Annotated in this window: 42 protein-coding genes and 12 pseudogenes (1 of these 54 only partly in view); 25 read left to right on the top strand and 29 right to left on the bottom strand. The window is 69.9% G+C overall.

Annotation, left to right across the window (positions count from 1 at the left end):
• Nucleotides 1-410: 410 nt before the first annotated feature.
• Nucleotides 411-1,487, bottom strand: a pseudogene (locus AB0F03_RS31095) (PLP-dependent aminotransferase family protein); the annotation flags it as partial.
• Between the two features lie 47 nt (nt 1,488-1,534).
• On the opposite strand from AB0F03_RS31095, the pseudogene AB0F03_RS31090 reads away from it, so the two are divergent.
• From AB0F03_RS31090 to AB0F03_RS31075, 4 genes and pseudogenes are all read left to right on the top strand, one after another.
• Nucleotides 1,535-1,717, top strand: a pseudogene (locus AB0F03_RS31090) (carboxymuconolactone decarboxylase family protein); the annotation flags it as partial.
• Nucleotides 1,718-1,821: 104 nt separating this feature from the next.
• Nucleotides 1,822-2,496, top strand: coding sequence for a hypothetical protein (locus tag AB0F03_RS31085; RefSeq protein ID WP_361997911.1), 675 nt, complete (start codon nt 1,822-1,824; stop codon nt 2,494-2,496).
• A 35-nt stretch (nt 2,497-2,531) separates the two neighbouring features.
• Nucleotides 2,532-2,771, top strand: a pseudogene (locus tag AB0F03_RS31080) (DUF5959 family protein); the annotation flags it as partial.
• A 4-nt stretch (nt 2,772-2,775) separates the two neighbouring features.
• Entirely contained in the window at nt 2,776-3,663 is an 888-nt protein-coding gene (locus tag AB0F03_RS31075) for a DUF5959 family protein (RefSeq protein ID WP_361997921.1), read from the top strand.
• On the opposite strand, the gene AB0F03_RS31070 is transcribed toward AB0F03_RS31075, so the two are convergent.
• Nucleotides 3,639-5,543, bottom strand: a complete 1,905-nt coding sequence (locus AB0F03_RS31070; protein WP_361997908.1) for a lamin tail domain-containing protein — start codon at nt 5,541-5,543, stop codon at nt 3,639-3,641. The two genes, AB0F03_RS31075 and AB0F03_RS31070, sit on opposite strands and share 25 nt — an antisense overlap.
• A 1,051-nt stretch (nt 5,544-6,594) precedes the next feature.
• Here AB0F03_RS31070 and AB0F03_RS31065 point away from each other — a divergent pair.
• On the top strand, nt 6,595-8,025 hold the full coding sequence (locus tag AB0F03_RS31065) for an FG-GAP-like repeat-containing protein (RefSeq protein WP_361997905.1): 1,431 nt from the start codon (nt 6,595-6,597) through the stop codon (nt 8,023-8,025).
• A 319-nt stretch (nt 8,026-8,344) separates the two neighbouring features.
• Complete coding sequence (locus tag AB0F03_RS31060) at nt 8,345-8,467, top strand: hypothetical protein (protein WP_361997902.1); 123 nt, start codon at nt 8,345-8,347, stop codon at nt 8,465-8,467.
• Between the two features lie 119 nt (nt 8,468-8,586).
• Here the strand turns inward: AB0F03_RS31060 and AB0F03_RS31055 are convergent, their stop codons facing one another.
• The 3 genes from AB0F03_RS31055 to AB0F03_RS31045 all read right to left on the bottom strand — a co-directional run bounded on the left by AB0F03_RS31055 (nt 8,587) and on the right by AB0F03_RS31045 (nt 10,672).
• Nucleotides 8,587-8,715: a hypothetical protein gene (locus AB0F03_RS31055; protein ID WP_361997899.1), complete on the bottom strand. Its 129-nt coding sequence runs from the start codon at nt 8,713-8,715 to the stop codon at nt 8,587-8,589.
• A gap of 545 nt (nt 8,716-9,260) precedes the next feature.
• Nucleotides 9,261-9,752 carry an SRPBCC family protein gene (locus AB0F03_RS31050; RefSeq protein ID WP_361997896.1) on the bottom strand — a complete coding sequence of 164 codons (492 nt, stop codon included), beginning with the start codon at nt 9,750-9,752 and terminating at the stop codon, nt 9,261-9,263.
• Complete coding sequence (locus tag AB0F03_RS31045; RefSeq protein ID WP_361997893.1) at nt 9,749-10,672, bottom strand: IS5 family transposase; 924 nt, start codon at nt 10,670-10,672, stop codon at nt 9,749-9,751. The genes AB0F03_RS31050 and AB0F03_RS31045 overlap by 4 nt, the downstream gene beginning before the upstream one ends.
• A gap of 766 nt (nt 10,673-11,438) precedes the next feature.
• Here AB0F03_RS31045 and AB0F03_RS31040 point away from each other — a divergent pair.
• Entirely contained in the window at nt 11,439-12,560 is a 1,122-nt protein-coding gene (locus AB0F03_RS31040) for an IS630 family transposase (protein WP_361997890.1), read from the top strand.
• A gap of 72 nt (nt 12,561-12,632) precedes the next feature.
• On the opposite strand, the gene AB0F03_RS31035 is transcribed toward AB0F03_RS31040, so the two are convergent.
• A complete protein-coding gene (locus tag AB0F03_RS31035) occupies nt 12,633-13,010 on the bottom strand; it encodes a nuclear transport factor 2 family protein (RefSeq protein ID WP_361997887.1) in 378 nt (125 codons plus the stop codon).
• Nucleotides 13,011-13,083: 73 nt separating this feature from the next.
• Nucleotides 13,084-13,380, bottom strand: a pseudogene (locus tag AB0F03_RS31030) (hypothetical protein); the annotation flags it as partial.
• Nucleotides 13,381-13,554: 174 nt separating this feature from the next.
• Here AB0F03_RS31030 and AB0F03_RS31025 point away from each other — a divergent pair.
• The gene (locus AB0F03_RS31025; protein ID WP_361997884.1) at nt 13,555-14,466 is read left to right on the top strand and encodes a hypothetical protein; all 912 of its coding nucleotides are present in this window, start codon (nt 13,555-13,557) and stop codon (nt 14,464-14,466) included.
• 48 nt (nt 14,467-14,514) lie between these two features.
• On the opposite strand, the gene AB0F03_RS31020 is transcribed toward AB0F03_RS31025, so the two are convergent.
• The 4 genes and pseudogenes from AB0F03_RS31020 to AB0F03_RS31005 form a co-directional block, all read right to left on the bottom strand.
• Nucleotides 14,515-15,078 (bottom strand): hypothetical protein, encoded by a 564-nt coding sequence (locus AB0F03_RS31020; RefSeq protein ID WP_361997882.1) that lies wholly within the window; start codon nt 15,076-15,078, stop codon nt 14,515-14,517.
• Between the two features lie 350 nt (nt 15,079-15,428).
• On the bottom strand, nt 15,429-16,145 hold the full coding sequence (locus AB0F03_RS31015; protein ID WP_361997879.1) for a hypothetical protein: 717 nt from the start codon (nt 16,143-16,145) through the stop codon (nt 15,429-15,431).
• 141 nt (nt 16,146-16,286) lie between these two features.
• Nucleotides 16,287-16,513: pseudogene (locus tag AB0F03_RS31010) on the bottom strand (ECF transporter S component); the annotation flags it as partial.
• 211 nt (nt 16,514-16,724) lie between these two features.
• A pseudogene (locus AB0F03_RS31005) lies at nt 16,725-17,123 on the bottom strand (MFS transporter); the annotation flags it as partial.
• A gap of 1,234 nt (nt 17,124-18,357) precedes the next feature.
• On the opposite strand from AB0F03_RS31005, the gene AB0F03_RS31000 reads away from it, so the two are divergent.
• From AB0F03_RS31000 to amcB, 3 genes are all read left to right on the top strand, one after another.
• Nucleotides 18,358-18,786: a hypothetical protein gene (locus tag AB0F03_RS31000; protein WP_361997877.1), complete on the top strand. Its 429-nt coding sequence runs from the start codon at nt 18,358-18,360 to the stop codon at nt 18,784-18,786.
• 851 nt (nt 18,787-19,637) lie between these two features.
• The gene (locus tag AB0F03_RS30995; RefSeq protein ID WP_361997875.1) at nt 19,638-21,800 is read left to right on the top strand and encodes a tetratricopeptide repeat protein; all 2,163 of its coding nucleotides are present in this window, start codon (nt 19,638-19,640) and stop codon (nt 21,798-21,800) included.
• A 23-nt stretch (nt 21,801-21,823) separates the two neighbouring features.
• The gene (gene amcB, locus AB0F03_RS30990; RefSeq protein WP_361997874.1) at nt 21,824-22,930 is read left to right on the top strand and encodes a cyclophane-forming radical SAM peptide maturase AmcB; all 1,107 of its coding nucleotides are present in this window, start codon (nt 21,824-21,826) and stop codon (nt 22,928-22,930) included.
• 339 nt (nt 22,931-23,269) lie between these two features.
• Here the strand turns inward: amcB and AB0F03_RS30985 are convergent, their stop codons facing one another.
• Nucleotides 23,270-25,258: an amino acid transporter gene (locus AB0F03_RS30985; protein WP_361997872.1), complete on the bottom strand. Its 1,989-nt coding sequence runs from the start codon at nt 25,256-25,258 to the stop codon at nt 23,270-23,272.
• A gap of 364 nt (nt 25,259-25,622) precedes the next feature.
• Between AB0F03_RS30985 and AB0F03_RS30980 the strand changes: the two genes are divergently transcribed.
• A complete protein-coding gene (locus tag AB0F03_RS30980) occupies nt 25,623-25,919 on the top strand; it encodes a hypothetical protein (protein ID WP_361997870.1) in 297 nt (98 codons plus the stop codon).
• 1,071 nt (nt 25,920-26,990) lie between these two features.
• Here AB0F03_RS30980 and AB0F03_RS30975 read toward each other — a convergent pair.
• Nucleotides 26,991-27,308, bottom strand: coding sequence for a DUF2795 domain-containing protein (locus AB0F03_RS30975; RefSeq protein WP_361997867.1), 318 nt, complete (start codon nt 27,306-27,308; stop codon nt 26,991-26,993).
• A 540-nt stretch (nt 27,309-27,848) separates the two neighbouring features.
• Here AB0F03_RS30975 and AB0F03_RS30970 point away from each other — a divergent pair.
• From AB0F03_RS30970 to AB0F03_RS30960, 3 genes and pseudogenes are all read left to right on the top strand, one after another.
• The gene (locus tag AB0F03_RS30970; protein WP_361997864.1) at nt 27,849-28,256 is read left to right on the top strand and encodes a DUF2795 domain-containing protein; all 408 of its coding nucleotides are present in this window, start codon (nt 27,849-27,851) and stop codon (nt 28,254-28,256) included.
• A gap of 669 nt (nt 28,257-28,925) precedes the next feature.
• The gene (locus tag AB0F03_RS30965) at nt 28,926-29,870 is read left to right on the top strand and encodes a TrkA family potassium uptake protein (protein WP_361997861.1); all 945 of its coding nucleotides are present in this window, start codon (nt 28,926-28,928) and stop codon (nt 29,868-29,870) included.
• Nucleotides 29,871-30,154: 284 nt separating this feature from the next.
• Nucleotides 30,155-30,538 (top strand): annotated as a pseudogene (locus tag AB0F03_RS30960) (transposase); the annotation flags it as partial.
• A 29-nt stretch (nt 30,539-30,567) separates the two neighbouring features.
• On the opposite strand, the gene AB0F03_RS30955 reads toward AB0F03_RS30960, so the two are convergent.
• The 7 genes and pseudogenes from AB0F03_RS30955 to AB0F03_RS30925 all read right to left on the bottom strand — a co-directional run.
• A complete protein-coding gene (locus AB0F03_RS30955) occupies nt 30,568-31,824 on the bottom strand; it encodes an alpha/beta hydrolase (RefSeq protein ID WP_361997860.1) in 1,257 nt (418 codons plus the stop codon).
• 176 nt (nt 31,825-32,000) lie between these two features.
• Nucleotides 32,001-32,957, bottom strand: a complete 957-nt coding sequence (locus tag AB0F03_RS30950) for an IS481 family transposase (RefSeq protein ID WP_361997857.1) — start codon at nt 32,955-32,957, stop codon at nt 32,001-32,003.
• A gap of 277 nt (nt 32,958-33,234) precedes the next feature.
• Nucleotides 33,235-33,531 (bottom strand): hypothetical protein, encoded by a 297-nt coding sequence (locus AB0F03_RS30945; protein WP_361997854.1) that lies wholly within the window; start codon nt 33,529-33,531, stop codon nt 33,235-33,237.
• Nucleotides 33,528-33,725 carry a toxin-antitoxin system HicB family antitoxin gene (locus AB0F03_RS30940; protein ID WP_361997919.1) on the bottom strand — a complete coding sequence of 66 codons (198 nt, stop codon included), beginning with the start codon at nt 33,723-33,725 and terminating at the stop codon, nt 33,528-33,530. The genes AB0F03_RS30945 and AB0F03_RS30940 overlap by 4 nt, the downstream gene beginning before the upstream one ends.
• 306 nt (nt 33,726-34,031) lie before the next feature.
• Nucleotides 34,032-34,543: pseudogene (locus AB0F03_RS30935) on the bottom strand (XRE family transcriptional regulator); the annotation flags it as partial.
• Nucleotides 34,544-35,062: 519 nt separating this feature from the next.
• On the bottom strand, nt 35,063-35,896 hold the full coding sequence (locus tag AB0F03_RS30930; RefSeq protein WP_361997852.1) for a PIG-L family deacetylase: 834 nt from the start codon (nt 35,894-35,896) through the stop codon (nt 35,063-35,065).
• Nucleotides 35,897-36,615: 719 nt separating this feature from the next.
• Nucleotides 36,616-37,625, bottom strand: a pseudogene (locus tag AB0F03_RS30925) (ricin-type beta-trefoil lectin domain protein); the annotation flags it as partial.
• Between the two features lie 323 nt (nt 37,626-37,948).
• On the opposite strand from AB0F03_RS30925, the gene AB0F03_RS30920 reads away from it, so the two are divergent.
• The 6 genes from AB0F03_RS30920 to AB0F03_RS30895 all read left to right on the top strand — a co-directional run bounded on the left by AB0F03_RS30920 (nt 37,949) and on the right by AB0F03_RS30895 (nt 47,140).
• On the top strand, nt 37,949-39,580 hold the full coding sequence (locus tag AB0F03_RS30920; RefSeq protein ID WP_361997850.1) for a glycoside hydrolase 43 family protein: 1,632 nt from the start codon (nt 37,949-37,951) through the stop codon (nt 39,578-39,580).
• 52 nt (nt 39,581-39,632) lie between these two features.
• Nucleotides 39,633-41,654, top strand: coding sequence for a non-reducing end alpha-L-arabinofuranosidase family hydrolase (locus AB0F03_RS30915; RefSeq protein WP_361997847.1), 2,022 nt, complete (start codon nt 39,633-39,635; stop codon nt 41,652-41,654).
• Between the two features lie 384 nt (nt 41,655-42,038).
• Nucleotides 42,039-44,024 carry an APC family permease gene (locus AB0F03_RS30910; RefSeq protein WP_361997845.1) on the top strand — a complete coding sequence of 662 codons (1,986 nt, stop codon included), beginning with the start codon at nt 42,039-42,041 and terminating at the stop codon, nt 44,022-44,024.
• Between the two features lie 10 nt (nt 44,025-44,034).
• Entirely contained in the window at nt 44,035-45,450 is a 1,416-nt protein-coding gene (locus tag AB0F03_RS30905) for an ATP-binding protein (RefSeq protein WP_361997843.1), read from the top strand.
• Nucleotides 45,447-46,133 (top strand): response regulator, encoded by a 687-nt coding sequence (locus AB0F03_RS30900; RefSeq protein WP_361997840.1) that lies wholly within the window; start codon nt 45,447-45,449, stop codon nt 46,131-46,133. Before AB0F03_RS30905 ends, AB0F03_RS30900 begins: the two co-directional genes overlap by 4 nt.
• 470 nt (nt 46,134-46,603) lie before the next feature.
• Complete coding sequence (locus AB0F03_RS30895) at nt 46,604-47,140, top strand: isochorismatase family cysteine hydrolase (protein WP_361997837.1); 537 nt, start codon at nt 46,604-46,606, stop codon at nt 47,138-47,140.
• A 60-nt stretch (nt 47,141-47,200) separates the two neighbouring features.
• On the opposite strand, the pseudogene AB0F03_RS30890 reads toward AB0F03_RS30895, so the two are convergent.
• Nucleotides 47,201-47,380: pseudogene (locus tag AB0F03_RS30890) on the bottom strand (hypothetical protein); the annotation flags it as partial.
• 428 nt (nt 47,381-47,808) lie between these two features.
• On the opposite strand from AB0F03_RS30890, the gene AB0F03_RS30885 reads away from it, so the two are divergent.
• The gene (locus AB0F03_RS30885) at nt 47,809-48,552 is read left to right on the top strand and encodes an SOS response-associated peptidase (RefSeq protein ID WP_361997834.1); all 744 of its coding nucleotides are present in this window, start codon (nt 47,809-47,811) and stop codon (nt 48,550-48,552) included.
• A 230-nt stretch (nt 48,553-48,782) separates the two neighbouring features.
• On the opposite strand, the gene AB0F03_RS30880 is transcribed toward AB0F03_RS30885, so the two are convergent.
• Nucleotides 48,783-49,316: a 2'-5' RNA ligase family protein gene (locus tag AB0F03_RS30880; protein WP_361997831.1), complete on the bottom strand. Its 534-nt coding sequence runs from the start codon at nt 49,314-49,316 to the stop codon at nt 48,783-48,785.
• Between AB0F03_RS30880 and AB0F03_RS30875 the strand changes: the two are divergent.
• Nucleotides 49,208-49,582: pseudogene (locus AB0F03_RS30875) on the top strand (hypothetical protein); the annotation flags it as partial. The gene AB0F03_RS30880 and the pseudogene AB0F03_RS30875 overlap by 109 nt on opposite strands.
• A gap of 125 nt (nt 49,583-49,707) precedes the next feature.
• On the opposite strand, the pseudogene AB0F03_RS30870 reads toward AB0F03_RS30875, so the two are convergent.
• From AB0F03_RS30870 to AB0F03_RS30855, 4 genes and pseudogenes are all read right to left on the bottom strand, one after another.
• Nucleotides 49,708-49,980 (bottom strand): annotated as a pseudogene (locus AB0F03_RS30870) (WhiB family transcriptional regulator); the annotation flags it as partial.
• Between the two features lie 263 nt (nt 49,981-50,243).
• Nucleotides 50,244-50,642 carry a VOC family protein gene (locus AB0F03_RS30865; RefSeq protein WP_361997828.1) on the bottom strand — a complete coding sequence of 133 codons (399 nt, stop codon included), beginning with the start codon at nt 50,640-50,642 and terminating at the stop codon, nt 50,244-50,246.
• Between the two features lie 369 nt (nt 50,643-51,011).
• Nucleotides 51,012-51,746 carry an SDR family oxidoreductase gene (locus tag AB0F03_RS30860; protein ID WP_361997825.1) on the bottom strand — a complete coding sequence of 245 codons (735 nt, stop codon included), beginning with the start codon at nt 51,744-51,746 and terminating at the stop codon, nt 51,012-51,014.
• Complete coding sequence (locus AB0F03_RS30855; protein ID WP_361997822.1) at nt 51,743-52,009, bottom strand: Atu4866 domain-containing protein; 267 nt, start codon at nt 52,007-52,009, stop codon at nt 51,743-51,745. Before AB0F03_RS30855 ends, AB0F03_RS30860 begins: the two co-directional genes overlap by 4 nt.
• A 140-nt stretch (nt 52,010-52,149) precedes the next feature.
• Between AB0F03_RS30855 and AB0F03_RS30850 the strand changes: the two genes are divergently transcribed.
• Nucleotides 52,150-52,986 carry a helix-turn-helix transcriptional regulator gene (locus tag AB0F03_RS30850; RefSeq protein WP_361997819.1) on the top strand — a complete coding sequence of 279 codons (837 nt, stop codon included), beginning with the start codon at nt 52,150-52,152 and terminating at the stop codon, nt 52,984-52,986.
• A gap of 92 nt (nt 52,987-53,078) precedes the next feature.
• Here AB0F03_RS30850 and AB0F03_RS30845 read toward each other — a convergent pair whose 3' ends face one another.
• Nucleotides 53,079-53,264, bottom strand: coding sequence for a hotdog domain-containing protein (locus AB0F03_RS30845; RefSeq protein ID WP_361997817.1), 186 nt, complete (start codon nt 53,262-53,264; stop codon nt 53,079-53,081).
• Between the two features lie 366 nt (nt 53,265-53,630).
• Nucleotides 53,631-54,440: a formate/nitrite transporter family protein gene (locus AB0F03_RS30840; protein WP_361997814.1), complete on the bottom strand. Its 810-nt coding sequence runs from the start codon at nt 54,438-54,440 to the stop codon at nt 53,631-53,633.
• Between the two features lie 481 nt (nt 54,441-54,921).
• Here AB0F03_RS30840 and AB0F03_RS30835 point away from each other — a divergent pair, with 481 nt between their 5' ends.
• Nucleotides 54,922-55,521, top strand: coding sequence for a LysE family translocator (locus AB0F03_RS30835; protein WP_361997916.1), 600 nt, complete (start codon nt 54,922-54,924; stop codon nt 55,519-55,521).
• A gap of 32 nt (nt 55,522-55,553) precedes the next feature.
• Here AB0F03_RS30835 and AB0F03_RS30830 read toward each other — a convergent pair whose 3' ends face one another.
• Nucleotides 55,554-55,948, bottom strand: the 3' portion of a protein-coding gene (locus AB0F03_RS30830) for a response regulator transcription factor (protein WP_361997811.1). The gene runs 328 nt beyond the window's last position; only the last 395 of its 723 coding nucleotides appear in the window; the start codon falls outside the window, past its right edge; it ends in the stop codon at nt 55,554-55,556.

Genomic DNA, 55,948 nt, shown 5'->3' with positions numbered 1-55,948 from the left:
GACCGCCTCATCATCGATGTTCGCGACACCACCCCCTTGCGGCCGAACCCGCGCCGGCGGCAGCAACGGCTTCGCTATCTCCCACAAGCCGTCCGGAACGATCCATCTCCACCGTCCACTCCCCATGTCCAGCACAACTGGCAACTGACCATGTAGGACACGGTCTAAACCACCAAGGTAAAGTGCGACAGGGACAACGTATAGCGGGACGGGAAAACCGCAACGTCCGCGCGTAATAACGGCCATATAGGACAAATTCTCACTGATTTTCGTGTGCGCATTACGCTGCGCGGGCGGGGTTGTGCTGGCCGCCTCTGGTAAAGCGCCGCAACCATCGCCGCTCCCGCGCTCATCAGCGGTGCCGGTAGCCGGAGGCCACGTAGTTCCACTCACCCAGCCCCGGCGCCCGTGCGGGAAAGCACACTCGCCCAGCCCTCCCGTTGCCCCTTCGCCGCGGGCATCGGTTCCACATACCACTGCGGCAGCACCATGCAGCGCAGCCGCAGCGTGGGCGACAGGCTCTTGCTGACCGAGCCGAGGTAGACCACCCGTTCCGGATCGTCCCTGGAGCGCGCCGACAGGCCGGCGGTCGCACCGGAACTCCCCGTCGTAGTCGTCCTCCAGCACCACCGCGCGCGCCCGCGCCCAGTCGATCATCGCTGCCCGGCGCTCGGGGTGCAGCGGACCGCCGGTCGGGAACTGGTGCGCCGGCGTCAGCAGCGCGGCCCGCTCCCGCTGGAGCACATCCACCTGCGCGCCGTGCTCGTCCAGCGGCAGCGGCACGGTGCGGACGCCGACCGCCGCGAGCAGGCCCCGCTGGAACTCGAGCCGTACGCCTCCACGCCGAGCGGACCGCGCAGCGCCGGCTGCACGGCCTGACCGCACGGAGGCCGCGGGGCGCCCTGCCCGAACAGCAGCCGTAGCGCGTGCGCGAAGCCCGAGCAGATCACCATCCGGTCCGGCTCGGCACGCACCCCTCGCGCGCGTGCCAGGTAGTCCGCCAGCGCCTCCCGCAGTTCCCGGCCGCCGGCAGGGTCACCGGGCCCGAACGCCTCGCTCGGCACCCCCTGTACCGCCCGGCGGTAGGAAGCCGTCCAGGCCGCTCGCGGGAAGGCCGACGCGTCCGGCGCGCCCTGCCGCAGGTCGTGGCGCGGTCCCCTCGCGCGCGGCACCCGCACGGGCGTCCGCGCCGGGTGGCGCGGGGGCTCGGCGCGCTCGGCCACCGGGTGCCGGAACCCTGCCGGGCCGTCAGCCGGCCCTCCGCGACCGGCTCCGCGTACGCGTCGGCCACCGTGTTGCGGCCACCCCCAGGTCCGCGGCGAGCGAGCGGTACGGCGGCAGCCGGCTGCCCGGCGCGAGCCGGCCGCTGCGTACGGCCTCGCGCAGGGCCGCCGTCAGCGCCGTACGGCGACCGCCCGGTCCGGACAGTTCAAGGTGTGCAGGTCCCCACCGATGCGCTCACTGGAACTGACCCATGACTCCCCCATGGACGTGCACCCTACGTCGGGTCCATTCGGCTATTAGGCCGAACATTCGCAAGGCGGGAGGCAGCGAGGAGCAGCTGCACATGGCCGCCGTCCGGCGCGAGGCCCGTCACTTCTTCACCCCGAAGGAGCAGGCGGCCCTAGCGCTGACGGAGGCGGTCACGCTGATCGCCGACGGCGGTGTCCCCGGCACCGTCCACGCCGAGGTCGCCGCCCACTTCGCCGACGAGGAACCGGAGCCGGCCGGCGAGTCCCCGTCGGGCCACCTGAGACGGTGGTGTCAGAGGCGGACCGTATCGTTGCGATCATCGCCATCAGCACGCCTACGGGGGTACACATGACCGTTCACCGGCCGGGCTCGCCGGAGGACCTGCCACCGCCCGAAGAACTGTGGGCGCGTTGGGCGCTGCTCGCCGCCCTCGAGGCGACCACCGAGGGCGAGGAGCGTCCTCCGCGCTTCCGCACCGGCCGGTGGATCGACGACAGGGGCCTCCACTGGGACGACTGCGGCTGCACCTGGTGGGTCCTGTCCAAGGAGGGTGAAGGCCGGTTCGTCCTCTACGGGGAGGACGAGGCGAGCGGCATCAAGTCCTACGAGCCGGCGATCGACGTGTTGGCGGGTGGTCCGGACTGGCTGCCCCGCGAGGAACTGCGGGACGGTTACGAGGATCGTGAGATCGACTGCGCCTACTGGTACGAGAACGGCGTCTGGGCCCGGGTCCCGTACCCCGACGACCTCGACGACGACGGCTTGGACTGCGGCATGAGCTGCTTCATCGACCGCGGCGAAGTACTGGTCGGCCTCACCAGCCAACTGGACGACGCGGTCGCCGGGCCGAGCGCGGACAGTCTGCTGGCCGATGCGGAGGCGTACCGACTGGAGCCGCAGAAGCTGCTGCAACGGTTGGGCCCGACCAACCGCTACGACGAGCCGCTGGACCGGCCGGCCCTCGTGCGGGCGCTCGCCCGCGCAGGGCTCACGGGCGACTTCGCGGCGGCCGACACGCGCTGACGAGCAGGGCGGTGGTGCGGCGGCCCCGGCGGTGCATGTCCCGTCGACCGTTCCGATGGAGTTGTCCTCCCGCCGGGAGGGACGGTGTGCGAGGGGCGGACGAAAAAGCGGTCATGGGTGTCACTCCCTTGGCGGAGCTCATCCACCTCGCTGACGACGAGGGGAACAGCGCCACGGTCGACGTGCTGGGACGTGACCCGAGGTGGACTGCCGGGCTGAACGCCGAAATCGTCGTCAGGACGCCTTTCGTGTCCGGCCGTATCGACCTCGCACTGTCGGCTGGCGACACTGGAGGAATGGGCCGACGTGTTGGACAGGCTCGACGCCGTTGTGGACGTGGCTTGGGTGGAGATGGGCAAGGGTCCGTCCCTCTTCATCCAGCTCACCGGGGAGCGCGGATGCCCTGGGGTGGTGGTGGAGGACGAGTCGGGGTCCATGGTCACCGTCCGGGTCCCGCTGGTCCCGCCGGGCGACTGGATCGCCGACCATCGGCAGCGCCTGCGCCGGGTGATGGATGACTGGTTTCCGGTGCTGTCAGGGACAGGGGGGAAGCCGCCCCCGCAGACGGGCGTCCGGCGCGGCGGAGGAGCGGCACGCAGCAGGGTGCCCGGGTATGCCTGCCGGTCCCGGCGCCAGGGCACGGTAGGCCCAGCCGTCCCGCCGAGCGGGCGATTCGCTCAGCCCCCCACACACAAGTCGCACTCCCTCCGCCGGGAGCCGCAGCGCACCGGCTGCCACGTCTCGCTCCAGGTGCCGGGATCGCCGGCCCCCGGAATGCCCAGCACGTGCGGGCCCGGTGCAGGGTCCGCGCCGGCCGGACCCGCGCGACGGAGACACCGTGCGCGCGGGCGACGGAGCGTACCCGCCCCTCCTCCTGGCCCCGGCCGCCGGACCCGCCTCACGCCCCGCCTCCTCTCGACGGCCCCGCGGAGCACGCCTGGGGTGGCACGGACGCTCCGGACCGGCGGCCCGGCAACCCCGTCGGCCGGGAGCGGTGACGGAGATCAGCGAGGCCTCGGGCGTGATGCTCGCCTCGCACACCGCGGTCACCCTCTCCAGCACCCGCACGTACGCGCAGATGGAACAGGCCATCGCCACCCGCCACCAGATGGTGTGTGCGCCGTCTTCCGTGGTCAGCAGGATCAGCAGGGGAAGGTACCGCTGTAGACGGCGTGTCCGTAGGAGGAGCTTCGGGAGCCGAAGCCGTAGATGCCGTCGTCGCTCCATACCGCTTCGCGGAAGCCGTTGGCGCAGGTCGACTGCGGAGCGATCGCGAAGCCCTCCAGGTTATCGGTCGGCATGACGGCCGGGTTCGTGTAGGTCACGTCCGGAACGATCGCGCCGCTGGCGTTGACCTTCATGAAGGTGTGCGTCTCGCCGCAGGTGTTGTCGCAGGTCGCGACGATGCGCTGGGTTCCGGCGTCGAACGTCACATCCATCACGGAGTTCTTGCCGGTCGCGAACGTGCCGAACGTGGTGAACGTGCCATCGGAGTCAAGACCGTAGACATGCAGGGTGCCGTCCCACTCCAGGCCGGCGAAGAACAGGCCAGACCCGTGCAGCGGGTAGTTCGCCGGGTTGTAAGCGGCGCCGGTGAGCGGGTCGACCCAGCCGTTCGCGGTCAGCCAGCTGTCCGGTACATAGCCGACACCCTCGAAGCCCAGGTTGGCGTCGTCCTTGCTGCCGGTGTTGAGCTGCGGGAACTGCGAGGTCATGTCCCACTGGTGGATCGGCGTCAGCGTCGATCCGGTCGCGGCCGGGTCGAACTCCATGATCGTGTCCTTGGGGACAGTGTTATTGGTGTTGTCACGCTCGGAGGTCACAAAGATGTGGCCGTCAGCGCCGACCGTCAGACCCTCGGAGTCCGGCTGACCGGTGCCGTCGGCGAAACGGATCTGCTTGCCGGTCACGCTCCATGACGCGTCCGGGATCCACTTGCCGTTGCTCTTGACCAGCTTGTACAGCCAGTTCTTGTTCTTGGCCGCCCACAGCACCGACGGGTTCGCCGGATCGAACGCCAGGCCGCTCAGGTCCCGGCCTTCCGGGCCGGTGGACGTCGTGAACGCGCAGACGTTGTCGGCGATCGTGACGTCCAGCCCGCCCGGCCATGCCAGTGTGCCCGCCGGGGTGGAACCGGTACCGGAGGGCGCCTCGGGGGTGCAGCCGCTGGTGAGCGAGCCACCGCCACCCAGCAGTTGACCGCCACCACCGCCGGTACCACCACCGCCGCTGCCGGAGCAGGAGTTCGCGCTGCCGAGCGTCGTGGTCGTGGAGGTGTGGAACCAACCGGTGCCGTTGGCGCAGCGCTCGTCCGACGGCTTGGCGGCATCGGTCGCCCAGCTCACCGAGTCGACGGTGTTGCCGTTGCTGTCGAGGAGGAAGACCGAGGCGTTGTCGCCCAGACCGAGGGCGGAGTCGAACGTGACGTAGCCTTTCGCGGGGATGCTGGTCGCACTCGGTGAAGAGGACGAGATCGGCACCGAGGAGTGGCTGGTGTCATTGTCGACGTACTTCCACGACCCGATGCTGACCGCGCTGTTTCCGCCGTTGAACAGCTCGACGGTGTCCGCGCCTTCCGAAGTAACCTCGTTGATCCGCACCCGGCTCGCCGCCGGTATCGACGACGGGCAGCCTGAGGCGTTCGAGGCCCCGAACGTGGACGCTGCGGTCGTGGTCACCCACCCCCCGGTGCCGTCGCCGCCGCAACGCGCCATGGCAGGCTTCGCCCCGTTGGCGGCCCACTCGACGCGGTCGACCACCGTGCCGCCCGCCGTGTAGATCACCAGCTTGTCCGCATCACCGAGTCCCTTGGGCGAGTTGAAGGTGACGAAGCCGCCTGCCGGGATCGTGCTGGAGGACGGGCTGAACGTCTGCGGCGAGAAGCTGTCGTCGGACATTCTCCAGCCACTGATGCTCACCGCATTCGGGCCCGTGTTGTACAGCTCCACCGTGTCGTTGTTCGACGAGGTGACCTCGTTGATCCGAACATTCTGGTAGCCGGCCTGGTCCGCGGCAGCCGCAGGCTGAGCGGCGACCGTTCCTGTCACGAGCAGTCCTGAAAGCGTCAAAGCGGCGGCGCATACAGAGGCGACGCCGGAACGCGAGTGTGAGATAGGCACGAGGCGGAACTCTGACAACGCGATATTGAGACAGCGTGAACTCCATCCGACTGTCACCTACTTGCCACCAGAACGCCAGGCGCACATCGCTACTTCGCGATGCGACGGCACCGCCGAAGACGGTCAGAACACGACCCTGGGCTGCACCGCCCTGCCCACGCGGTCCTGCCGAGTCATCGCGCCGGCCGGCGCGGTGTACGGGCTGGGAGGCGCACAGGGTGGGCCAGTAGCGGCCGTGCGTGATCCCGGAGCCTGCCCGCCAGGCGACGCCCATCTTCGCCGTGGGCAGGCCCGCGGCGGGCGCGGCAGTGAGCACGACCCGGTGGGTCCTGGGTGCGGTCAGCGGGGCGGGCCGAGGCGGTCGTCGATGGGGCGGATCTCGGCCCGGCGCTGCGCACCGGTCATGCCGCCGCCGGACGGGAGGTGACAGACCTCACCCTCGGGCTGTAGCTCCTCGGCGGCCCGGGCGGGGCGCCCTCTCTCCGCGTGATCCCGCTCTCAGCGGCGGCCGGGGAGGTTCGTAGGCCGGTGGTGGTCTCGGGGATCAGGCCTTGCGCGTGCGGGGATGGACGAGACCGCCACCCTCGGAGGGAACGGGATGAGCAGCCGCGGTGACAAGCACTTCCCGGTCGTCATCAACGGCCTGGAGGAGTTCCTGCATCGTTCGGTCAGCTCCCTGGCCGGCGAGCCAGAAGGCCGCGCGCTGACGTAGGGGTGCTGTGCCTTCAGTGCGCGGCCGGGACCCTGATCAAGGTGCGGCCGGTAGCCGCGCCTATGGGCATCGTCGCGGTCCTCGTGCCGGTAAGACCGGCGCGAAGGAACGTTCATGGAGGCCGCGATACAACCATCGGTGCCGGTAGGGAGTCTGTTCCCTTGTTACGCATCGCGTGAACAAGCGGGTAGTCCGCTACGGCACGCGGTTGCGGGCCGTCATTCTGATCGGACGCCGCCGGCGTCTGCGGTGAAACAGGGGTTTTCCGTGCGTTACTCAGTCCGTCTTGCCGTTGCAGCGGCCCTGGCGACCTGTCTGACCGGCAGTCTGGTAGCCGTCTCGGCCGACCAGGCCGTCGCCGCCGGGTCCAGGTCGGCCGACGACTTCAACGGCGACGGATACCGCGATCTGGCCATCGGCATGCCTGCCAAGACCATCAGCGGGAAAGAGGGCGCCGGCGCCGTTCTCCTCACCTTCGGCTCCGCCCACGGTCTGACCGGCAAGCACGTCTACATCACGCAGAACTCCACCAACGTCCCCGGCACGGCCGGGTACCAGGACTTCTTCGGCAGCAGCCTCGCCAGCGCCGACATGAACCGCGACGGGTACGCCGACCTGCTGGTCGGCAGCGAAGGAGATGCGTCGGGGAACGGCTCGGTAACCGTGCTGTGGGGCGGCACCTCACCATTCCGCAGCGCCCTCGCCCTGCCCTCGGGACCGTCCTATCCCTCCCGCATGTTCGGCACCGACATCGCCGTGGGCGACTTCACCGGTGACTCCGGCCCGGACATCGCCGTGAGCGGTCAGACGTCTCTGCGGCTGTACTCCGGCACGTTCACCCGCACCAAGGCGCCAGCCGGCCATGACGTGACCGGCCCTGATTCCACCAGCAGCGGGCACCTGGCAGCCGGAGACTTCACGGGCGACGGCAAGGACGAACTGGCCGTCGTCCAGCAGAAGACCACCCTCATCTACAGCCAGGACCCCGGTACCACCGACGCCGACTCCTTCACCGCCCAGGCCCGGCTCGCCGGCGGAGACCGCGTGACGGCCGGAGACCTCAACGGCGACGGCCGCGACGACCTTGTCATCGCCCTGTCCAACCCCCGCCTCGACCCCAACGGGCTGACCGACCCCAGCCACGGCGCCGGCTACATCACCGTCCGCTACGGCGACCCCGACGTCCACGGCGGCCTCGCCCCCGCCGGCCGCGTCTACCACCAGAACACCACCGGCATCCCCGGCGCAAACGAGAAGGAAGACGAGTTCGGCGCGGCGATGGCCATAGCCGACATCAACGGCGACCACCGCGCAGACCTCGCCATCGGCATCCCCTCCGAAACCCTCGGCCGGGCTTTCAGCGGAGGCGATGTGCTCGTGCTGCGCGCAGGCGCCGGCGGACTCACCACCACCGGCGCGGCACGCTACTCACAGAACACCCCCGGTATTCCCGGCAGCGCCGAGAACAATGACGCCTTCGGCTCCCAGGTCCGCCTCGCCGACTTCAACCGCGACGGCAAAGCGGATCTCGCCGTCACCGCCCCCGGTGAGGATCCCTACCACAACCAGGGCAGCGGCGCCGTCTGGCAGTTGCGGGGCACCGGCAGCGGAGTGAGCACGAGCAGCGTCAGCGTCTTCGGCCCCAAGGACTACGAGGTCGCACCCGGCTCCGGCATCGGCGAGACCCTCCTCGGCTGACATTCAGGCGGGCGAACGCGCGGGGAGGGCGCGAGGCGAGCGAGGACACCTCCGATCCCCGGCCGAGCACGCCCGGGCGGCGTTGCACCATCCACTTCGAACATAGTGGGGTGGTTCGTGACTGACGCAGAGCTGATCACGAGCATCCGTGACCGGCCGGGGATGTACTGCCTGGACGGCAGCTACCACGCGGCGGCCATACTCGTCACAGGGATCGACCTGGGCAGGTCGGGGAGGCTACTGGACGGGTTCCGGGAATGGCTGCTCGCCCGCAAGGGTGAGGAAAGCAGCTTCGTCTGGATCCTGCTCGTCCTCGAGGATGCCTTCCCCGGCGCCGGTGTCCGCCGCTGGACACCAGCTGACGGACGATCGGCAGCAACAGGCCGTGAACCATCTGTTCACCCTGCTGCTCGCCTTCCTGTCCGAGCGGAACGCCACCTGACACGACGGCCGCGCCACCCCGTACGACTCCTATGGCACGGCCGTCGGCCCGCTGCTGCTGCCGCGCGGCGCAACTGCTCCTTCGGGGTGCGAGGCATTGCACAGGTGCTCGTCAGGCGTTCACGCCCCGACGTACGCGACGATCGTGATCTGCCGGAGGGCTGTGACGTAGTAGATGACACGAACGCTGTCGATGTCGTCGACGTAGTCGCGCAGGGGGTGTCGGGTACGGGGGTGCGCAGCTCGCACACTGGTTGACCTACAACACCCAATACCGGGATGCCGACCGTCGCCCGGAAGGCGGGTGAGGGTTGGCGTGGGCACGAGTGGTGCGGGTAGCCCCAGGCCGGGTGCGAGGGCCGCGCTGGCGAAGGAAGCCTGGCCGTCGAGCAGCGGCGAAAGCCCAGGTCGATCGTCATCACCGCCGGGCAGCGGGGCGACTCTCCGCAGTTCGAGGTCGTCCCGGGCCGTGTCCGGGTTCCCGGCTGGGGGGGAAGGTCCCGCACTCGGCCGCGGCGGGTCCGCGCGGACAAGGCGTACGCCTCTCGCAAGAATCGCGCCTATCCTGCGGCGGCGTGGCATCCGCTGCACCAACCGGGACAAGGCCGGCCAGAGCCGCACCCGCAAGAAACGCGGCTCGCTCGGCGGCCGGCCGCCGAAGTCCGACCAGGTTGACTACCGCGAGCGCCAAGCGGGTGAGCACGGTATCGACCGCCTCGAAAGGCACCGGGCCGTAGCCGCGCTATACCACCAGCTCGCGGTCCGTTACGAGGCGACCGTCCTTGCCGCGACCGTCAACGAGTGGCTGTGACACCCCTCCCACCGGGATGTTGGGCACCTTCCTCGGCCAGCGCCTTGATGCCGCGAAGGGTGGCTTCCATCCCGGTGCGCAGCTCCTTCAGTCGAAAAGCAATGATTTCTTCCTCCCGGTCGGGCCAGCGCTCGAGGGCCAGCGTGACTCCGCTGCGGCCCGGCCCGATGAGGGCCGACTGCCGCAGCCGGGTGCCCCCGCCCTCGGCCTCGAGTTCGTAGCGCCAGGTCGCCATGGGTCTGGCCGGATCCAGCGTCGGTTCTCCATACCGGCCATCCGCATCCGTGACTGCCCAGGCGAACACCTGTTGCTCGGCCAGCTCGACCACATGGGAGACGGTCCGCCACTCGCCGATCTGCTGGTGATGGTTGTAGCCCTCGAAGCGAGCACCCACCAGGGGCCGGTCCGCGCCACCGAGCCATTCGACACGCTGTAGCTCCGGGCTGAGCCGGGCGGGCAGACGAATATCGGTCACCAGGTCCCAGACCCGCGGCACAGCTGCCTCGACATGAACATCACAGCGCACACTCGGACCATCGGTAAATCGCACGTCGCCCCCTCAACGTCGGATTCCCTGATCATCCAGGACCGTGATCCACTATGGCAACAGGCCCTGACTGTGGTGTCCCAGGACGTTGGTGACACGCGTGCTGCGGCCAGGCGGTGGTTCATGAGTGTGATCATCGACCGCCGGATGACGGCTTCGCTCGTATCGGTGCGTCGTTCGGAGTCCCGGACCAGGCGCCGGCTGCGCAGGAGCCAGGCGAAGGATCGCTCGACCACCCAGCGACGAGGCAGTGCCTGGAGGCCTCGGATGCCATCACCCCGGCGGACGATGTCGAGGACGAGTCCGAGATGCTGGCTGGTCCAGTCGGTGAGTTGGCCGGTGTAGCCGCCGTCGGCCCAGACCCGCGCCAGCCGCCTGAAGCATCCGGTCGCCTGCGGCGGGAGTGCCCGGGCGCCGTCCCGATCGGTCACGGACGCCGGTGTGACCAGCACGGCCAGGAGAAGCCCGAGCGTGTCGGTGAGCAGGTGCCGCTTGCGTCCGTTGATCTTCTTGCCCGCGTCGAACCCGCGTGCGGTGTGGGCGACGGTCGCGTCCGCCTTCACCGACTGCGAGTCCACCACAACCCCGCTCGGCTCCGCGCCACGGCCCTCATTTCGGCGGACCGCCTGGTGCAGCCGGTCGTGCAGTTCGCCCACCAACCCTGTGTCCCGCCGGCGGGCGAAGAAGGCGTAGACCCGCGGCCAGGGCGGGAAGTCGGCCGGCACCTCCCGCCACTTGATGCCGTCGTCGACGAGATAGCGCACCGCGTCGATCATCTGCCGGTGGCAGTAGCCGTCGGGCCGACCGCCGTGGCCCGCCAGCCATCCTGGAACCAGAGGAGGCGCCACGGAGGACCGCGTTCGGGCCCCGGCCCTTCGCCGACGGACCCACCGCCCGGAACCTCGCCTCCCCGACTCCCGCCGGGCGGTCACCGCCCGGCGGGCAGACCGCGGACCACCCGCCCGGCCAGGGCTGCTTCGACGATTTCTGGCCAAATCGGTTTGGTCTGGACCATTGCTCTCCGGTCCGGCTGTGAAGGAAACCGCTCACCAAGCACCGGATCATCACGACCGGAGCTCTTGCCACCGGAACAGGAAGGCAGCAGCCCACCCATGCGCAAAGCGATCTCGACCCTGAGCTTGACCGGACTGCTGGCCGCAGCCGCCCTGCTGCTCGCCCCGTCCGCGCAGGCCGCCGGGTAGGTCTACGTCGGCATGTACCCGAGCGCCGCCGCCTGCGACGCAGCCGGCAAGGCCTACGTGGCCCGCGGTCAGGCCGTCAGCTACTTCTGTGACGCCACCCTCACCACCGCCCGCCTGTCCATCTGGGTCTGACCGACCTCACCACCGGGCGCCGACACGCTCGGCGCTGAACCGGCCCGGCGGCCATCCGGCCTCCGGGCCGACGGCCCCTTCCCTCCGCACGCCGCCGACCGCCAGGAGGGGGCCGTCCGTCAACCGCGCCCGATGTTCCGGTCAACCACACCTGGCCTCTGCCGCGGCCACCCCTCCCGCCGGGACAGCACACCTAGTGCTCTGACCACGTACGTTCGCCGGGTTGGCCATCGTGACGGTTGGATGTGCGGTGACGTCCGATCTGACCGCTGGAGGTGCGGTGGCCGAGCCTGTCCGTGTGCGCAGACTGACCGATCAGGAGGGGCAGAAACTGCAGCAGATCGTGCGCCGCGGCAGTACCAACTCGGTGCGTTACCGGCGCGCGATGATGCTGCTGGCGTCGGCCGGCGGGAACCGGGTACCGGTGATCGCGAAGCTGGTGCAGGCCGACGAGGACACCGTGCGCGATGTGATCCACCGGTTCAACGAGATCGGCCTGGCCTGCCTGGCCCCTCGGTGGGCGGGAGGCCGTCCCCGCCTGCTCAGTCGTGACGACGAGGACTTCGTCGTCCAGACGGCCACCACCCGCCCGACCAAGCTCGGCCAGCCTTTCACCCGCTGGTCGCTGCACAAACTCGTCGCCTACCTGCGGAAAGTCCGCGGTCGTGTGATCCGCATCGGTCGCGAGGCGTTACGCGGCCTGCTTGCCCGCCGTTGTGTCACCTTTCAGCGCACCAAGACGTGGAAGGAGTCCCCCGACCCGGACCGCGAGGAGAAGCTGGACCGGATCGAGGAGGTTGTGGACCGCTTCCCGGACCGGGTGTTTTCCTTCGACGAGTTCGGACCGCTCGGGATCCGTCCCACCGCAGGTTCGTGCTGGGCGGGACGGAAACATCCCAACCGGCTGCCGGCCACCTATCACCGCACCCAGGGGGTGCGCTACTTCCACGGCTGCTACTCGGTCGGCGACGACCGTCTGTGGGGCGTCAACCGCCGCAAGAAAGGTGCCGCGAACACGCTGGCCGCGCTGAAGTCGATCCGCGCCCCCCGGCCCGACGGCGCCCCGATCTACGTGATCATGGACAACCTGTCCGCCCATAAGGGCGCCGGCATCCGGCGCTGGGCGAAGAAGCACAAGGTCGAGTTGTGCTTCACCCCGACCTACGCCTCGTGGGCGAACCCGATCGAGGCGCACTTCGGACCGCTGAGGCAGTTCACCATCGCCAACTCGAACTATCCCAACCACACCGTGCAGACCCGGGCCCTGCACGCCTACCTGCGCTGGCGCAACGCCAACGCCCGCCACCGCGACGTCCTGGCCGCCGAACGCAAGGAACGCGCCCGCATCCGCAGCGAGAAGGGCATCCGCTGGGGCGGACGCCCCCTCAACGCCGCAGCCTGACCGACCGCGAACCGCAGCCCCGGAGTGCCGAAAGGGACAAGTTCACGAGAAGGAGAGCAACAGAAGGACGGCTCAGGCGGCGGACGGCTCGATCTCCCCCGCAAAGACGATGACCTGGTCGATGAGGCTCCGCCGTAGATGGACGACGTCCGTTCCCGCCAGGCGGGGGCCTCCATCCGGCATGGTGAAGACCCACTGGTACCGGGCCCACTCGTCAGGCATGTCCACCGCTGAGCAGCGCACCATAGTGCCAGTCCCCGCCGGGTGGCGCCGGATGTCCAGCACGAACCGCTCGACCGCCGCGATTCCTTCACTGCGACCCAACGGCCCCCAGAAGATCACGTCTGAGGTCAGGGCCTGGGAGAGCAGGGCGGTCACATAGCTGTCGTCCGAGGCGTTAAACGCGGAGATGAACGTGTCGATCGCGGAGCGTGCCGTCTCTTCCTGCATGCCCCAGTAATACCAGCCGTTGCGCGTGCGCTCGTCCCGCGAGCCGCCTTTCGATCGCAGTGGACCATCCCGGTTACAGCACTAGACACTGTCCGTCGGATCGTGGGCGGATCCACAAGTGGACCGCTGCTGCGATGACCGTGCCGTGGAAGACGTAGGCCCGCTTGTCGTAACGGGTGGCGAAAGCACGGAAGTTCTTGAGCCGGTTGATGGTCGGCTCACCCTCGTTACGACGCCGGAAGCGCTCGCGGTCGAACCCTGCGGGTCTGCCGCCCGTGCTGCCCCGGCGCCGGCGGTTGGTCCGCTGGTCCTCTGAGCCGGGAATCGTGTGCTTGATTCCGCGTCTTCGCAGTAGCCGCGGTCGGGAACTGCGCGTTACGCCCCTGTGACACCGAGCGGACGGTTCCAAGATCGGGGCTTGACAGGCTGTTCCCACGGACAGAGCGGCAGGCGCTCGCGCGGCCCTCAGCGGGCCCCGGGGGACGGCGCAGCGGCTCTGGCGCCGCCGCACGACACGACATGACCATGTTCATGGGGGATCACTATGACCACACGCACCCGCACCACCACCGCCGCCATCGCGGTGGCCGCGGCCGTCACCGGCACCGCGCTGCTGGGCGCCTCCGGCGCCGCCTCGGCGGCCACCGCCGCCGCCTCGCACGGCACCCTGACCGTCAGCAACGGCACCAAGTACGTGCAGATCAAAGGACACCGGGTGAACTTCGGGGTGACCGTACGCGACCTCGCCTGGTCCCCGGACGGCGCCAAGGCCGCCTTCGTTGACGGCTCCGGCAACCTGGATATCGCCAACCCCGACGGCAGCGGGCGGGTCGTCGTAGCCAAGAACCCCGGCGGCCAGACCTGGTCCCACCCGACCTGGCAGGTGACCAAGAAGGACACCCAGTACCGGATCCCCGCCAAGGACAACCTCATCTTCGCCGCCCGCGCCAAGGGCGTCTCCCGGCTGAAGTACGTCTCCGCCAAGGCCGTCCACGGCACCCCGAAGACGCTGCCCCTGAACGGCGCCCCGGACCCGGACGGCGCGGTCCCGCAGACCGGCAACGTCTGGCCCAATGCGGCCGGTCGCTACGGCACCTCGGTCTACGCCAACGCCGACACGGGCGCCGTCTACATCCGTGACGACTATCTGCGCCAGCAGGGCAGCAAGCTCACCAAGGGCTCCCAGCCGGCGCTGTCGCCGAACGAGGAGGAGGTCGTCTTCGTGCGCTCCGTCGCGGGCCACGACCACGTCTTCGTCGAGGACTTCATGCACGGCAACCACGTCAAGGACCTCACCCCGCACGCCAGCACGGACTACACCGAGCCGGCCTGGTCCCCCGACGGCAAGACGCTCGCGGCCCGTACCCCCGCCGGCACGGTCACCCTGCCGGCCGACGGCTCGGGCCGGCCGGCCAAGGTCACGTCGACTTCCGGCCTGGCCGCCTACCGTCCCTGAGCGTCCTCACACCCACGGCATCGGGCCGGGCCCGTCCGAGGCGCGAAGTCACTGCGCCGCCCGGGCGAGTTCGGCCCGCAGTGCGTCCAGGTGCGCGTCGGCCGTGTCGTGCGGCAGGAATTCGACGACGTCGAGGAACCGGAACAGCGCCTGGCTGCTCGTGACGGCGTACTCGTACTCCCGGAATCCGACCACCGCGCCCATCGCGCCCCGGACGGCACCCTGCACCACGTGCGCGGTCATCTCGTCCGGTTCGGTCGCCGACATCCCCCGCCGGGCGTTGGGCCGGGCCAGGTACGGGCACACCATGGAGGCGTACAGCATGCACGCGCGGTGCCCCGGGCCCTCGAGGGTCGGCGCGAGATTGCGGTACGGCCGTCCGGCGGCGAGCGCCTCACCGATCGCCGCGCTCTCCGCGGCCCCCACCACGCGCCACACGGGGCCCTGTGGCATGCCCCGGTCGCACACCGAGCACAGCCGTTTCCGGGCGCACGCCACGCTGCGCTCGTAGTCGGTCAGGGCGAACTGCGGCTCGTCCCCTTCCCACGGAGTGATCGCCGGTACCGGATACCCCCGTACGTCCCGTGGCCGCGCCTCTACCGCGGGCGGCATGGGAACACTTTCGAATCGCACCCCCCATGCCTACCAGACCGGCGGGCACGGGAGGAACCTTCCTCCATGTCCTCCGCCTCTCTCCGTGCGAGCTGCCGGAACAGGCCCTTGCGTGGAGCAGTCAGCGGAGCACGACGGGAGTCCCGGTGCGTAGAGCACACAGGCCGCAGGGCGACACCGGTACGCGGGCCGGGTCGGCGGCGCCGCCACGCCGTTCGCCGTCGTCCTGGACAGTCCTCAGTGAAGGCCGTGGTGGGGCCGTTGTCCTGCGGCTGTCTGGGAGGAGACATGAGCGCTCGGAGCGAACGCCTCGGCCGACGTTTCCGTTCGCGGAGCGTGCCGTGCGGCGGTCAGTGCAGGATGCTCACCGCTCGGGCGATGACCAGGAGTGAGGTGAGGAGGGCCGAGACGCTCTGAATGGTCATCAGAAGCTTGGCGCGGGTGGAGAGGGGCATGGTGTCGGTCGGGCTGAAGGCCGTGGAGTTGGTGACGGACACGTACAGGTAGTCCGTCAGGGTGGGCACCCAGTCCGAGGAACGGCTGGCGCCGTCGGCGACCTCCTGGACGGCGTCGTCGTTCTCGTCCTGCGGGAAGCGGAAGTCGGCCAGAGGAAGTGCGTCGCGGGGCAGCTGGGTGCGGCTGACGGGTCCGCCCCGGTCCAGCTCCCAGTAGGCCAGTCCGAAGACGATGATGTTGGTGAGCCAGACCTGGAGCGCGGCGACGAGCAGGCCCCGGCCGTCCTTCACGTCCGCGTAGACGAGTTCGTGGATCAGCAGGCCGAGCGCGACGAGGTTGCTCGCCGCGATGACGCCGACCAGGGTCAGGGAGAGCGCGCGGAACGTCCTGGTCTGGCGAGTCAGCCGCTTCGGGTTGATCGCCACGAGCGGGACGAGGAGCAGGAGCTCCAGCGCCGGCAGCACGTACCGCGGGGCGATCAGGAGCCGCTGCGGCAGGGCGAGGTAGAGGACGACGGCCGCGAGCGTGGCGATCACCGCCGACAGCCTGGCTTCCCCCCTGCGTTCGTGCCGGGGGTGCCGGGTGCGGGCGTCCGCTCGCGTGCGGGTCATGTTCCCTCTTCTCCTGCTTCGGCTCTGTCGGCCATCCTGCACCGCCACCCCCGGTGTGGCGTGACAGGTGATGTGTCTGCCCCGGTGTGCGGCGTCGAAGCCACCGCGGAAGCCGGGCGGTCAGCGCTGCTCGACGGGCGGTCAGCGCTGCTCGGACCCGGTGCCGCGGCGGGCCTCGAAGCGGACGAGTGCCCGGCGGGCCCTGCGTGCCGCGCGCCGGAAGGGGTCAGGACGGCGGGGCCGGCCAGCGGCACGCACACGAAGTCGAGGACCGGTCGCCTGGTGTCCCAGCCCAGCGAGGTGGCCATGTCGAAGGCGACGCAACGGTGCCACTGCTCGGTGAAGGGCCGGCCCGGGAGGCAGGCGACCACGCGCGGGGTCAGCCGGATGGCGGTGCGGGTGCGGGTGCCCGTCGGCGTACTCATGGGCGTGGTCATGGGTGGTGGCTCTCCTCGTCGTCCGCGGCGGACAGTTCCCAGGCCACCTGGTCGACCGTGAGAGGAAGGGCAGCGGGGCGAGGATCTTCGCCGTCTGGGGGCGAGCGTCCGTTGAGGAGACGATGACTTCGACGGTCGGGCCGTCGGCGACCGCCACCGACTCGCTCGCCGTGAGGCGGGAGTTGGCGCCGGTCAGGTGTTCCTGCGGCACGATCGCCGGCAGGTACGAGCGGTAGGCGATGGTGAAGAACACCCGCGCGGTCCCGGCCACGCAGGCCAACGCCAGCAGCCGGCCGAACGTCAGCAGGTCCAGCGCCGCCGGCAGGGGGATGGCGTCGATCGGCAGCGCCTGCCCCAGGTTGGAGAGGATCAGCACGCCGCGCCGCTGCCACCGGTCGACCAGGGCGCCGGCGGGCAGGCCGAGGACGAGGTACGGGGCGAACGTCAGCGCGCCCAGCAGCCCCAGCTGGAGGCCGACGCCGTCCAGACAGCAGACAGTGGCGGAATCCAAGATGAAGTCCCTGCGCCAGCCTTCGGCCATGACGCTCCCCAGGTGTCGGTCCTGTCGCTTGTACCGGTCGGCGCCGGCGCCCCCGGGCGGACGGGTCCGGGAACGGCGGCGGCACTGTCTCAGTGGTCTGGTTCCACGTCCGCGACAAGTTCGGCCCCGGCTCCATCGGGCCCGGCCGCCGCTATGCGCACCCGTCGCGCCTCGCACCCCCTCCCCCGGCGCAGTCACGGAGCCGCGATCTTTATCAACGCAGGGCCAGCCCAGTGGGGCCCGTCGTATGACCGGCTCCGGCCGCTACCATCTGCTGCTGGCCACCGGCGGTCGGTCGGTGCAGCGCGCTGGTGGGTCCGTGAGGAGACCGCGCGGGAAAAATTCCGGTGCTGGGCTGGGGAGTGCGGGGGGCCAAGCGGTCAGGGGGGATCAGGCCCACCGTGAACGGATCGCATCTCGTCGTCGACCCTCCCAGCGCTTCGAACCCGACGAGCGCCTGGTGCGCACGGTGCAGGGCTGGCGTCGAGGGTGAGAACCGCGGTCAGCGGCATGGCCAGCCGGTACACCTGGGTTCCGACGAGCGAGGCCGTCTCGCTCGCCCAGGGACCGGCGAGTCGCAGATCGACCGTGCAGGCGTACGCCGACCCGGAGCGGCTCCTTGAGGAGGTCGATGCCCCGTACGCCGGGGTGGAACCACGGCGCCCACGGGAGCATGTTCGGCGCCCGGATCTCCTCGCCGACGAGGGAAGCGGCGACGTTCTGGCCGCCGGCCCGACCCGCAGTAGGGGGACGGCCCGGCTGGATACCGGCTCGCGACCGCTCGCGCCGGACGGTCGACCCCGGCTCTGCGTTGGCCCAGTCTCGTGTCCTGCCCTGGACCGGGTCCCTGGTTCCGCGCCTGATAGCCGCGGCGGTCCAGCTCTCGGCCCGCGAAGGTTCGGCGCTCGACCGAATGCCCGGTCCCGGTGTGGACGTCCAGGGTCTGGGCCGAAGGCGAAGGCACACGACCATCGGCCCGGGCCGAAGCGGTGTGGTCAGTGCGCAGTGCTTGCGCGGTCCGCTCGTAGGCTGCCGCGGCCTGCACGCGGAGCAGGCCACCCCGGATTGCTCACCGTCTGACGCCGCAGGGTCGCGAGCACCTGCCCCCACTCAACAGCGCACTCGGCAAGAGAGCAGGGGCGCCGTTCAGTCAGTGACTTTCCCGGAATGGACAGTGCCGATACGGGCGCGCGGATATGGTCGCAATGTCGTATGCGCGGGGAGGGAGCTGCCGGTGACGGGGGTTGAGGTCGCGGTCGGTTACGTGTTCGCGTGGCTGGTACGCAAGGCGCATCGGCTGGGGGGCCGGGCGGACGGCGAGGTCGACCGGGCACTGGATGCGGGGATGAATCGGTTGCACGACCTGGTCAGCGCCAAGCTGGGTCAGGACCCGGCGCTGGAGCGGGCCCAGGAGGAAGCCGAGACGGGACAGGAGGAGCTCACGGACCGCACTCGGCGCAGGTTGACGGACTCCTTGGGGGACGCGGTCGAGCGGGACGGGGACTTCGCAGCAGCGCTGGAGGAATTGCTGAAGCAGTTGCAAGCCATGACGCCGGTGGCAGACACCCCGGCAGGGGATCACATCGACTTCCGTCACGGCACGTTCCACGGGCCGGTCCAGGGCAAGGGCACCCAGCACAACCACGGTGGCCCATCGAGGTGAGGCGGCGAGGGCCGCCCCGACCAAGTGGACTTCAGGGGCAGCGAGAATGGGGCCCGATGCGGGGTTAGGGCGTCGAGACCACTACCTTGAGGATGTCCCGGGTTCCGCCCACGTTGGCGCATCAGGTCGGGTGATCCCGGCACGGGCAGGATGCTGCCAGGACCGGACCGAGGTTGGCCGGTGACGGGATGACCGTCGTCAGTTCCGCGGACGAGGTTGCCATCAGACGGTTCGAGCCCACCAGCTCATCCAGTGCACCGTCCGCGCCCCCTCCCCCGACCAACACGATCAGATCGTCCGCACCGCAGCCGACGCCCTGCTCGACGTCCGGCCCGACATCGGGAAAGACACCTCACCGCCCACGCCGAAGACGCGTCACGAGGCTGCCTCGGAAGGCGGGTCAGGTCACCGCTGCCCGCGACTGCCCCACCGCCTCACCCGCACCACGCCTTCCCGCTTGGCCCCGCCCACCCCGACGCCCTCTCCGGTCGGCGCACAACCTCGCCCGCTGGCGTGGCCGTGCGGGGGACGCGGCCGGCGCCGTCACCGCGCTCGCCGAGCTGAGAACCGCGGCTGCCTGGGGCACCGCCGGCCTGCTGCCACGGTCGGTCAAGACGCCCGCAGCGGTGTGGAGAAAGTGATACACGGCATTGCCCCGCTTCGCGTACGCGCGCGCCGTTCCAGCGGCGTGGGTTCGGCGGGTCGCGCACCTGTCGAGGGCTCACCTTTCCGGGCAAGATGGTCATGTGAGCGGGGACACATACGGCGGGGATTGGATCGACTTCAGGCACGGGATATTCCGGAGTGGAGCGATCGGGAAGAAGGTGGAGCATCACCACCACTACGGACCCATGCCGCACGTAGAGGACGCGCTTCCAGCGACGGCCGTCGATTTCACCGGGCGCGACGAGGAACTCGGCTCGCTGCTGACGGCCTTGGCTCCCATCGGCGCCGGCCACGCTCAGGTCCCGGTGACCGCGGTGGCTGGGCTGGGCGGTGTGGGCAAGACCGCCCTGGCCGTGCGGGCCGCTCGCACAGCCAGAGAACGCGGCTGGTTCCCGGGCGGCGCGCTGTTCGTCGACTGCCACGGCTACGACGAGACACCCGCCGGGCCCGAACAGCTCCTGGAGGCTCTGCTGCGCGCCTTGGGTGTGGCGGCCGCGCATGTGCCGGGCACCCTGGACGAACGCGCCGGGCTCTACCGCTCGGTCCTGGCCGAGCGGGCCCGCTCGAGCGGCCGCGTGCTGATCGTGGTGGACAACGCCTCGCATCCCGGGCAGGTCAGACCACTGCTGCCCGGCCACACCGTGCACCGGGTGCTCGTCACCTCACGTGACACCATGCCCCAGCTCGGCGCCCATCTCCTCCATCTGGACATCCTCCGGCCGGAGGTGGCACGAGACCTCCTGCACAGCGCGCTGCGCACGGCGGTCCCCGCCGACCGACGCGTCCTGGACGATCCCGGGGCGACCGGGCGGCTGTGTGAGCTGTGCGGGCGGCTGCCCCTGGCGCTCCAGATCGCGGCCGCTCTGCTGATCTCCGACCCGGGGAAGCCGGTGGCGGAACTCGTATCGGAACTGGCCGACTCCGCCACGCTCCTCGATCACCTGGACGACGGCGAACGAGGCGTGCGGGCCGCCTTCGACCTGTCGTACCGCCGCCTCGGTCCGGAACCCGCGCGGCTGTTCCGCCTCTTGGCGCTCGCACCGGGATCGGAGACGAGCGACGAAGCGATCACCGTGCTCTGCGGAGCCGGTGCCCTGCCGCGGCGGGAACTCAACGTTCTGATCCGCGCCCACCTGGTCGCACCCGGCAGCGTGCGGGGCTGCTGGACCCTGCACGATCTGGTGCGTGCTTACGCGCTGGACCAGGTGTCCCGGCAGGAGACGCTGCGGCAGGAGGCCGCGCAGGCGCGGGCCCGGCTCCTCGCCCGGTACCAGCGGCGGGCCGAGGCGGCCGACTGGTATCTACAGGCTCGGGCCGGCCGGCCCCCGACGGCCGGCTTCCGGGGCCGGGAGGACGCACTGAGCTGGCTCGAACGGGAGCGCACCGGCCTCATCTCCGCCGCGCTGTGGGCGGCCGACCCCGCCCATGCCAGGGCCGGACTGGGACTGGCACTGTGCCTCCACGGGTACCTCAGCTGGCAGAGGTATTTCGACGACGCCGTGTCCGTCTTCCGGTGCGCCGCGGAGACGGCAGACGCGCTGCACGACGGCTTGAGCGCAGGCAAGGCACTGAACTGTCTGGGGCTGGCCCTGCGCAACAACCGCAGGATCGAGGAGGCCGTTGTGGCGCACGCCCAGGCGTGCGAGATCCACGGCGAGCGCGGCGACCGGCTCGGGGAGGGCAAGTCTTGGGACATGCTGGGGCTCTCCCTGACCGAGGCACGCATGTTCGACGACGCGATAGCGGCCCATGAACGTGCTCGTGAGTTGGTGCACGCGTGCGGAGAGCGCCAGGCCGAGGCATCGACCCTCAACAACCTCGGGCGTGTCCTGTTCAAGCTGGGCAGGTTCGACGAGTCGGTCGTCACGCTCACCCGGGCTCGCGAGATGTTCCGTTCGGTCGGCGACCGGTTCCGCGAGGCCACCGCGACGAACAATCTGGGGCGTGCCTTCCGGAAGACCGGGCTCCTGGAGGAGGCCTTGGCGGCGCACACCACCGCTCGGGCGGTCTTCGAGGAGCTGGGCAACCGCGAGCGCGTCGCCACGGCGTGGAATGACTTCGGTGCCGCCCTGTCCGCGCTGGACCGGTCCGACGAGGCAGTCGAGGCGCATCTGCTCGCCGTACGGGAGTACCAGAACCTGGGTGACCGGCATCGGCAGGCGGTCGCGGGCAACGACCTCGGGATCACACTCTGGCGCGCGGGCCGCCGCGAGGAGGCCCGCGACGAGCATCTCCGGGCCCTGCGCCTCTTCCGGGAGCTCGCCGACCCCCACGGCGAGGGCGACACGCTCGTACACCTCGCCGCCGTCGAAGGAACCGAGCAGCTCGGGGAGGCGGGGAACCGTTGAGGCAACCGCCGCTCCGGCCGCGCATGGCGAGGACGAGTTCCCTCGTGCTGGTCCAGCCGACCCCGTTGTGCAACCTCGACTGCCGCTACTGCTACCTGCCCTCCCGAGGACTCGCGCGCGTCATGTCCCACGAGGTCGCCGACGCGGTCGCGGAAACTGTCGGCGTCTGGTCGGAGCACCACCCGGTCACGGTGCTGTGGCACGGTGGTGAGCCGCTCACCGCAGGAGTGTCCCGCCTGCGGGGGCTGCTGGACCGGTTTCCCCCGGGCCGCGAGCACCCCGTACGGCACTCCGTGCAGACCAACGCCTCGCTCATAGACGAGGCCTGGTGCCGGCTGTTCACGGAGCGGCACATCAAGGTCTCCGTCAGCGTCGACGGTCCGGGCCCCGGTGCCGGCCGGCTGGACCGCGGCGGCCGGGACACCACCGACCGCGCGCTTCGTGGTATCGGGCTGCTCAAGGAACACGGCATCGCATTCGGCGCCATCGCCGTCGTAACCGATCCGTCTCCGCACAGGGCAGCCGAGCTGCATGAGTGGTTCGCCGCTCTCGGCTGCCGCGTGCTGGGAGTGAACCTGGTGGAGCGCAAGGGCGTGAACGACACCTGGACAGTCCGCGACGACGAGGACGTCGCCGGCTTCTGGGCCACGCTGGCAGCCCGCGGGCGCGCCGACCGGCGCATGTCCCTGCGTGACGTGGAGCACGCCTGGCGCTACGTCAGGGCGGAGCTGGCCGGAACGGCCGGGCAGTGGGCCGACCAGCCGGTCGATCCACTGCCCATGATCACCTGGGACGGACAGGTGGTTGCCCTCAGTCCGGACCTTGCGGGCTTCTCCTCCGCGCGCCACGGCCCGTTCACCGTCGGCGACGTGCGGGAGCTTGGACTGGCCGGCTGCGTTGCCCGGGCCGAGGAGACGCCCTGGGTTGCCGAGGCCCTCGACGGGGTCGACGCCTGCCGTGCCGTGTGCGACCTGTTCGCGTACTGCCGTGGCGGCCAGGCTGCCAACAAGTATTTCGAGACCGGTCGGCTCGACACGACCGAGACCCTGTTCTGCCGCAACAGCAGGAAACTTCTGATGGAAGGGCTCCTTCGCGATGCCGAACGAGTTGCCGAAAATACCCGACATTAAGGACCGCATCCGGTCATTGAGCGCGGACCTGTTCCCCCAGCCGGATCCCGGGATGTGCGAGGAGTGCAGCGACGGTGCGTGCACGCACACCGCCATCCTCTATTCGGGCGGCACCGAACCTCCGATTCTCCCCTCGCCCCCTCGGTGATTCCGCACGAGCGAGCGTCCGGCCCGCCCCTGTTGAAGCCGTGGGAGGGGCCCCGGGCAAGCCCGCCCAGGTTCCGCCCCCAGTGTCGAGTCCGGACGAGGATGCCGGCAAGGCGGAGTGCGGCCTGGTGGGCGCGCCCGCCCGGCCGGAAGCGCCGGGCGAACACACCGGGTGCGGCGCGGCAGAACGGGTCAATCGCCCACGTGAATGCCGGGGCGGCGACCAGGATCGGGTTCATTGCTGCGGATGATCTCGCGAGTGACGGGAGCCGTGTCACCGCGCCCCAGGAGGAAGTAGCGGAACATGTGCTTCAGGGGGCTGCCTTCGGCCCAGGCGAAGTAGCAGTGCGGCTTGACGCCGGTGGTGTCGCGCAGCGCCAGGAGGATGGCCGCGATGGCGTTCGGGGCGGCCGGGGCCTCGGCGCGCAGGATGCGGTACGGGCCGACCTGGATGCCATGGATGGTGAGGGTGTCGCTGAAATCGGAAGGGTCGACCACATCGATCTCGAGGAACAGTACGTCGGCGGGCCCGGGGACGGGGTTGGTGCCGCGCTGTTCGAGTTCCTTGGCCGAGTACTCGGCTTCGTCGCCGGCCTGCCGGCGGTTGGCGATGATGTTGATGGACTGGTCGTGGGCGAGGGTATCGGCGATGAACCGGCGGGCGGCCTCATCGAAGACGAGGCGGTCGGCGCGCAGTTCAGTGGTGCGCGAGACCCGTGAGACCAGCGAGACGATGATGATGCCGAGGATGAACATGCCCGATATGGCGATGCCGTCGGGCTTGTCGATGATGTTGGCGACCAAGGCGTAGAAGAGGACCGCGGTCAGCATCGCGAAACCGACGGTGGCCGTGCGTTTGCGGCGGCGTACGACGGAGACGGTGACGGCGAAGGCGCCGGAGACCATCATGGCCAGGATGCCGGTGGCGTAGGCGCCGGCCTGCTTGTCGACATCCGCGCCGAACGCGATGGTGATCAGGACACACAAAGCGGTGTAGACGACCACCACGGGGCGTACCGCGCGGCCCCATTCGGGGGCCATGCCGTAGCCGGGCAGGTAGCGGGGCACGATATTGATCAGTCCGGCCATCGCCGACGCGCCGGCGAACCAGAGAATCAGGATGGTGCTGATGTCGTAGACGGTGCCGAACGCCTGCCCTACATGCTCGTGCGCGAGCCACGCCAGTGCGCGGCCGTTGGCCGCACCTCCGGGCTCGAACTGCTTGTGGGGGATGAGGACGGTGGTCGCGAAGCTGGCGGCCAGTAGGTAGACGCTCATGACGAGCGCCGCAGTAGTGAGCAGTCGGCGGGTGTTGCGGATCCGGGAGTGCAGACGCTGTTCGGCGTCGGCGGCGTCTGCCGTCACGAGCGGCATCATGCTCACGCCGGTCTCGAAGCCCGACAGGCCCAGGACCAGCAAGGGGAAGGCCAGCAGAGCCGGGCCTGCCAGGTCGCCGAAGCCGCCGCCGTCACCGAGGGCGTCGGTCCAGCCCGACAGGGCACCGGGTGTGCTGAATACATGTGTCAGAGCGACGGCGATGACCACGGCATTGAGGACCAGGAAAATGGCCACCAAAGGGATGGCCACTTTGACGGCTTCGCTGAACCCGAGGAGAAAGACCCCGCCCAGGATCAGGAGCAGCACCACGGTGAGGACGACCTCATGTCCGTGCAGAGCCTGGGGAAAGAAGGGATTCTCCACTACGTGAACGGAGGCGTCCGCCGTGGACAGGGTGATGGTGATGATCCAGGAGGTGGCGACGAAGCCGAGCAGGACCAGCACGAACAACTTCCCCCACCAGAACGGCAGCAAGTCCTCCAGCATCGCCACCGATCCGGCCCCGTGCGGGCTCTCCTTCGCCACGCGCCGATACATCGGCAGCATGCCCAGCAGGGTCAGCGCCACGATCAGCAGCGTCGCCAGGGGCGAGACGGCGCCGGCAGCCAGTGCGGCGATCGCAGGCACATAGGCGAGACTGGAGAAGTAGTCCACGCCGGTCAGACACATCACCTTCCACCAGGCATGCGTCTCCGCGTGTCCTCCGCCCGCCGCCGGTCCGACCGGCTGCACCTGATGACGCAACATCCACCGCGCAAGACGGCCTCTCGGCGTGATCCGCAGGGCCGGACTGTCCACGACCTCGGGGACGAGCGGCCGATTCACATCTTCCATATGCTCCATGAGCCTTTCCTGGTTCCCATCGACGCAGCGCACCAGTCGGAGTCCTGCCCGCGGCACGACCACCGAGTATGAGACCTGCCGCACACGGAGCCGGCCGGTCAGGCTAGCCGCGCCCCACCTTCTTCCCCACGTCTGCCACGCCAAAGACGAACCGTTGCTCGCCTCAGCCATTCCCGACGCGGGGCCATACGCGCGACCGAAGCAGAGCGGGCGTTCATCCAGCGGCCCCGGTGCGTCTCAACGCGATCGGCGTGAAGGCGAACGTGACGTCGTTCGCGGTGCGCCGGTTCGTCGACCGCGGCCTACTGGTCGACCTGAGCGCGAACCCGGACGGGACGCTGCACCACCCGGCCAGGTCGCGGAGGTGTGCCAGCGCCAGCACCTCGCGGACCTGGTCGCCGCCGACACGCCCCTCGGACCCGAGCAAGCCGCCGCCCGGCTCCGGGTACGACCGCGCCGACTTCGACCACATGGTTCGGCTCGGCTGGGTCCGGTCCCACAGCCGATCGACGCGCGCTTCGGTGCCAGCCGCGCCGGCGTCGTCGACGTCGCGCTCTACGCCACGGCGGCCGTCGACCCGGCCGTCTCCGCCCACCCCGCAGTCGACCGGGAGCAGTTGCCCACAGTGGAGAAGGGCCGGTGCTCCCGCTCGCGCCGCTGAACCCGGAACCGGCGCCAGCACCCGCGTAGCCCTTCCGCAGGTGCAACGGCCCTCCGTACCCGGGCCCGTGGGCGCACCGGGCGCGGAGGGTGTTCACACGGCCTGTGTGAGCGCGGCGTCCAGACGGTCCAGGAGGCCATAGAGGGCGCGCGCGGACAACGTAGGCGCGGCTCTGGACGCAGCGCACGGTGCCCTCCAGCGTCACGGACAGCCGGCCTTCCGCCTCGCGCAAGACGACGCCGGCGAGCCCCCCGGGGGCCGCTGCTCTTTGGCGGCTGGTCGGCGCGGCGGCGGACATCGGCGGCACCGCGCGGGCATGGCCGGTCAGATGGAAGGCGTTCTGCTCGTAGTCGCGGGTCGTCAGCGCGTCCGGGCCGGTCCACGCGAGAACGGTCTTCACCAGGCTCTCGTACGGCTCGCGATCGAGCGGGAGGCCCGCCTCAGTCAGGCCGTCGGAGTCGTACAGGACCGTGTACGTCGCGTACCGACGAAAATTCGCGGCAACGGCGAACACGGGTGTGCCCGTGCCACCGGTCCGGTAGTCGCAACCCGCCTTGAATGCCAGCTCGGAGGCGAAGCCCGTTGGACCTGGAGAGCGCTTCGCGAAGACCTGCATCGGCTGCGAGATCCTGCTCTATACCGGCACGGACGGTGAGAGCGGCAGGCTGCGGGAGGCCTCATCTCCTTTGTCGGCGACCGGCCATTCCGTACACGAAGATGCCGAAGCAGTCAGCGTTTTTGCGATCACGCATCGGAACATGCGGTCGGGGGTTCGGTCGCCGGGTGGTCGACCGGTGACCATGCCAGAGTCCGCCCCTCTGGCCGTCGACGCCATGGGGCGTGTCGCCACCGGGTTGACCGCGGATCTGGCCGTCACCAGCCATCCATCGCAGTCACCGCTGTCGCGGCGCAGCCTCGGCGAAGCGGGTGCCGCCAGGGAAGCTGCTCTGCTCGAGCGGTTCCGCCGCACCCGCTACGCCACGGCGACCGATCTCGACCTTGCGTGCGGGAGGCTGAGCCGGGTCGACTACGGCCACCTGCCGCCCGTTCCGATCCGGTACGGCCTCTGGTTCAGCGGTCCAGCTCTTCCTCGATCGGCGGCTTGGGCACCTCGCGCAGGTGCTGCGACAGACCGGGCTTGCCGCCCCGACGGGCCTGTTCGCCGCGTTGCCCCGGGCTGTGACCCAGATCCGTGTCGGGATCGGTCCGTATGGAATGGGCGATGTCGTCCCGATTGGTATAGGTCTCCGGCGGTATGCCGCGCAGAGCGGACATCACCTCGTCGGAGGCACCGGCGGAACGTGCCGCCTCCAGCAGCTCGGTCTTGTCTGCGGGGAAGTCCACGTCCCGCAGAGCGCCGAGAACGTCGTCGACCGTCGCGTGCGCCATGGGAATCCCTCCCTCACTCACGTTGGGAACGGGCTCCGCGTACCCATGTCGAGTTCCGGCACACGAGGAACGACAAGGTCAGCGCCAGACCGGTCGCGCTCGGCGTGGCCGAACGGTGGCTTGCCCGGCGTGTGCGGCTTCCATGCCCAGCCCGGCGCGGGCTGCCTGGGCCGGCGTGGATTGTTCGACCTGACCTTTAGTTTCCGCGTCCGCCCGAACGTCACCGCGCTGTTCCCGGTCACGCCGGACGCCCGTCGGCGGGCATGGCGACGGCTGACCACCGCTTTCCGGCGCGGTCGCGTATCCAACTCGCGGGTCCCTCAGCCGTGCGTAGCGCGCCATCGCGATGGCAGGCCGCCTTTCCCGGCATGCCATCGCGTCCCTGCACCGGGCCGGGCACGCGATTACCTGGCTTGTTTCCTCCCTCGCAGGAGGAGGGCGCGGATGTGTCCACGGGCGGCCTCGGCGCCCTACTGCGGCGGACGCGCGAACCGAGCGCGGTGTGAAGAGCGGCGCGACAGGAAACGAAGGTGTGTGGACATGGAACGAGGCAGCAATCCGGTCGGTCCCCGTAGGGACGACGAGATGAAGCACGAGCTGGAAGGGCAGCTGCGGGCCGGCCGGCCCACGCACGTCGAGGAGACGAACGAGCCCGAGCCGCCGGCCGACGACGACATCCGTGTCGACCCGGGCGGGCCCGTCCCGCCACCCGGTGAGCAACGCGAGCAGGCCAGGGCAGCCGCCGAGGCGGACTCCCTGCGGATCGAGTTGGCGCGCCACCTGGAGCGCGCCGCTTTCCCGGGCGACCGGCAGAGGCTGTTGGACATGCTGCAAGCGCACAACGCGCCGGACCCCGTGCTGGAGGCGGTGCGGAAGCTCCCGGAGAGCGGCGAGTACGCCAATGTGACCGAGGTCGCCAGGGCGCTCGGTGGCGAGCCCACGGGGTGAGTGTTTCCGCTGAACGTTGCGGACGGAGCCCGTGCGCCACCCGTGTGATCGGCAGACGCTTCGGCGAACAGGTGGAGCAAGGAGGAGAGCCGATGTCGGACCCGCAACAGCCCGAGCTGCGGCGCAGTGACAAGGGGGCGGCCACTCCGCAGGACAGCCAGTCCCGCTAGGCACAGGCCCAGGGCGAGAACCAGGACACCGTCCAGGAAGTCGCCGACGGTGCCAGTGCCACCTCGGACCGGGTCCCCGCACTGACGGACTACCTGTACCTGTCCACCACCAACTCCACGGCCTTCAGCCCGACCGACACCGTGCCGCTGTCGACCCGCGCCTAAGCCATGATGAGTGTGCAGAGCATCTCCGCCCTCCTGACCTCGCTCCTGCTGATCGCGCGGGCCATCGGCATCCTGCACTGACAGTGGCGACATGAATCCTTCACCGCCCGCCACTGCGCCGAGGGCGGCTCTCGATCGGGCGCTACGCGCGTCTGTTCACCGCGCCTTCACGGTCCAGACCCCGCGCGTGGCGCCCCCTGACGTCGCTCGCGGCGCGGAGGCTCCCTCAAGCGCCGTGTTGCTCCCAGATGCCCACCGAGGACACTGAGGGAAAGGGCAGGGCGCAGGAGGTGCTGTGTGGCGGCCACTCGGTGTAGGACGGCGGGTGCTCCTGGTGGCATTCGCACTTCTGGCGCTGCTCGCATGCGGCGTCGGCGGGTATGCGCTGCTCGGGTTCTCCCTGCCGGACGCCGTCTACATGACGGTGATGACGCTGACCACGGAGGGCTTCTCGGGCGCCGACCGGCTCACCGAGGACGGCAAGCTCTTCACTGCCGCGCTGGCGGTGGTGGGCGTCGCGGTCTTCGTCGCTGCCCTGGGGTTGATCGGGACGGCACTGGTGGAGGGACGGTTCGGGCCTGCGGGAAGGAAACGGCGCATGCAGCATCGCATCGACACGCTGCGCAACCATTTCATCGTCTGCGCCTACGGGCGGGTCGGCCAGGCCGTGGCCCGCGAATTCGAGGCCGAGGGCATCCCGTTCGTGGTGATCGAGACCAAGGCCACACTGGAAGAGAAGCTTCAGCGGGATCATGTGCCCTACCTGATCGGCAACGCCGCCTCCGAACAGGTACTGCGCCGCGCCGGCATCGATCACGCCCGCGGTCTGGTCTGCGCGGTCGATTCTGACGCCGAGAACGTGTACATCACCCTGATCGCCCACTCCCTCAATCCATCTCTCGCCATCGTCTCCCGAGCCTCGGAGGCGGCGTCGGCCGAACGCCTCACCCACGCCGGCGCGAGCAGTGTGGTTTCTCCCTACACCACCAGCGGCCGACGTATGGCCCTGATGGCTGTCCGCCCGCACGTGGTGGACTTTCTCGAGTTCACCCGGCCCGGCAGCTCGGAGTTCCGGATCGAGGAGATCCGCATCGATGCCCACTCCCGTCTTCTGGGACGGCCTCTGCGACAGGCTTGTGGTGGAGCGCTCCCCCTGCTGATCCGCCGCGCCGACGGCGCCCTGGAGCCCAACCCTGATCCCGATACCGCCGTGCGGGCCGGTGACACCATGATCGTGTTCGGCGACCCCGGTGCTCTGCGCCCCATCGAAGAGGAGTAGGCGAAGCAGCAGGGCGTACCAGTCACGGCCGAGCCCCACCCTTCCCTCCGGGGTCATCGACGCCCACCTGGGCACCGCCATCGGTCTCATCTCCCAGGACGGGTACACCGCGGCCGCCGGTCGCCGCCTCCACGCTGCCCAGAGACGTCTGGAGTATCGGCAGAGTCATCGCCTGGGACCTCACCGGCAGGCTGCCGGAGACCGACCTGCCACTGCTGCCCCTCCGGCCCCGGCGCACCATCCAAGGAGGTAGCTAGGTGTATTGACCCGCAGCGTTGTTCACCCTCAACGACTCCACCGTCTTCGACGCAGTCCTGGACGCGGTAAGGGTTCCGCGGACCGGTGCCGGGCGGCCGCGTCGCGGACCCGACGCTGTCATCGCGGACAAGGCGTATTCGTCACGGGCGATCCGCCAGATGCTGCGGCGGCGGGGCCTCCAGGCGGTGATCCCCGAACGGGCCGACCAGAAGGCCAACCGCGTGCGGCGCGGACAGGCCGGCGGCAGGCCACCGGCCTTCGATCGCGACCTCTACAAAGCCCGCAACGTCGTCGAACGCTGCTTCAACCGGCTCAAGCAGTTCCGTGCCATCGCCACCCGCTTCGACAAGCTCGCCGCCCGCTACCGGGCAGGACTCCACCTCGCAGCACTCATCCTCTGGCTTCGCTAGCCTCGACAAGATCACTCGTCAGATACGGCCTAGTACTCGAAGAGTACTTCCGGATTGTTCGGCGAGGGGCCGTCCAGCAGCGGACTGTGGATCCCCTTCAGCGTCCGGTCGAAGAACGCCGTCACGTACTCGCGGGTGATCACCACCCCGCGTTCCGGGGAGAGGGGCGGCGTCGGGAACCCGGCCTCGTGGAGAAGCAGGTCCAGGTCGCTGAAGCTGAAGTGGTCGGCGCCGGCGACCGTCAGCCACTTCTTGTAGCCGCCGAGGGCGGCCCAGGTCTGCCCCCACGTGGTGTCGTGGCCGCCGACCGGGTGGTTGTCGGCCGCACCCAGCATGAGGAACGGCCGGTTGATCTGGCCGGGCATCGGGGCCGGGTGGAAGGCGCCGTCCATGTTCACTCCGGCCCGTACTCGCGGGTCGGCGATCATCGTGGCGGCGGCCGCCGCTCCGCCGAGGGAGTGTCCGGCCATGCCGATCTCGTGCTTGTCGATGAGGTGTGCCAGGCGCCACGCGGTATTGCCCTGCGTCAACTGGTCGATCACGAAGGACACGTCCAGCGCGCGGCTGGCGGCGACGGAGTCGAAGTCGAGCGCCGGGTCATCGCAGATCGCGCACGGCGGCGTCTGGCCGTTCGCCAGCGTCTCGCCGCTGTCCTCGTAGGTGTGGCCGACGAGCGCGACGACGTAGCCGTGACTGGCCAGGTCGGTCGCGAGCGAGGTGAGCACCATGCGCGGATCCTCGTACGCGGGTGAGAGGACCACCAGCGGATACTTGCCGCGCTGCGGCCGCGCGCCGTCGAAGGCGCGAGTGGTGACGCTGGAAAGGTTCTGCGGGGTGACGCCGGAGCTCGCCGGCAACTTCCGGCGCTGGATGATTCCGGCTGCCTCGGCGAGGGTCATGTAAGGGGCCGGAGTCCCGGTCCCGGGGACGGCCGGGTAGACCATCGTGACGGTCAGTTGGCGGGGGCCGGATGACGGCACCCACGGGTCGGGACGGCTCGCGTCGGTGAGGTGGATGACGTCTTCGCCGGCGGCGTAGGGGCCGGTCGGCGCGGGGAGCGTGCCTTGGAAGGACCGCGGTGGCGCGGTTGCCGTGGCCGGTGCGGTGTCGAACGCGTGCGTGGCCACCGGTGTGGCCGACGGTGTGGTCGTGGCGGCGAACCCGGCGCCGGTTCCGGTGACGAGGGCGGCGAGCGCCAGCACCGCGACAGCGCTGATACGGCGATTGCGTTTCATCCCGCCGGCCGGGCAGGGGCGGTCGGCGGCGCTCGAGTGTCGATCGGTCATGGCCCCACGATGTCGCACCAGGCGGCGCCGGGTCGGTAGTGTGAACCCACCGGCCGGACGGGGGGTAAACCCTACCCCCGCTGATGGGCTCTCCTACGCGGCGCTGCACTAGACCGCGTCCCCGCACAGCTCTCATGGACGCCGCCGATACGGCCCTTGGCATTGTCAGACAGGCCCTAGTTGTATTGACCCGCAGCGTTGTTCACACGGGTGATCGGTGGGTGGCCGCCGAGTGCGGTGTGGCAGCGGTGGTGGTTGTAGGTGTGCAGAAAGTGTGCCAGGGCCTCGGTGCGTTCGGTGTTGCTGGTGTAGGGCCGCTGGTAGGCCCATTCGTCGAGCAGGGTGCGGTTGAAGCGTTCGACCTTGCCGTTGGTCTGCGGCCGGTAGGCGCGGGTGAGTTTGCCGGCCGCGCCGAGGTCGGCCAGTGCCTGCCGCCAGGCGAAGCTCTTGCGGTAGGGCCAGGCGTTGTCGGTCAGGACTCGTTCGATGCGGTCGATGCCGTGGGTGGCGAAGAAGGCGGCGGCCCGGCGCAGGAAGGCGGCGCAGGTGGCGGCCTTCTCGTCCGCGTGGATCTCGCTGTAGGCCAGGCGGCTGTGGTCGTCGACGGCGGAGTGGACGTAGTCGAAGCCCATGGCGTTGCGGGTGGCGCGGCCGGCTTGTCGGCCCAGCACCTTGTGACCGCCGCCGTCGGGGATCCGGCCGAGCTTCTTGACGTCGACGTGGACCAGTTCGCCCGGCCGGTCGCGCTCGTAGCGGCGGATGATCTGCCCAGTGGGCCGGTCCAGGAAGGCCAGCCGGTTCAGGCCGTGGCGGACCAGGATCCGGTGGGCGGTGGAGGCGGGCAGGCCCAGGATGGGGCCGAGGCGGGCCGGGCCGAGTTTGCGGGCCTGCCGCAGCTGGCAGACGCGGGCCTCGGTTGCGGCGCTGGTCCGGTGCGGCGTCGTGCGGGGGCGACTGGAGCGGTCGTGGAGTCCGCTGTCGCCCTCTGACCGCCAGCGCCGGATCCACTTGTGGGCCGTGGAGCGGGAGATGCCCATCTCGGCGGCGACATGGGCGACCGGGCGGCCTGAGCGGACACGCTCGACCAGCAGCCGCCTGCCGTGAACGGTCAGCCGGGCATTACGGTGGGACACGAAGACCTCCGTGCGGTGCAGTCCTAGACAGCTCCACCACACCGGAGGTCTTCGCCATGATCAAGCCCGGCAAGTGTCAACAACGCTCGTGATCAATACACCTAGTGCCGCATCAGCCGGCCGGGGCGGGACCATCCCCGCGGGCGGGGGGCCCTTCGGCTCGTCCTGGAATGGCCCCAAGGCCGGCGATGCTGGCGCCTTGGAGGAGCACGAGCAAGTCGTGGTCATGCTAGGGGGTGCCGAGGATCTCGTCCCGGCCGTTGCCGCGTGGTGATCCTCAGAGGTCCTGGACAGCGCGGAGGGCCTGGTCGACGCGGGCCATGGCCGCAGTGTCGACGGGGCCGAGGAGTTTGGCGCCGTCGAAGCGGCCGATGCGTAGCTGGACGATGTTGACCGCGACGGCGGTGCAGGGGATCGGGGTGTCGAGCACCACCGACATGGCCGTGTCCGGGAACCGGCCGCTCTCGTGCAGCACGATCACCAGGACAGCGCCGTAGGACTCTTCCAAGCCCGTCAGGCTGATGATCAGGACGTTGCGGCCGTCGGGCAGCGTCCAGACCTCACCGCGCCTCACAGGGTGTCGCCCTCGCCCGCCAGGTCGTCGCCCAGGCCGAGCGCGGCGAGCTGCCGCCCGGCGTCCAGGGTCGCGGCCCGGCGCGCGGCACGCACCACATACGCGTTCACGCTCAGGCCGGCCTCGGAAGCGGCCGCCCTGATCGAGGGCGCGAGGTCATCGGGGATGCGCAGGGTCATCGTGGTGACAGACATGGTGGCAAGCCTAGCCACCATCATCCGGTGCCGTAAGGGGAAGCCGCGGCTGAAGTGCGGACGGCACCCTCCAGTCGCAGGGGGCCGTCCGACGCTTCGAGCCCCTGGCACGGGTGGATCCGCGAGCAATCGCGTGGCGGGCTGGCCCGCCAGGCGTCCCTCCGGGGTGCCGGTGGCTGGTGGCCGGTGGCCGGTGGCCGGTGGCCGGTGGCCGGTGGCGGAGTACTCACCGGCCACCCGGCCCCGCAACCGGTGGCCGCACCCGCCGTGCCGGCTGGAAACGGCCTCGCCGTACGCCCACCACCCGACATCGGTGAACTCCACCATCAGCTCCTCGGCGCGGTGGCCCCGGCGCGGAAATACACGTGGGCGAGACCTTCGGCGGTGATTTCGCGCAGCCGCGGCTCGACGGCGCCGGTCTGCTGGGCGTCGAACAGGCGGGCTGCGTAGTCGGGTGGCAGCGCGAGGGTGGGGTGCCGCAGGCGGACGTCGTCGGTGGTGCCGGCGCCGCGGTGAATCCGAACCGGGCCGGGGTGCCGATGACCAGGCCGGTGCTCGTGGCAGTTTGGCGGCGGACCTGCTCACGGATGCGGGGCTGCCAACGGGCTCGGACGGCGTCGGCAAGGCGCTGGGCGAGGTGCGGGCGGGGCCGGCGGATCTGATCCTTGGCGTAGCGTAGCGCTCCACGATCCGCTGGAAGACGCCCAGGAGGCCGGCGACCGCGCAGGTGCTCTTGAGTGGACGGACGAGGTAACGCATCTGCGCGCCCTCGGCTTCGGGACGGAGCGGGTGAACCCCCGCTGCACGGCGCGGTCCAGCCGTCGGTTACCAGCCCCATGGAAGGGCTCCCTACAAGACGGCTGTATGGCCTCTTGCGGGTCGATCCTCCGGTCCGGCGAGGGGGGGATTTCCACGCCGGACCGGGGGAATTGCCGCGAGAGGAGCGTCCCAGGCGCGTGCGGGTGTCTCGCGGTTGGTGTCAGAGACCGCCCTCATCACCTGCTTCGTCTTCCGTTGCCTCACGGGGTGTCGGACATCGAAATCTCAGTGTCGTTTCCTCGGCGGTCTGTCTCGATCGGAGCAGACCACCGGACCTGTGACCTCGGCTGTCGCACACCTTCCGAGTCAGCAGTCCGCAGGTCCCCCACCTGTGCGGTTGCCAGGTGGTGTGGGGACCAGCGCGGTGTCGGGCCGGAAGTGCGGCCGCGCGTCGACGCCACCGGCGAGGCCTGGACGCGGGCTGCCGGAGCGGAACTCGCGTGAACAAGCCCGCGGGTGTGGCCCGCTCGATCGCGCCGTGCGGTCGATGCGCTTTCCCGGCCGGCCGGAAGGGCGGATCAGCGCAGTCCGGCGAAGAGATCGTTCTCGGGTATGGCCGCGCCGGTGGCGTCCTGGACACGTACGAAAGTCTCCACGCCCATCAACTCGCCGAACCTCTCCTTGCCCATCTTGAGGAAGAAGATGTTCTCGCCCTGGCTGGCGTGCGCGGCCAACGCGTCGAACTTCTGACCGCTGAACGCGGTCGTGTCCACCCATGTGGTGATCTCATCGTCGGGGAGGCCGATCTCGGCCAGCGCCGCGGTCTCGGCCGGATCCGGCTCCGGCATGTCCTCATGGAACTCGCGCATGACCTCGCCGAACCGCTGCATCATCGAACGCGGCATCGTGGTCCAGTACACCTTCGGTGCCAGCGCGGTCATCTCCAGTGCCGCCATCGTGATGCGGTGAGCCTGGATGTGGTCGGGGTGGCCGTAGAAGCCGTTCTCGTCATAGGTGACGACCACATCAGGCCGGTAGTGCCGCATGAGTTCCGCGAGTCGGGCCGCGCCTTCCTGCACGGGGGTCTGCCAGAAGGATCCTGGGGCGTCGTTGCTCGGCCAGCCCGCCATCCCGGAGTCCGCGTAGTCCAGCGTCTCCAGTGCGCTGACCTTCAGGACTTCACAGCTCGCTTCGAGTTCTTGACGGCGCATCAAGGCGACCGCCGCCGGATCGTGTCCGGGATCGCCCGGCTTGACACCTCCCGGTCCGTCACCGCAGCCACCGTCGGTACACGTCACGAGAACCGTGCGGATGCCTTCCGCCGCGTACCGCGCGAGGACCCCTCCGGTTCCGGTGGCCTCGTCGTCGGGGTGGGCGTGTACTGCCATGAGCGTCAAGGGCCGGTCAGTCATGAAACAGTCCTCCTGGAGAAATGCGTCTTGGTCCGCGTGTACGACGGGCGCACCGCGATCTTGGGGCCCGGATCCTGGTGGGCGGACGACCTCGTGGTCTCCGTGTTTCCCGCCCGTGCGGAACCGGCCCCTCGGTCGATGCAACCATGCCGGCCGGACCAGCTGTTCCCGGCGCGGCCGACCGATCCTCCAAGCGTCGGCGTTCAATGCGAACGAGGTACAGACGCGCCCTGTACGCCGCCCACTGATGGCGGGTCCGGCGACGGCTCACATCGAGAATGCAGGCGGGTCTGCGGCGGTGGAGTCTCTCCGAACACTTGGTCCACGGCGCGGTGCCGTGGACGGCTGAATCAGTGCTTCGTGGTCGTAGCGAGCCGGATCTCGGTGTCACACCGGAGATCCCGCCGGTACCGATGCCCGTCCCCGCGAAGATCCGCAACTACGCGGGTACGATCCCCGCCCGCGACCGGCGCTGAAGCGTGATCCTGGACGCTCCTCGCGAGCCGCACCGTCACCGAGATCGTGACGGCGCGCGCGGCCTCGACCTCAAGGTCATCTCGAGCAGCCTGCGCGCGAGCCCTGACACCGACATGGCCGAGACTCCGTCCGGGACACCGTCACGTGGGACGTAGACAAGCACGGCAGCGTCAACGGCCACCTGCTGCGGCACCCAAGTGACCCGTCCCGGGCATTTCCGCACTGAAGGGTGCGTTGATCCGCCAGGACTGGTCGGCCTGGCCGTTGCAGGTCCACAGGACCAGCGGAGTGTCATCGGCGGTGCCGGCCCCCTCGGTGTCGAGGCACAGCCCGGCGTGGACGTTGCGGACCGACCCGTCCGAGCCGAGCGTCCATCTGTGGTCGTCCTGGCCGCCGCAGGGCCAGGTGACCACCCGGGGGCCGTTGGCGGTGCCCTGGTCGTAGGCGTCCAGGCACATGTCGCCGAAGACGCGGATCTCGCCGCCGGCCCACGTGGTCCACAACTGGTTGGCGGCCGTGTGGCAGTCCCGGATCAGCACCGTGGCCCCGGCGGCGGTGGAGGCGTTGTCCACGGCCACGCAACGGCCGGACGCGCTGCCCCGCAGACGCGAGGTGGTGGCCGCCAGCGGGCTGCCACCGGCCACCCGGAACACGGCGACGCCGTGCGCGGGGACGTGCGCCGAGATCTGCCCGACGTGCTCGACGTGCCGCCGGTCCACAGGTCTGTGAGGGTGAAGGGCCCACCGGACCAGCCGGCTTGCGCGGCCGTGGTGGTGACGGTCGCGGTGCCGCCTCCCCGGTTGAACATGCCCACCGCGACCGAGCCGTCGGACAGGGGCTTGGCGAACACCTCCGTGCTGCCGTCGTCACGCACCCTGCGCCCGCCCGCGCCCAGCCGATCCTGGTCCACCGCCAGCAGCCGCGGAACACCAGTCGTACTTCAGTTAGTCGACGCCCCACGAGGCGAACGCGGTGGCGTCCTGCACCTCGTGCCCTCTGCTGCCCGTGGACCCCGGGTAGTTGCCCACGGCCTGCGCGCAGGTCCGCTCCCCCGGTGCCTCGTAGATGCCGAACTTCAGGTGCCCTCGATGACCCCGCACCCGAAGCTGTTCCAGCCCAGCGGTGGGGTGAGCGCCGGGCTGCCAGGCGCGGCTGAAGCAGTGGACCGGACGGACGCCGCGACGGACGCGGTGACCGTCAAGACGATGACCGCAAAGGTATGCAGAAGTCGTCTGCCTGGACCTCTGGGCACCTGGACTCCTCTCCCGCAGCGCTTCGAAAAGATTCGTTCGTGATTCCGAACATTGTTCAGCCGTCAGGCTTATGGATGGTCAGGGAGAGGCACGAGTATGTCAACGCTCGCTGTTCCTCTGCGTGTGCGCCGCAGGACTTGGCGTCGATCTCCAGCTCACGGAGCTTCGAAACATTCGATGCGAAGAACGAATTGTGCGAGAAGCATTGACGGCGCTCTCAGACTCCTTACTATCCAAAGTGCTCGGTCTGCCGATCGACGTTCGGTATGACGAACAGCAGTGTCGTGTCAGCCGGGACATACGAGGAGGATTGCCCGTGAACATGTCATGTCCTGGTCAATCATGGGGTCGTCGTCGGGTGCTGGCCTCCGCCACCGGCCTGGTCACCGGCTCGCTGCTCCCGCTCGCCGGATCCTCCCGGACCGCGGCCGCCGGGACGGCCGCCGGGGCCGCAGCGCAGTACACGAACCCGGTGATCTGGCAGGACTTCGCCGACATCGACGTCATCCGCGTCGGCGGCACCTACTACGCCTCGGCCTCGACCATGCACTACTCGCCGGGCGCCCCCGTCCTGCGCTCTTACGACCTGGTCAACTGGGAGATCGCCGGCCACTCCGTACCCCTCCTCGACTTCGGCGCCAAGTACGACCTGAACGGTGCCCGCGGCTACGTCCGGGGCGTCTGGGCCTCGTCGCTGGCCTACCGTCCGGGCAACAGGACCTTCTACTGGCTCGGCCAGATCGACTTCGCCCGGACCTACATCTACACCGCCAGCGCCGTCGAGGGCCCGTGGGGCAGGCTCACGACCATCGGCACGCCGTACTACGACGCGGGACTGCTCGTCGACAGCGACGACACCCTGTACGTGGCGTACGGGAACACCACCATCAGCGTGGCCCAGCTCTCGCCCGACGGACGCAGCCAGGTCCGTACGCAACAGGTGTTCACCGCCCCGTCGAGTGTCGGCACCCTTGAGGGTTCGCGCTTCTACAAGATCAACGGGCAGTACTACATCTTCCTGACCCGCCCGGCGAACGGGCAGTACATCCTGAAGTCGTCGAGCGGCCCCTTCGGTCCGTACACGATGCGGCAGGTGCTTCTCGACCTGCGCGGGCCGGTCGCCGGCGGTGGCGTCCCGCACCAGGGCGGGCTGGTGCAGACGCAGAGCGGTGCCTGGTACTACATGGCCTTCGTGGACGCGTACCCCGGCGGCCGGGTGCCCGTCCTGGCGCCGGTGACCTGGACCTCGGACGGCTGGCCCGTCGTACAGCTCGTGAACGGCGCCTGGGGCACGTCCTATCCCGGTCCCGCCGTGCCCGCTCCGACCCGCCAGGTCGCCCCCATGACCGGGGTCGACACCTTCGACGGGACGAGCCTTAAGCCGAGGTGGGAGTGGAACCACAACCCGGACAACACGAGGTGGTCGGTCGGCAACGGACTGACCCTGCGGACCGCGACCGTCACCGACGACCTGTACTGGGCCCGCAACACCCTCACCCACCGCATCCAGGGCCCCACCTCCACCGCCACGGTCCTGCTGGACCACTCGGCGATGCGGGACGGCGACCGGGCCGGACTGGCGCTGCTGCGTGACTCCTCCGCATGGGTCGGCCTCAAGCGCGACGGTGGCGTGACACGGGTGGTGATGGTGGGCGGGCTGACCATGGACGGCAACTGGAACACCACCGGCACGGGCACCGAACTCGCGAGCGCGCCCGTATCCGGCGGCCGGCTCTGGCTGCGCGCGAACGCGGACATCCGTCCCGGCGCGGCACGCCCCGGGACCTTCTCCTACAGCACCGACGGCATCAACTACGTCCGCCTCGGGCCCGACTTCTCCATGGGCAACGACTGGCGGTTCTTCATGGGCTACCGATTCGCCCTCTTCAACCACGCCACACAGGCACTCGGCGGCGAGGTCCGCGTCACGCGGTTCGAGCTGGCCACGCCCTGACCGGACGGAGGAGCGCACCACCCGACCCCCCACCGATTGTACGAGGAGAACCATGAACCCGCTGAAACGGCTCGGTCGTCGCCGAGCCTCGGTGTTGTCCCTGCTGGCCGTGGCCGTCCTGGTGACGCCAGGGACCGCGGCCGGCGCGTCCGAGACCGTCAAGGCCTCCACGCTGGGCGCCCAAGCGGCCCAATCAGGCAGGTACTTCGGGACCGCCGTGGCCGCCGGCAAGCTCGGCGACGGTACCTACGCCTCGATCCTGGACCGCGAGTTCAACGCCATCACTCCCGAGAACGAGATGAAGTGGGACACGACCGAGCCGTCCCGCGGCTCGTTCAACTTCGCTCCCGCGGACCAGATCGTGGGTCACGCGACGGCCCACGGCCAGCGCATGCGCGGCCACACCCTGGTCTGGCATTCCCAACTGCCGGGCTGGGTCAGCTCCATCGGCGATGCGAACACCCTGCGCAACGTGATGCGCAACCACATCACCACCGAGATGAACCACTTCAAGGGCAAGATCTACGCCTGGGACGTGGTCAACGAGGCGTTCGCCGACGGCGGCAGCGGCCAGCACCGATCCTCGGTGTTCCAGAACCTGCTCGGGGACGGCTTCATCGAGGACGCCTTCCGCACCGCTCGCTCCGCCGACCCCGCGGCCAAGCTCTGCTACAACGACTACAACATCGAGAACTGGTCGGACGCCAAGACCCAGGGCGTCTACCGCATGGTGCGCGACTTCAAGACGCGTGGCGTACCCATCGACTGCGTCGGCTTCCAGTCCCACTTCGGCACCGGCGGTCCGCCCGCCAGTTTCCGGACGACGCTGTCGAACTTCGCCGCCCTCGGCGTGGATGTCCAGATCACCGAACTGGACATCGCACAGGCGCCGTCGACGGCGTACGCGAACACGGTCCAGGCCTGTATGAACGTCTCGCGCTGCACCGGCATCACCACCTGGGGCATCAGGGACAGCGACTCCTGGCGCAGCGGTGACAATCCGCTGCTGTTCGACCGCAACGGCAACAAGAAGCCGGCCTACCAAGCGGCGCTGTCGGCGCTGGGTGGCACGGCTGCGACGCGACGGGCCAGCACCCCTTCGCCCCGGTCCACCGCGAACCTCCCCGCCGGCTTCTCCTGGAACTCCAGCGGCGCGCTGATCGCCCCGAAGCCGGACGCCACCCACAACATCGCCGGGATCAAGGATCCGACGGTCGTCCACTACAACGGCAAGTACCACGTGTTCGCGAGCACCGCCAGCTCGTCCGGGTACAACCTGGTGTACCTGAACTTCAGTGACTGGTCCCAGGCAGGCTCCGCCACGCACCACTACCTCGACCGCACCGCCATCGGCACCGGTTACCGGGCCGCACCCCAGGTGTTCTACTACGCGCCGCAGAAGCTCTGGTACCTCGTCTACCAGACCGGTAACGCCTCGTACTCCACCAACCCCGACATCAGCAACCCCAACGGGTGGAGCGCACCGCACAACTTCTACGCGTCGATGCCCGACATCATCCGCCAGAACATCGGCACCGGTTACTGGGTCGACATGTGGGTGATCTGCGACAGCGCCAACTGCTACCTGTTCTCCTCCGACGACAACGGACACCTCTACCGCTCGCAGACGACCGTGGGCCAGTTCCCCAACGGGTTCACCAACACCGTCATCGCGGCCCAGGACTCCAACAGGTACGCCCTGTTCGAGGCGAGCAACGTCTACAAGGTGCAGGGCGCCAACCAGTACCTCCTGCTCGTCGAGGCCATCGGCTCGGACGGCCGGCGCTACTTCCGCTCCTGGACGACGAGCAGCCTCGCCGGCTCCTGGACACCCCTGGCCGCGTCCGAGAGCAACCCCTTCGCGAAGTCGAACAACGTGGCCTTCCCCGCCGGCGCGTGGACCCGGGACATCAGTCACGGCGAGATGATCCGGGCCGGTTACGACCAGACACTGACCATTCCCGCCTGCCGGCTCCAGTACCTGTACCAGGGCAAGGATCCCAACGCGAGCGGCAACTACGACAACCTCCCGTGGCGGCTCGGCCTCCTCACCCAGACCAACTCCACCTGCTGAACCGGCCGCAGGCCCCCGGCACCCGGTGAATGGAGGGCGTCGCAACACTGCTGGTCGACCGGCCAGGGCCAGTAGATCAACGAGGCGCTCGGCGCTCGGCTGGGATTCCCCAGCCGAGCGTTTCGCGTGGTCGGGGTGTCACAGACGCCGGAAGACGCCGCCGCCGGGGGCAGCGCGGCCGACCTTGCGGCCGCTGCGCAGACCCGGGGGCCCGGGATGATGACGACGGCGAAACGGAACAGGCGAGTGATCCTGGTTCCGCGCGAGACGGACGGCTGTGCTGCCTGGACGGTCACGCCAAGACTGCGTCTAGATCGCCGGTGGCGGCGTCAAGGACGCGCGAAGATCCGGGCGCCGCCGGGGTGAGCGCGTTGGCTACCGGTTGTGTCGATATCGTTCAAGCGGCTGATTGTGGGCCGCCCCCTGAGTAATGACCGTCTGGGTGAGCAGATGCTGCCCAAGCGGATCGCCCTGCCGGTCTTCGCCAGTGACCCGTTGTCGTCGGTGGCGTACGCGACGCAGGAGATCCTGCTGGTGCTGACGCTGGGCGGGCTGGCTTGTCTGCACCTGGTGCCGTGGGTGGCGGCCGCGGTGGTGGTGCTGCTGGCGGTCGTGGTGCTGTCCTACCGGCAGGTGGTGCAGGCCTATCCCTCCGGTGGAGGCTCCTACGAGGTGGCGTCGCGCAACCTCGGCCCGTGGGCGGGGCTGGTGGTGGCCTCGGCGCTGCTGGTGGACTACGTGATGACGGTGGCCGTGTCGGTGGCGGCCGGGGTGGACAACATCATCTCCGCGGTGCCGGCCCTGGACTCCTACCGGGTCGTGGTGAACCTGGGTTTTGTCGTGCTGCTGACCGCGATGAACCTGCGCGGCGTCCGCGAGTCGGGCCGGCTGTTCGCGGTGCCGACGTACCTGTTCGTCGTGGGTGTGGTGGCGATGATCGTCATCGGACTGCTACAGACCGCGTTCGGTCATGCGCCGGTGGCCGAGAGCGCCGGGTGGCAGGTCCGGGCCGAGCCGGGGCACGTGGGGCTGACCGGTCCGGCACTGATGCTGCTGGCGCTGCGGGCGTTCTCGTCCGGCTGTACGGCGCTGACCGGAGTGGAGGCCATCTCCAACGGGGTGCCGGCGTTCAAGCCGCCCAAGGCACGCAACGCCGCCACCACCATGGCGGTGATGGGCGGACTGTCGGTCATCATGTTCGCCGGTATCACCGTGCTGGCCATGATCGGCCACGTGCACTACGTCGACGACGCCTGCCAGCTGGTCGGCTTCCCCGGGAACTGCGCGACCGGGACCCAGCGCACGGTGATCGCGCAGATCGCCGCGGCGGTGTTCGGCGGCACCCATTCGGTGATGTTCTTCTACATCCAGGCCGCGACCGCGCTGATCCTGATCCTGGCGGCCAACACCGCCTTCAACGGCTTCCCGCTGCTGGCGGCGATCCTGGCCGAGCACCGCTACCTGCCCCGGCAGCTGCACACCCGCGGGGACCGGCTGGCCTTCTCCAACGGCATCATCATCCTGGCCGTGGTCGCCGGAGCTCTGATCTATGCCTTCAACGGGTCGGTGACCCGCCTGATCCAGCTCTACATCCTGGGCGTGTTCACCTCCTTCACTCTCTCCCAGGCCGGCATGGTCCGGCACTGGAACCGCGAGTTGGCCGGTGTGAGCGATCCGGGGCTGCGCCGGCGCATGCACCGCTCGCGGGTGATCAACGCGGTGGGGGCCTGTCTGACCGCGCTGGTGCTGGCGGTGGTTCTGGTCACCAAGTTCAGCCACGGCGCCTACCTGGTGGTGATCGCCATGCCGGTGCTCTACGCGATGATGCGTGGCATCCGCCGCCACTACGACCGGGTGGCCCGCGAGCTGCGCCCGCAGCGGGGCGGCATCGTGCTGCCCAGCCGCATCCACGCGGTCGTGCTGGTCTCCCAGCTGCACCAGCCCACCCTGCGCACGCTGGGCTACGCCATAGCCGCCCGTCCGGACACCCTCACCGCACTCACCGTCAAGATCAGTGACGAGGAGGTGAACGCGCTGCGCGCCGAGTGGGAGGAGCGGGAGATCCCGGTGCCGCTGACGGTGATGGCCTCCCCGTACAGGGACATCACCGGCTCGGTCCTGGAGTACATCGGGCGCCTGCACCGCGAGCACCCCCAGGATCTGACAGCCGTCTACATCCCCGAATACGTGGTCGGGCACTGGTGGGAGCAACTGCTGCACAACCAGTCCGCGCTGCGGCTCAAGGCCCGGCTGCTGTTCCAGCGTGGGGTGATGGTCATCAGCGTGCCGTGGCAGCTGGACTCCAGCGACCGTGTGGCCGCGCAGCCGCCGTATCCCGCCTCGCCTGGCGCCGGGGCGAGGGTCGGTTAGCGTTTCGATGATGAAGGGTCTGGATCCGCCGCACGAGAGCGGCCGGCTGCGCCGCCGGGACGTGGGGCGTCGGCTGGCCGTCGTCGGCGCCGCCGCCGCGGGCCTGGCAGTCCTCGCCCTGGCGCTGGTGCCCGTGAGGGACTCGCTTTCGCTGGCGAGCATCGTGCTGATCTACCTGACTGCGGTGGTCCTCGTGGCCGCCACCAGCGGCCTGCGCCTGGCGCTGGCGGCCGCGGTGGCCTCCGATGTGCTGGTCAACTTCTTCTTCGTACCGCCGTTCCACACCCTGACGGTCGAGAACCGTGACCTGGTCATCACCCTGACCGTCTACGTGGTGGTCGCCACCACCGTCAGCGTCGCGGTCGACCTGGCCGCCCGGCAGCGCGCCGCCGCCGCCCGCAGCGGCGTCGAGGCCGCCCTGCTGGCACGCATCACCGAGGCACCCCTGGAGGAACGGCCGCTGAGCGCGGTACTCGAGCACGTCCGTGACACCTTCGGCATGACCGGCGCCGCGCTGCTGGAACGCGACGCCGACGGCGAACACCCGGCCGCCGTCGTGGGCGAGCCGCCGTCAGCTGATCCGACGCTGTCCGTGCCGGCCGGGGAGCACCTGCGGCTGGTGGCGGACGGCCCGGCGGTCTTCGCCGCCGACCAGCGCTTCCTCACTCTGCTGGCCACGGCCGCCGTTCGCGCGCTGCAAGCCGAGCGCCTCGCAGCCCAGGCCGCCCGCGCGAGGGAGCTGACCGAGATCGACAAACTGCGCGCCGCCCTCCTGGCCGCAGTCGGTCACGACCTGCGCACTCCGCTCGCCGGCATCAAGGCGTGCGTGTCCAGCCTGCGCGAGCCCGACCTGGAACTCACCGACGCCCAGCAAGCCGAACTCCTGGCGACCGTGGATGCCGCCGCCGACAAGATGAACGACCTGGTCGAGAACCTCCTCGCGCTCAGCCGCCTGCAAGCCGGCGCCCTCAGCGTCCACCCCCGCGACACCACCGTGGACGAGGTCACCGCCGCCGCCCTGCTGCACACCCCGCCACCCCCCGGACGCGCCATCGACGTCGACGTCCCCGACGACCTGCCGCCCGCCTGGGCCGATCCCGGCCTGCTGGAACGCGTCATCGCCAACCTGGTCGCCAACGCGTTCGACGCCGGACCACCCAGCCAACCCGTCCACGTGCACGCCCGCCAGGAAGGAAACGTGATCCGCCTACAGGTCACCGACCACGGCCCCGGCGTCCCCGCCGACCAGCGGGAACACATCTTCGCCCCCTTTCAGCGCCTGACCGACCACACCAGCCGTCACGGTCTCGGCCTGGGCCTGGCCATCGCCCGCGGCTTCACCGAAGCCATGAACGGCACCCTCACCCCCACCGACACCCCAGGCGGCGGCCTGACCATGACCCTCACCCTCCCCACAGCACCATGACCCGCATCCTCATCGTCGACGACGACCCCCACCTGCTGCGCGCCCTGACCATCGCCCTGACCGCTCGCGGCTACCGGATCAACGCCGCTCCCGACGCCACCACCGCCCTGCGGGCCGCCGCCACCGCCGCCCCCGACCTGGCCGTCATCGACCTCGGCCTGCCCGACCTCGACGGCATCAACATCGTCGAAAGCCTCCGCGGCTGGTCCACCGCCCCGATCATCGTCCTGTCCGCCCGCCACGACGAAACCGCGAAGATCAACGCCCTGGACGCCGGCGCCGACGACTACGTCACCAAACCCTTCGGCATGGGCGAACTCCTCGCCCGCATCCGTGCAGCCCTGCGCCGCGCCACCCCTGCCGACGAACAGCCCCTGATCACCACAGCGGCCTTCACCGTCGACCTGGCCGCCAAGCGCGTCACCACCGCGGCCGGCGAGACCCGCCTCACGCCCACCGAATGGCACCTGCTGGAGATCCTCGTCCGCCACCCCGGACTCCTGGTCACCCAGCGCCAACTTCTCCAGGAGGTCTGGGGGCCCCGCTACGAGAAGGAGACCAACTACCTGCGCGTCCACCTCGCCAACCTCCGCCGCAAACTCGAACCAGAACCCTCCCACCCCCGTTACCTCATCACCGAACCCGGCATCGGCTACCGTTTCACCCCCGACGCCTCCGTCTGACCGCGCGGACGACACGCAACCGGGCGAGCAGTTCGGCCGGAGCGTGCGGAGCGAGCACGTACGGCTTGTCAGAGGCTGCTGAGAAGTGCCAGGCGCTCGGCGCCGGTGGAGCCCTGGTCGGCGTAGTGGATGACGAGCGGTTGGCGGGCTTGCGGGCGCACCGTCTTCTCGTGGTGCAGGTTCGAGGAAGGCGGGGCGGGAGGACCCAGCAGGCCGCGCCCGCACCGGGCGGGACAGGACGAGGCCGGACCACAGGAACAGGACCGGCGGCGACGGTGTCCGGCAGCCCCGGACGCAGGCCGGGGAGCTACTGGGTCACCAGCATCGCGGGCCTGCTCAACGGTTCCCGAACCCGCCTCCAGCGACTCCCGGCTCCGCCCGGGTGTGTCACGTCGTGGCGCCCGGGCGAAGCTGTCGCGGACGTACGCGATACACGCGTTGTCCAGCCCCGATCGTGGAACCCGGGCCGCATGAGCAAGACCGCACTGATCATCATCGACATGATCAACACGTACGAGCACAAGGATGCCGACCTGCTGATTCCCTCGGTGGAATCGGTCGTGCCGGTCATGGCCGACCTCCTGCGGCGGGCCCGCGACCGGGAGGTGCCGGTCATCTACGTCAACGACAACTTCGGCGAGTGGCGCTCGCACCACGGGGAGCAGCTCGAACAGGCGCTCGCCGGGCCGCGTGCCGACCTGGTCGAGCCGGTGAAGCCCGACGGCGACTCCCTCTTCGTCCTCAAGGCCCGGCACTCGATCTTCTTCGAGACACCGCTGAGCTATCTGCTCACGGAGCAGGGGATCGATCGGCTGGTGCTGACCGGTCAGGTGACCGAGCAGTGCGTGCTGTACTCGGCGCTCGACGCGCACATCCGTCACTTCGACGTGGTCGTGCCCAAGGACGCGGTGGCGCACATCCACGCGGACCTCGCGGAGGCCGCGCTGCGCATGATGGAGCGCAACATGGGTGCGCTCATCCGCGAGAGCCACCAGCTGTGGGCGTGAGTGCTCCCCACGTCTGTCGTTGTCCGGAAGCACCGGCCTGGTCGTCTCCCCCGGCCTCCCGACCGGAGAACCCCCGGAATCCGGTACGGCGATCTCCAGCAGCTCGCTGCGCAGTCGCAGCCTCATCCGCCGGTCGCCGCGTTAGCGGATGGCGAAGCCGTAGGAGGACAGCTCGGGCAGCGGCACCGGGTCGAGATACCGGCGCCCCGGCGTGGTCTCCAGGCCGGTCAGTCCGCGCTGCGCTGCACGCCCCCGAGGCACGGGCCCCAGGCGTTCCGGCGTTGTTTCGCCGGTCGCCGCTGCCGGATTCGGGGCATCCCCCGAGGGTGGGCAGCCGTGCCGACACGGCCCGCATGCTCCGGCGCCGGCGGGCGGTGCGGCCGTCCTTGCGGGTCCGGCGGGCCCGCGTACGCCGCACTTGCGCCTCTTGCCGGCGGCCGGCCTCACCATGCACCGCGGCGACGCGCAGCGCGGCGATGCCGGGCCGCCAGCACCTCCGCGACAGGCGCCTGGGGGCGCGGGGCTCCACCCGTAGCGCCCCGGGGGCGCTCCGCAGGCACAGCACGCTCCGGCCGTCCGGCCCTCCCCCGCCGATCTCCCGCACGAACATCTGCCCGATCACCGTACCGGCGCCTCGTCCAGCGGATGGGCGGTGAGAGAGTGGTCGCATGTGCGGTCGATACGTCTCCACCCGGCGCCCGCAGGACTTGGCGCAGCTGTTCCACGTCGCCGAGTGGCCCCCCGAGGAGGTGCTCGCACCGAACTGGAACGTCGCCCCGACCGACGACGTCTGGGCCGTCCTGGAGCGCACCCCACACACCGATGGCGGTGCCCCAGCACCCCGCAGGGAGCTGCGGCCGCTGCGCTGGGGCCTGGTGCCGTCCTGGGCGAAGGAGCCGAAGATCGGCGCGCGGATGATCAACGCCCGGGTGGAGACCGTCCACGAGAAGCCGGCCTTCCGCCGCGCGTTCGTCAAACGCCGCTGCCTGCTTCCGGCGGACGGCTTCTACGAGTGGCAGCCCGGCAAGGACCCGGCCACCGGCAAGGTGCGCAAGCAGCCGTACTTCATCCACCCCGAGGACGACCAGATGATGGCGCTCGCCGGCCTGTACGAGTACTGGCGCGACCCGGCCGTCACCCAGGACGACGACCCGGCCGCCTGGCTGACGACCTGCACCATCATCACCACCGAGGCCACCGACGCAGCCGGCCGCGTGCATCCGCGTATGCCCCTCGCGCTCACCGAGGATCACTACGAGGCCTGGCTCGACCCCGCGCACCAAGACCCCGACGAACTGCGCGCTCTCCTCGGCCAGCCCGCCGGCGGACATCTGGATGCGCGCCCTGTCTCCATGGCCGTCAACAACGTCCGCAACAACGGCCCTCAACTCCTCGACGCGATCAGCCTGTAGCCGCAGCCGAGCCGTACCGTGCCGACGTGAGCCGTGTCTTGGCCGGCCGATTCCTGGGCCCGTGTGCGTCACTCACCCTCGCGCTGCCCGTCTCTTCGGGGCTCGGGAAGCGGAGGCCCGGGGACGTTCCTTGACTGGCGGCGGTACACCGGCCTCGTCGGTCGGAGTCGCTCACCGCGCCGTGGCGGTGAGCGTGGGATCCCCACCGCCGCTCCACCGTCAGGGGCGTCTCAGGTGCGGGGTTCCAGCACCTCCAGGGCGCCCGTCTGGGTGTCGTAGCTGCGCAGGGTGGTGAGCCGAACCGAGAGCGGCGGCGTCGGCAGCAGCTCAGGGACCCGCCGGTCGGCGAAGGCACCGGCCCGTCGGGTCCGGCCGAGGGTGATGTGCGGGCTCCAGCGACCAGGTTGGTGGAAGGGGTTGAGGGTCTCGGGCGGGCTGTCCGAGGCGACCGCCTCCCACACCTGGCGGTGCAAGCCGGCCAGCGCGGAGTCGAGTTCCAGCGCCCAGGCCAGCACCGAGGTGGGCCGCTCGAAACGGACCACACCGGTGCACCGGACCGGCAGCGGCAGGGCGGCTGCCGCCTCGGCGAGCTCCCAGCGGATCGGGGCGGTCAGCTCCGGGCAGGCGGCCAGGGTGAGGTGCGGGCTGTTGGTCGGTGAGCGGTGGCGCGCCTGACTGGGCAGCCCCGCGTCCGCGAGGCGCCGCCAGGCCTCCCGGACCGCTAGCTCCGCCGCCTCGTCCAAGAGGAGTTCGACCGTGCGCACCGCCGCAGCCTATCGGCGATCGGCTGCGCCTCCGTCGTTGGCCGGGCCGTCAGGCCGCGGGCGCCGGGGATCGATGCGGTGGCTGCCCGAACGGCGTCCAGTTCGGCACCGGCTCCGGCTGCTCCGGCGCCCTGCTCGCCGAACTCGTCGGCCCCACCGGCACCGTGACCAGCCTCGGCATCGACGCCTGCCTCGTGAAGTGGGCGAACCTCATCCACCACGAGCGCGGCCTAGACAACATCCGCAGCCACGTCACCGACGGCACCGCCGGCTTCGTGCCTTGTGTCGCCGTCCGCCCCGATGCGAGCGCTGCCAGGGCGGCGCAGGGCGCTGTTCAGGCGGTCCGCCTGCGGTCCGTGGCCTGGATCGGGAGTGTTCGGCCCGGGCTCACGTGCTCGGTGCGGGCGGTCTCCAGGAGGAGGCGCCAGGAGGTCACCGTCGGGCGGCGCCGCAGAAGGCTGCGGCGCTCACGCTCGGTCATGCCGCCCCAGACGCCGTGTTCGATACGGTTGTCGAGCGCGTGAGCGAGGCATTCGGTTCGGACCGGGCAGCCGTCGCACAGGGCCTTCGCCCGATTCTGGGCCGCGCCCTCGACGAACAGCTCCTCAGGGTCCGCAGTGCGGCACTTCGCCCATGTCTGCCACTCCCGATCGCCCGATGCCATGGCCGGCTGCCCCTCCCGTGCGGGTTTCCCCCGCCTGCGGGGGCTTGGTGCAGACCGTATGCCCATGACACGGAGATGATGATCCCCTCCGCAGTTCCAACCCTTACGAGGGACGCCACCGTTGACAGCGACGGCCACTGGTGCTGTGATCGCGGTCGCAGCGCCGCCTTGTCGCCCACCTGCGGAACAGCCCGCGGACGCTGATCCGGATCGGCCGCGAGGCGTTGAGGAAACGGCGCCCACAGCCCTGACGCGGTGGGCTGTCAGTCGCTCTCGGGGCCGGACGGGGCGGCCCACTCGACGAACTGGACGATCACGCCGTTGGGGTCGGTGACCTGGAAGAGGCGTTCGCCCCAGGGTTCCTCGCGCAGCGGCATGGTGATCTCGACGCCCTCGGCGCGCAGCCGCTTCTCGATGTTCTCGATGTCGGTGCTGGTGAAGGCGAGGATCAGTCCGGAAGCGTGCTGGTCACGCTGTTCGGCCGGCAGCACCTCGGTGCCACGTGCGAGCAGGACGATGTCCACCGCAGCGTCGTCGCGGGCCAGGGAGGCGAATCCATCGGCGGCGGCTTGCTCGACGTAACCGAGGTGGGTGGTGAAGAACCGCTGGGACGCAGCGACATCTTCGACGGTGAGCGAGATGGTGGACGCGGTGATCTGCAAGACGGTTCTCCTCATGGAAATGCGAAGCCTGTCGCCGCCGGCAGGCGAGGCGGTCGACGTGATCGTCGGTGGGCGTGCGGCTCTGCGGGCGAGAGGGCGGGTGCTCCAGGTCGCCGACCGCCGCCCACGGGGCAATGGGATCCGGCGGCTGGAGCAGCGCGGCCGCCCCCAGCCAGGTGACGCCCGCAAATGTCCTCGACATGTGTGTTGAGGAAATGCCCCTCACAGCGTCACCGGGTACGCGCTCGAGGATAAGGGAGCCGGCCCGGGAGCGACCACCGATCACACGGACGACCTTCCCGGCAGTAGCACACTCGATACACGCCTTGTGAGCGACGGTTTCGTGTGCAACACGTCTGCTGCCGGCGGTCATTGGGCGCTTGCGGTGGGACGGACGACGATTTCGTTGACGTCGACCTGCGCAGGCTGGGAGAGGGCGTAGGCAATGGCTTCCGCGATGGCGGAGGCGGGCAGTGAGACAGCGCGGTAGGTCTTCATGGCCTGCCTCGCGGCGGAGTCGGAGATGCTGTCGGCGAGTTCGGACTCGGTCACGCCCGGGGAGACGAGGGTGACGCGAATGTTCCCGGTGGACTCCTGGCGCAGTCCTTCGGAGATCGCGCGGACGGCGAATTTGGTGGCGCAGTAGACGGCAGCGGTGGGAGAGACCTCGTACGCGCCGACGGAGGCGACGTTAACGAAGTGCCCGCCGCCCTGAGCGCGCATCACGGGCAGCGCGGCGGCGATACCGTGCAGGACTCCCCGTACGTTCACGTCGATCATCCGGTCCCACTCATTGGTTTTCAGCGCGTCCAGCGGTGAGAGCGGCATGACTCCGGCGTTGTTGACCATCACGTCCACTCGGCCGTACTGCTCGCGGGCGGCGGACACGAAGGCCCGGACGTCGGCGGCATCGGTGACATCCAGCCGCTGGAACGTCGCGGTGCCGCCTGCGGTGGTGATTTCCCTGGTGAGCGTATCGAGGCGGTCGGTGCGTCGCGCTCCGAGGAGCAGGCGGTGGCCGTCGGCGGCGAGCCGGCGGGCGGTCGCCTCTCCGATGCCGCTGCTCGCTCCGGTGACTGCCACGACCTTGGCTGCGTCTGTCATGTCTGCTTTTCCTCTCGGTAGAGCACGAGGTGCTCGTGGTGGAGCACGCCCTCGCAGATGTCGCCCGTCGCGGTGAACCCGGAGTCGTCGACGTAATCGATGTGGTCGCCGGTCACCGTGTAGTGGCCCGTGTAGGCGCTGCGCCGGTTACCGCGGGCCTCGTCGTACCGGCCGTCCGCCCGCAACTCCTGACGGATGTGACCGTCTGCGGTCACCCACATGCCGACCAGGTCGGCACGGCGCTCCTCCGTGTTCCCTGTCATGACGGGCTCTCCTCGTCCATGGGTGCGGATCTGTCCTGCCCGAACGAGTCTGGACAGAGCGGAGACCGCCGGCCAGGACGTGTGTTGCCTGGGTGCAGGCCACCCAGGCAACACACCGCTCCGCGGCCTAGCCTGAGGAGATGACCGACAGCAACCACCTCGGAGAGTTCCTACGCGCGGGCAGGGCGGCCCTGCGGCCGCAGGACGTCGGCATGGCGAGCTACGGCGTGCGCAGGGTCACCGGTCTGCGCCGTGAAGAGGTCGCGGTCCTGGCCGGGGTGAACGCGGACTACTACACCCGCTTGGAACAGGGGCGCGAACGACACCCCTCGGCCCAAGTGCTCGACGCGCTCGGCCGCGCCCTGCGACTGGGCCCCGATGCCCAGGCACACCTGCACCAGCTGGCCGGGACGGCGCCGAGCAACCAGTTCACCCACACCACGGACCGCGTCGGTCCCGCCCTTCGCCAGTTGATGGACGGCTACCCGGGCGCCCCGGCGTTCGTCATCAACCGGACCTTGGACGTCCTGGCGGGCAACGCCCTGGCCGAGGCCCTGCACTCATCCTTCGAGCGGGCGGACAACCTGGCCCGCATGACCTTCCTCGACCCGGCGGGCCGGCAGTTCTACACCCGGTGGGACTACACGGCGCAGGCCACCGTGGGCCACCTGCGTCAGGCGGCCGGCCCTGACCCGGACAACCCGCGGCTGCGGGAACTCGTCCGCGTCCTCACCGAGCACAGCACGGATTTCGCCCGCTTGTGGAACACCCACACCGTCCGTGGCAAGACCCAGGACGCCAAGTACTTCCTCCACCCGGACGTCGGGCCCCTGACGCTCACCTACCAGGCCTTCGACGTACGCGACGCTCCGGGCCAGCAACTCATCATCTACCAAGCCGAACCCGGCAGCCCCGACGCCCGGGCCCTGGCCCTTCTCGGCTCCCTCCACGCCACCTCGAACCAGGCAGCCATGTAGCCGGAAGCCCACCGGCCGCGCCTGGTCCGCCTGTTGCAGGCGCTCGACGACTTGCGCGGCGTCGTTCAGGCGGGTGGTGGTGGCGTGGGTGATCAGTTCGCCACGGTCGTCGAGCGCCTTGCCTGGGCGGTCACGGTACGGCGGCCGGCGTGTAGGACGGTGCCCTCGGCGGTGAGGGTTCGGCCGTCGGTTCGGGCGGCGCGGAGGTAGCTGCCCTTGAGTTCGAGGGTGGGGTAGCCGGCGCCGACGCGGAGGGTGGTGTGGACGGCGCAGCCCATGGCGGAGTGGAGCAGGGTGGCGGCGATGCCGCGGTGGACGGCGCCGAAGGGTGGGCGAAGTCGGGGCGGTGTCGAGGGAGATGACGACGCGGCCGTGGGCGACCTCGGACCGAACGCCCCACCGAGATCCCCTCCACCGGCCGCCCCGCTCGGCATGCGCTTCGACTTCCCCGCCCGGGGCGTCCGAACGGTCTTCGGCCGGGCGATTGCGCGACGGCAGCGCCACCTGGCCCACCACCGGATCACCCTGAGTCCGGCGCCACCCGCACCCCCGGGAGCGCCCGAGGAGGGAACACCCCGCTCCCTGTGACGGTGGCCGGCCGCCGACTGGCTGAGCCGGGGCGCGTCACGCCCGTCCCGCGGACGTCAGGAGCCGGCTTTCATCGAGGGGTTGTCATTGCCCAGCACCGGGGCACTGCGCACGAGGCGCAGTCCCGTCGTCAGCAGGAGGCCCCCGACGATGTTGCCGAGCACCGCCCAGGCCAGCCACCGAAGCCAGTCGGTGTAACCGTAGGACGTCCTGCCGGTGTGCAGGCCGGCGAACGCGATCAGGGAGTCCAGGACCGAGTGCCACAACCCGAGCCCGGCCAGGACGAACGCGGTGGTGATCGATGCGGTGATCTTTCCGGCCATGGACTCGGTGCCGTGATGCATACGGGTCATGAGCGTGATGACGCCGCCGCCCAGCACGGCCAGGCAGAAGGTGCCCAGCGTGTAGCCCCCGTCGACGAAATGCGCGCCCGAAGCGGCCGCGGTGCGGTGCAGGTCCGGGTAGGCCTGCATGACCAGCCAGGTGAACACCCATCCACCGATCAGGTTCATCACCAGGACCGTCACCCACATCCGTACCAGGTCGAGCCAGGAGGCGGCACCGGCGATGACGGTGGCGACGGGCACCAGGAAGCCTTCCGTGAACAGCTCGCTGTGACCGAGCAGCAAAGCGATCAGCCCCACGGAGAAGGCCAGCCCGGCCAGCAGTTCACTGCCGGTCACCTGCCGCACGAACAGCAGCGTCATGACACCGACACCCACATCGATACCGCCCAGCAGCGAGGTGGCCACCAATGACGTCCAGGTGCGGTGCAACCGTGGCCGGCCCTCGTCCACGATCCGTTGCGCCGCTTCGGCTACCCGCCGCTCCCCAGGCCCCTGCATGATCGGGTCATCCGGCTGCATCACGGTTCCTCCGGTCTCACGTCACCACGGGAACACGTCGCCGGTGTCATGAGACCGGAGCGTCCCGGAGTGATCTTCCGTGAGACCGTCCCCGGATGCCGTCACCCACGCCGTCCGACCCGGCCGCACTTCGGACCCGATCGCTGCGCCCACCCGTGGGCCGAGACGCGGTGCCGACAGCGGAACGGTGGGACGGCGGCGGACCCGCGGCCACGTCCGCCGCCCGCCTTCCCCCCGCAGCGACGCAGCGACACAGCGACGTACCGGTCGCGCAGCTGGAGCTGTCAGGAGTCGGACGGGCTCGCGGGCGCGGTGTGGGGCGGCGTTGCTGTCGAGCGGGGCGGGCAGGCGGAACCGGCCGTCGAGAGCCGGGCCGTTCCGGCATCGCTCACCGCGTTGGCCGAAACAGCGGAGACGTCGGACCCGTGGTGCGTACTCTGTGGAGGTGATCGGACCAGAGCGTTTGACTGTCTTCCTGACCATTGTAACCGTGCTGATCGCCGTGCCGGGGCCGAGTGTCCTTTTCGTGGTGAGCCGAGGGGTGGCACTGGGCCGAAAGGCCGCTGTGTCAACGGCGGTGGGGAACGAGGCCGGGCTGCTCATTCAGGTGGTGCTGGTGGCGTTCGGGCTGGGGGAAGTACTTGCCCGCTCCCTGCTGATCTTCTCGGTCCTGAAGTTCACCGGCGCGCTCTATCTCGTCTATCTCGGTGTCCAGGCCTGGCGGCGACGCAAGCTGCTGATGGTGGAGGATCAGAACGTGTCGGCGTCGGCGCGTCCGGGACAGATCTTCCGGGAAGGCTTCATCGTCGGGGTCAGCAATCCCAAGGGACTGCTGATCTTCGGCGCGGTACTGCCGCAGTTCGTCGACGCGTCGGCGGGAAACGCACAGGTGCAGTTGTTGCTGCTCGGCCTGATCTGCGTCCTGATCGCGTTGATCTCGGACGCGGCATGGGGCCTCCTCGCTGGAACGGCCCGCAACTGGCTTGCCGGTTCACCGCGTCGGTTGTCCTGGATCGGTGGGGCGTCGGGCATCGCGATGGTCGGCCTGGGGGTCCGGCTCGCGTTCAGCGGCCGGGAATGAATCGGGGACGCGGGCCGGCGCGGTCGTCCGGGTCAGCCGGCCCGTTCGGCCCGGGTGAGACCTAACTCGTACGCGACCGCGACCGCGCTGGCCCGGTTCCGCAGGCCGAGCTTCATGAGCACGTTCTGTACGTGTGTCTTGACCGTGCTCTCGCTGACCACCAGTTCTCCGGCGATCTCCGCGTTCTTCAGCCCGCGCGCCAGGAGTTTGAGGACCTGCCGCTCGCGGAGTGTGAGCAGGTCGAGCGCCGTATGGTGGACGGACGGTCTGCGGGACGGTGCGCGGTCGGGCTCCCCCTGCTCGGGTACGCCGATGCGGTAACCCCCGGAGACAAGTCTTATGGCGGACACCAGGAATGCCGGCTCCTCCCACGCCAGCACCAGACCCCCGGCACCGAGTTTCTCCGCTTCCGCGTGGATGGGATTGT

This window comes from Streptomyces sp. NPDC028722 (assembly GCF_040637655.1).
Classification (GTDB): Bacteria; Actinomycetota; Actinomycetes; order Streptomycetales; family Streptomycetaceae; genus Streptomyces.
This window is presented reverse-complemented; position numbering and strand designations above follow the sequence as displayed.

Coding starts and splice junctions, on each gene's coding strand:
- AB0F03_RS30995 (WP_361997875.1), top strand. CDS start 19,638: ATGCCGCACGTAGAGGACGCGCTTCCAGCGACGGCCGTCGATTTCACC.
- AB0F03_RS30900 (WP_361997840.1), top strand. CDS start 45,447: ATGACCCGCATCCTCATCGTCGACGACGACCCCCACCTGCTGCGCGCC.
- AB0F03_RS31015 (WP_361997879.1), bottom strand. CDS start 16,145: ATGACCCGCACGCGAGCGGACGCCCGCACCCGGCACCCCCGGCACGAA.
- AB0F03_RS31060 (WP_361997902.1), top strand. CDS start 8,345: ATGCCTTCCCCGGCGCCGGTGTCCGCCGCTGGACACCAGCTGACGGAC.
- AB0F03_RS30975 (WP_361997867.1), bottom strand. CDS start 27,308: ATGGCGCACGCGACGGTCGACGACGTTCTCGGCGCTCTGCGGGACGTG.
- AB0F03_RS30895 (WP_361997837.1), top strand. CDS start 46,604: ATGAGCAAGACCGCACTGATCATCATCGACATGATCAACACGTACGAG.
- AB0F03_RS30855 (WP_361997822.1), bottom strand. CDS start 52,009: ATGACAGGGAACACGGAGGAGCGCCGTGCCGACCTGGTCGGCATGTGG.
- AB0F03_RS30905 (WP_361997843.1), top strand. CDS start 44,035: ATGAAGGGTCTGGATCCGCCGCACGAGAGCGGCCGGCTGCGCCGCCGG.
- AB0F03_RS31020 (WP_361997882.1), bottom strand. CDS start 15,078: ATGCCGCCCGCGGTAGAGGCGCGGCCACGGGACGTACGGGGGTATCCG.
- AB0F03_RS30930 (WP_361997852.1), bottom strand. CDS start 35,896: ATGACTGACCGGCCCTTGACGCTCATGGCAGTACACGCCCACCCCGAC.
- AB0F03_RS30920 (WP_361997850.1), top strand. CDS start 37,949: ATGTCATGTCCTGGTCAATCATGGGGTCGTCGTCGGGTGCTGGCCTCC.
- AB0F03_RS31025 (WP_361997884.1), top strand. CDS start 13,555: ATGACCACACGCACCCGCACCACCACCGCCGCCATCGCGGTGGCCGCG.
- AB0F03_RS30840 (WP_361997814.1), bottom strand. CDS start 54,440: ATGCAGCCGGATGACCCGATCATGCAGGGGCCTGGGGAGCGGCGGGTA.
- AB0F03_RS30915 (WP_361997847.1), top strand. CDS start 39,633: ATGAACCCGCTGAAACGGCTCGGTCGTCGCCGAGCCTCGGTGTTGTCC.
- AB0F03_RS30850 (WP_361997819.1), top strand. CDS start 52,150: ATGACCGACAGCAACCACCTCGGAGAGTTCCTACGCGCGGGCAGGGCG.
- AB0F03_RS30985 (WP_361997872.1), bottom strand. CDS start 25,258: ATGGAGCATATGGAAGATGTGAATCGGCCGCTCGTCCCCGAGGTCGTG.
- amcB (WP_361997874.1), top strand. CDS start 21,824: ATGGCGAGGACGAGTTCCCTCGTGCTGGTCCAGCCGACCCCGTTGTGC.
- AB0F03_RS30860 (WP_361997825.1), bottom strand. CDS start 51,746: ATGACAGACGCAGCCAAGGTCGTGGCAGTCACCGGAGCGAGCAGCGGC.
- AB0F03_RS31035 (WP_361997887.1), bottom strand. CDS start 13,010: ATGCAGGAAGAGACGGCACGCTCCGCGATCGACACGTTCATCTCCGCG.
- AB0F03_RS30885 (WP_361997834.1), top strand. CDS start 47,809: ATGTGCGGTCGATACGTCTCCACCCGGCGCCCGCAGGACTTGGCGCAG.
- AB0F03_RS30845 (WP_361997817.1), bottom strand. CDS start 53,264: ATGGGCTGCGCCGTCCACACCACCCTCCGCGTCGGCGCCGGCTACCCC.
- AB0F03_RS30940 (WP_361997919.1), bottom strand. CDS start 33,725: ATGTCTGTCACCACGATGACCCTGCGCATCCCCGATGACCTCGCGCCC.
- AB0F03_RS30970 (WP_361997864.1), top strand. CDS start 27,849: ATGGAACGAGGCAGCAATCCGGTCGGTCCCCGTAGGGACGACGAGATG.
- AB0F03_RS31085 (WP_361997911.1), top strand. CDS start 1,822: ATGACCGTTCACCGGCCGGGCTCGCCGGAGGACCTGCCACCGCCCGAA.
- AB0F03_RS30955 (WP_361997860.1), bottom strand. CDS start 31,824: ATGACCGATCGACACTCGAGCGCCGCCGACCGCCCCTGCCCGGCCGGC.